The 57,671-nt window shown below is 42.3% G+C and carries 55 protein-coding genes and 1 other RNA gene (2 of these 56 running past the window's edge); 5 read left to right on the forward strand and 51 right to left on the reverse strand.

Annotated features, from left to right (window positions below; translation table 11 throughout):
• Positions 1-165 carry the 5' portion of a sulfurtransferase gene (locus ACP8HG_RS07870; RefSeq protein WP_187045108.1) on the reverse strand. The gene continues 657 nt to the left of window position 1, outside the view, so 165 of the gene's 822 nt are visible here — the first part of the coding sequence; it begins with the start codon at positions 163-165; its stop codon lies off the left edge, out of view.
• Positions 166-3,756, reverse strand: a complete 3,591-nt coding sequence (locus ACP8HG_RS07875; RefSeq protein WP_438298460.1) for a dynamin family protein — start codon at positions 3,754-3,756, stop codon at positions 166-168.
• Positions 3,757-3,920: 164 nt separating this feature from the next.
• Here ACP8HG_RS07875 and ACP8HG_RS07880 point away from each other — a divergent pair, with 164 nt between their 5' ends.
• On the forward strand, positions 3,921-4,376 hold the full coding sequence (locus ACP8HG_RS07880) for a chemotaxis protein CheX (RefSeq protein ID WP_067210278.1): 456 nt from the start codon (positions 3,921-3,923) through the stop codon (positions 4,374-4,376).
• A 61-nt stretch (positions 4,377-4,437) separates the two neighbouring features.
• On the opposite strand, the gene ACP8HG_RS07885 is transcribed toward ACP8HG_RS07880, so the two are convergent.
• The 8 genes from ACP8HG_RS07885 to ACP8HG_RS07920 form a co-directional block, all read right to left on the reverse strand.
• Positions 4,438-5,937, reverse strand: a complete 1,500-nt coding sequence (locus ACP8HG_RS07885; RefSeq protein WP_304626827.1) for a carboxypeptidase M32 — start codon at positions 5,935-5,937, stop codon at positions 4,438-4,440.
• Between the two features lie 1,000 nt (positions 5,938-6,937).
• Positions 6,938-8,848 carry an ATP-dependent DNA helicase gene (locus tag ACP8HG_RS07890; protein ID WP_067210284.1) on the reverse strand — a complete coding sequence of 637 codons (1,911 nt, stop codon included), beginning with the start codon at positions 8,846-8,848 and terminating at the stop codon, positions 6,938-6,940.
• 63 nt (positions 8,849-8,911) lie between these two features.
• Positions 8,912-10,039 carry a THUMP domain-containing class I SAM-dependent RNA methyltransferase gene (locus tag ACP8HG_RS07895; protein WP_067210287.1) on the reverse strand — a complete coding sequence of 376 codons (1,128 nt, stop codon included), beginning with the start codon at positions 10,037-10,039 and terminating at the stop codon, positions 8,912-8,914.
• 170 nt (positions 10,040-10,209) lie between these two features.
• An RNA gene (gene rnpB / locus ACP8HG_RS07900) (RNase P RNA component class B) lies at positions 10,210-10,594 on the reverse strand.
• A 48-nt stretch (positions 10,595-10,642) separates the two neighbouring features.
• A complete protein-coding gene (gene gpsB, locus ACP8HG_RS07905; RefSeq protein ID WP_067210288.1) occupies positions 10,643-10,939 on the reverse strand; it encodes a cell division regulator GpsB in 297 nt (98 codons plus the stop codon).
• A gap of 81 nt (positions 10,940-11,020) precedes the next feature.
• On the reverse strand, positions 11,021-12,307 hold the full coding sequence (locus tag ACP8HG_RS07910) for a ribonuclease H-like domain-containing protein (RefSeq protein ID WP_067210291.1): 1,287 nt from the start codon (positions 12,305-12,307) through the stop codon (positions 11,021-11,023).
• Complete coding sequence (locus ACP8HG_RS07915; RefSeq protein ID WP_438298461.1) at positions 12,297-14,579, reverse strand: DEAD/DEAH box helicase; 2,283 nt, start codon at positions 14,577-14,579, stop codon at positions 12,297-12,299. The genes ACP8HG_RS07910 and ACP8HG_RS07915 overlap by 11 nt, the downstream gene beginning before the upstream one ends.
• A complete protein-coding gene (locus ACP8HG_RS07920; RefSeq protein ID WP_067210295.1) occupies positions 14,576-14,947 on the reverse strand; it encodes a YppE family protein in 372 nt (123 codons plus the stop codon). The genes ACP8HG_RS07915 and ACP8HG_RS07920 overlap by 4 nt, the downstream gene beginning before the upstream one ends.
• Before the next feature lie 825 nt (positions 14,948-15,772).
• Here ACP8HG_RS07920 and ACP8HG_RS07925 point away from each other — a divergent pair.
• From ACP8HG_RS07925 to ACP8HG_RS07935, 3 genes are all read left to right on the forward strand, one after another.
• A complete protein-coding gene (locus tag ACP8HG_RS07925) occupies positions 15,773-16,621 on the forward strand; it encodes a DegV family protein (RefSeq protein WP_067210300.1) in 849 nt (282 codons plus the stop codon).
• Between the two features lie 369 nt (positions 16,622-16,990).
• Complete coding sequence (gene recU / locus ACP8HG_RS07930; protein WP_067210303.1) at positions 16,991-17,626, forward strand: Holliday junction resolvase RecU; 636 nt, start codon at positions 16,991-16,993, stop codon at positions 17,624-17,626.
• On the forward strand, positions 17,623-20,268 hold the full coding sequence (locus ACP8HG_RS07935; protein WP_438298462.1) for a transglycosylase domain-containing protein: 2,646 nt from the start codon (positions 17,623-17,625) through the stop codon (positions 20,266-20,268). Before recU ends, ACP8HG_RS07935 begins: the two co-directional genes overlap by 4 nt.
• Before the next feature lie 55 nt (positions 20,269-20,323).
• Here ACP8HG_RS07935 and ACP8HG_RS07940 read toward each other — a convergent pair whose 3' ends face one another.
• The 15 genes from ACP8HG_RS07940 to ACP8HG_RS08010 form a co-directional block, all read right to left on the reverse strand.
• The gene (locus ACP8HG_RS07940) at positions 20,324-20,671 is read right to left on the reverse strand and encodes a YpoC family protein (RefSeq protein ID WP_340742308.1); all 348 of its coding nucleotides are present in this window, start codon (positions 20,669-20,671) and stop codon (positions 20,324-20,326) included.
• A complete protein-coding gene (gene nth / locus ACP8HG_RS07945) occupies positions 20,661-21,314 on the reverse strand; it encodes an endonuclease III (RefSeq protein WP_067210310.1) in 654 nt (217 codons plus the stop codon). The genes ACP8HG_RS07940 and nth overlap by 11 nt, the downstream gene beginning before the upstream one ends.
• Positions 21,315-21,324: 10 nt before the next feature.
• Positions 21,325-22,038: a DnaD domain-containing protein gene (locus ACP8HG_RS07950; protein ID WP_067210312.1), complete on the reverse strand. Its 714-nt coding sequence runs from the start codon at positions 22,036-22,038 to the stop codon at positions 21,325-21,327.
• Between the two features lie 28 nt (positions 22,039-22,066).
• Positions 22,067-23,362, reverse strand: a complete 1,296-nt coding sequence (gene asnS / locus ACP8HG_RS07955; protein ID WP_067210314.1) for an asparagine--tRNA ligase — start codon at positions 23,360-23,362, stop codon at positions 22,067-22,069.
• Between the two features lie 233 nt (positions 23,363-23,595).
• Positions 23,596-24,789, reverse strand: coding sequence for a pyridoxal phosphate-dependent aminotransferase (locus ACP8HG_RS07960; RefSeq protein WP_340742309.1), 1,194 nt, complete (start codon positions 24,787-24,789; stop codon positions 23,596-23,598).
• 13 nt (positions 24,790-24,802) lie between these two features.
• The gene (locus tag ACP8HG_RS07965; RefSeq protein ID WP_187045116.1) at positions 24,803-25,282 is read right to left on the reverse strand and encodes a cell wall elongation regulator TseB-like domain-containing protein; all 480 of its coding nucleotides are present in this window, start codon (positions 25,280-25,282) and stop codon (positions 24,803-24,805) included.
• A gap of 70 nt (positions 25,283-25,352) precedes the next feature.
• Complete coding sequence (dinG, locus tag ACP8HG_RS07970) at positions 25,353-28,130, reverse strand: ATP-dependent DNA helicase DinG (protein ID WP_438298463.1); 2,778 nt, start codon at positions 28,128-28,130, stop codon at positions 25,353-25,355.
• Between the two features lie 252 nt (positions 28,131-28,382).
• A complete protein-coding gene (panD, locus tag ACP8HG_RS07975) occupies positions 28,383-28,763 on the reverse strand; it encodes an aspartate 1-decarboxylase (RefSeq protein ID WP_187045118.1) in 381 nt (126 codons plus the stop codon).
• Positions 28,738-29,616 carry a pantoate--beta-alanine ligase gene (gene panC, locus ACP8HG_RS07980; RefSeq protein WP_340742619.1) on the reverse strand — a complete coding sequence of 293 codons (879 nt, stop codon included), beginning with the start codon at positions 29,614-29,616 and terminating at the stop codon, positions 28,738-28,740. The genes panD and panC overlap by 26 nt, the downstream gene beginning before the upstream one ends.
• Position 29,617: 1 nt before the next feature.
• Positions 29,618-30,463: a 3-methyl-2-oxobutanoate hydroxymethyltransferase gene (gene panB, locus ACP8HG_RS07985; protein WP_438298464.1), complete on the reverse strand. Its 846-nt coding sequence runs from the start codon at positions 30,461-30,463 to the stop codon at positions 29,618-29,620.
• A 232-nt stretch (positions 30,464-30,695) separates the two neighbouring features.
• On the reverse strand, positions 30,696-31,679 hold the full coding sequence (locus tag ACP8HG_RS07990) for a biotin--[acetyl-CoA-carboxylase] ligase (protein WP_067210327.1): 984 nt from the start codon (positions 31,677-31,679) through the stop codon (positions 30,696-30,698).
• Positions 31,657-32,847, reverse strand: coding sequence for a CCA tRNA nucleotidyltransferase (locus tag ACP8HG_RS07995; protein ID WP_338656375.1), 1,191 nt, complete (start codon positions 32,845-32,847; stop codon positions 31,657-31,659). The genes ACP8HG_RS07990 and ACP8HG_RS07995 overlap by 23 nt, the downstream gene beginning before the upstream one ends.
• Positions 32,844-33,977, reverse strand: a complete 1,134-nt coding sequence (gene bshA / locus ACP8HG_RS08000) for an N-acetyl-alpha-D-glucosaminyl L-malate synthase BshA (RefSeq protein ID WP_338656373.1) — start codon at positions 33,975-33,977, stop codon at positions 32,844-32,846. The genes ACP8HG_RS07995 and bshA overlap by 4 nt, the downstream gene beginning before the upstream one ends.
• A 41-nt stretch (positions 33,978-34,018) precedes the next feature.
• Positions 34,019-34,819, reverse strand: coding sequence for a 4-hydroxy-tetrahydrodipicolinate reductase (dapB, locus tag ACP8HG_RS08005; protein ID WP_438298465.1), 801 nt, complete (start codon positions 34,817-34,819; stop codon positions 34,019-34,021).
• The gene (locus ACP8HG_RS08010; RefSeq protein WP_067210336.1) at positions 34,816-35,154 is read right to left on the reverse strand and encodes a nucleotide pyrophosphohydrolase; all 339 of its coding nucleotides are present in this window, start codon (positions 35,152-35,154) and stop codon (positions 34,816-34,818) included. The genes dapB and ACP8HG_RS08010 overlap by 4 nt, the downstream gene beginning before the upstream one ends.
• Before the next feature lie 106 nt (positions 35,155-35,260).
• Here ACP8HG_RS08010 and ACP8HG_RS08015 point away from each other — a divergent pair, with 106 nt between their 5' ends.
• Positions 35,261-36,133: a YitT family protein gene (locus tag ACP8HG_RS08015; RefSeq protein ID WP_067210339.1), complete on the forward strand. Its 873-nt coding sequence runs from the start codon at positions 35,261-35,263 to the stop codon at positions 36,131-36,133.
• A gap of 713 nt (positions 36,134-36,846) precedes the next feature.
• On the opposite strand, the gene ACP8HG_RS08020 is transcribed toward ACP8HG_RS08015, so the two are convergent.
• The 26 genes from ACP8HG_RS08020 to ACP8HG_RS08145 form a co-directional block, all read right to left on the reverse strand.
• Positions 36,847-37,515 (reverse strand): zinc metallopeptidase, encoded by a 669-nt coding sequence (locus tag ACP8HG_RS08020; protein ID WP_067210340.1) that lies wholly within the window; start codon positions 37,513-37,515, stop codon positions 36,847-36,849.
• 71 nt (positions 37,516-37,586) lie between these two features.
• Positions 37,587-38,186, reverse strand: a complete 600-nt coding sequence (locus ACP8HG_RS08025) for a DUF1405 domain-containing protein (RefSeq protein WP_438298466.1) — start codon at positions 38,184-38,186, stop codon at positions 37,587-37,589.
• A gap of 248 nt (positions 38,187-38,434) precedes the next feature.
• A complete protein-coding gene (locus ACP8HG_RS08030; RefSeq protein ID WP_187045123.1) occupies positions 38,435-39,199 on the reverse strand; it encodes a menaquinol-cytochrome c reductase cytochrome b/c subunit in 765 nt (254 codons plus the stop codon).
• A 41-nt stretch (positions 39,200-39,240) separates the two neighbouring features.
• Positions 39,241-39,915 (reverse strand): menaquinol-cytochrome c reductase cytochrome b subunit, encoded by a 675-nt coding sequence (qcrB, locus tag ACP8HG_RS08035; protein ID WP_067210348.1) that lies wholly within the window; start codon positions 39,913-39,915, stop codon positions 39,241-39,243.
• A gap of 23 nt (positions 39,916-39,938) precedes the next feature.
• Complete coding sequence (locus tag ACP8HG_RS08040) at positions 39,939-40,442, reverse strand: ubiquinol-cytochrome c reductase iron-sulfur subunit (RefSeq protein ID WP_187045124.1); 504 nt, start codon at positions 40,440-40,442, stop codon at positions 39,939-39,941.
• A 147-nt stretch (positions 40,443-40,589) separates the two neighbouring features.
• Positions 40,590-41,039 (reverse strand): YpiF family protein, encoded by a 450-nt coding sequence (locus ACP8HG_RS08045; protein ID WP_187045125.1) that lies wholly within the window; start codon positions 41,037-41,039, stop codon positions 40,590-40,592.
• Between the two features lie 57 nt (positions 41,040-41,096).
• Positions 41,097-41,648 (reverse strand): ReoY family proteolytic degradation factor, encoded by a 552-nt coding sequence (locus ACP8HG_RS08050; protein WP_187045126.1) that lies wholly within the window; start codon positions 41,646-41,648, stop codon positions 41,097-41,099.
• Position 41,649: 1 nt separating this feature from the next.
• A complete protein-coding gene (locus tag ACP8HG_RS08055; protein WP_067210357.1) occupies positions 41,650-42,915 on the reverse strand; it encodes a tetratricopeptide repeat protein in 1,266 nt (421 codons plus the stop codon).
• A gap of 38 nt (positions 42,916-42,953) precedes the next feature.
• Positions 42,954-44,261, reverse strand: coding sequence for a 3-phosphoshikimate 1-carboxyvinyltransferase (gene aroA, locus ACP8HG_RS08060; RefSeq protein WP_340742313.1), 1,308 nt, complete (start codon positions 44,259-44,261; stop codon positions 42,954-42,956).
• Positions 44,262-44,278: 17 nt separating this feature from the next.
• Positions 44,279-45,379, reverse strand: coding sequence for a prephenate dehydrogenase (locus ACP8HG_RS08065; protein ID WP_187045129.1), 1,101 nt, complete (start codon positions 45,377-45,379; stop codon positions 44,279-44,281).
• On the reverse strand, positions 45,376-46,476 hold the full coding sequence (gene hisC / locus ACP8HG_RS08070; protein WP_438298467.1) for a histidinol-phosphate transaminase: 1,101 nt from the start codon (positions 46,474-46,476) through the stop codon (positions 45,376-45,378). The genes ACP8HG_RS08065 and hisC overlap by 4 nt, the downstream gene beginning before the upstream one ends.
• 28 nt (positions 46,477-46,504) lie before the next feature.
• Entirely contained in the window at positions 46,505-46,867 is a 363-nt protein-coding gene (gene aroH, locus ACP8HG_RS08075) for a chorismate mutase (protein ID WP_067213969.1), read from the reverse strand.
• Positions 46,867-47,973 (reverse strand): 3-dehydroquinate synthase, encoded by a 1,107-nt coding sequence (gene aroB, locus ACP8HG_RS08080; protein WP_438298468.1) that lies wholly within the window; start codon positions 47,971-47,973, stop codon positions 46,867-46,869. The genes aroH and aroB overlap by 1 nt, the downstream gene beginning before the upstream one ends.
• Before the next feature lies 1 nt (position 47,974).
• Complete coding sequence (gene aroC, locus ACP8HG_RS08085) at positions 47,975-49,156, reverse strand: chorismate synthase (RefSeq protein WP_187045132.1); 1,182 nt, start codon at positions 49,154-49,156, stop codon at positions 47,975-47,977.
• A gap of 114 nt (positions 49,157-49,270) precedes the next feature.
• Positions 49,271-50,041 (reverse strand): CheR family methyltransferase, encoded by a 771-nt coding sequence (locus ACP8HG_RS08090; protein WP_438298469.1) that lies wholly within the window; start codon positions 50,039-50,041, stop codon positions 49,271-49,273.
• 103 nt (positions 50,042-50,144) lie between these two features.
• A complete protein-coding gene (gene ndk / locus ACP8HG_RS08095; protein ID WP_067210372.1) occupies positions 50,145-50,591 on the reverse strand; it encodes a nucleoside-diphosphate kinase in 447 nt (148 codons plus the stop codon).
• A gap of 85 nt (positions 50,592-50,676) precedes the next feature.
• Positions 50,677-51,657, reverse strand: coding sequence for a polyprenyl synthetase family protein (locus tag ACP8HG_RS08100; protein ID WP_067210375.1), 981 nt, complete (start codon positions 51,655-51,657; stop codon positions 50,677-50,679).
• A 24-nt stretch (positions 51,658-51,681) separates the two neighbouring features.
• The gene (locus ACP8HG_RS08105; protein ID WP_438298470.1) at positions 51,682-52,380 is read right to left on the reverse strand and encodes a demethylmenaquinone methyltransferase; all 699 of its coding nucleotides are present in this window, start codon (positions 52,378-52,380) and stop codon (positions 51,682-51,684) included.
• Positions 52,381-52,398: 18 nt separating this feature from the next.
• Complete coding sequence (locus tag ACP8HG_RS08110) at positions 52,399-53,133, reverse strand: heptaprenyl diphosphate synthase component 1 (protein WP_340742318.1); 735 nt, start codon at positions 53,131-53,133, stop codon at positions 52,399-52,401.
• Positions 53,134-53,183: 50 nt separating this feature from the next.
• Positions 53,184-53,405 carry a trp RNA-binding attenuation protein MtrB gene (gene mtrB, locus ACP8HG_RS08115; RefSeq protein WP_067210381.1) on the reverse strand — a complete coding sequence of 74 codons (222 nt, stop codon included), beginning with the start codon at positions 53,403-53,405 and terminating at the stop codon, positions 53,184-53,186.
• A 68-nt stretch (positions 53,406-53,473) separates the two neighbouring features.
• Positions 53,474-54,043 carry a GTP cyclohydrolase I FolE gene (folE, locus tag ACP8HG_RS08120; protein ID WP_067213970.1) on the reverse strand — a complete coding sequence of 190 codons (570 nt, stop codon included), beginning with the start codon at positions 54,041-54,043 and terminating at the stop codon, positions 53,474-53,476.
• Positions 54,044-54,220: 177 nt separating this feature from the next.
• A complete protein-coding gene (locus ACP8HG_RS08125; protein WP_067210384.1) occupies positions 54,221-54,493 on the reverse strand; it encodes an HU family DNA-binding protein in 273 nt (90 codons plus the stop codon).
• A gap of 162 nt (positions 54,494-54,655) precedes the next feature.
• Entirely contained in the window at positions 54,656-56,134 is a 1,479-nt protein-coding gene (gene spoIVA / locus ACP8HG_RS08130; protein WP_067210387.1) for a stage IV sporulation protein A, read from the reverse strand.
• 77 nt (positions 56,135-56,211) lie between these two features.
• Positions 56,212-56,934: a hypothetical protein gene (locus tag ACP8HG_RS08135; protein ID WP_342538535.1), complete on the reverse strand. Its 723-nt coding sequence runs from the start codon at positions 56,932-56,934 to the stop codon at positions 56,212-56,214.
• Complete coding sequence (locus ACP8HG_RS08140; protein ID WP_370570004.1) at positions 56,934-57,128, reverse strand: DUF2768 domain-containing protein; 195 nt, start codon at positions 57,126-57,128, stop codon at positions 56,934-56,936. The genes ACP8HG_RS08135 and ACP8HG_RS08140 overlap by 1 nt, the downstream gene beginning before the upstream one ends.
• Positions 57,129-57,311: 183 nt before the next feature.
• Positions 57,312-57,671, reverse strand: partial view of an NAD(P)H-dependent glycerol-3-phosphate dehydrogenase gene (locus ACP8HG_RS08145; protein ID WP_338656350.1) — the end only. It continues 663 nt past the right edge of the window; 360 of the gene's 1,023 nt are visible here — the last part of the coding sequence; its start codon lies off the right edge, out of view; the stop codon is at positions 57,312-57,314.

The raw sequence follows: 57,671 nt of genomic DNA on the forward strand, positions 1-57,671 counted from the left end.
CATGTCGGACAAATCATGTTCGAGATCCCAGTAAACTGCCCCTGTTACATGGCTTTTTGTGTATTTCTGCTTGCCTTCATCCGCATCTTGCAATGAAAAACGTGTATCTACCCATTTGAATTTAGCATGATCAATATCTTTTATCGAAACAAAAACGGTAGCCAATCAAACCCACTCCTCAGTTTGTAGTTTCTCATATACTGTACGCCATTCGCTTAGTTGTTCCGTTCCTTGAAGAAGTGTTCGCTCAGAGGCAATCTGATTCAAACTCTCTTTCAACAAGTGCTGTCTAAGCCCTTCCGCTTCACTGTCAATCCAACGGTCTGCCCACTTTTCAAGCAGTTCTTTTTCAAGCCCAAGATAGATTGATGCATCTGTCTTCAATAATTCTTCCAGTCGTGCTTTCAAGATATCGCGCTCTCCCTTTTCGAAGAATGCTTTCTGATTTTTGAACAATCGGTTGACACTTCTATATTTATTAGAATCAGTGTATGGAGCTCCGAAAGACAACATATCAGCATCTTGTGGTTCATACGGTGAAGGTGCTATGGAGTTATCTTTTTCATATAACCCCGAAATTTCTAAACGCTGCCGATTTGTCAACTGCTTTTTCATGAAGTTTAGCATCCGTAAATTTGTCACCTTAAGCTCTTGTGTCAAATCAAATCCAATCATCTGCACGGTTTCAGCGAGTGCACCATTCAATGCCCGGTCTGCTGAATTGTTAACGAAAACAGATGGACTGTATGCCTCTTTGAAGAAATCACCAAAACGTAAAAATACACGTTGTAAAATGTAATAGACAAGTTCGCTTAGTTCATCATGAGTCGCTTTTGTTAGCACTTGTGTAAACTTATGTGCGAAATGTTGACGCACTTCTCCTTCAAGTTTGTTCAATTCGTCCAATCTTTCTGCCTTACGAGTTCGATTCGTTTCTGTCCGGCTAATAAGTGACGAGAGTCGTTCAATCGTTTTTAACGCCTCTTCTTCGAGTGCCTGAACAGCAAGTCCTTTTAGATCGTGTTCAAGGAAATGATGGAATTCTTCTTCAAAAGGCGCCATAAATGGATCCATCCGATTATCCACTTTCGCCTCGAGTGCCTGCAAACTTGAAATGCCATGAACTCTAGGATTACGGATACCAAACTTCCGTAGTTCATCCCCTACGAACGTTTTAACTGCTTCCGCCTCTTCCGCGTCAGATGCAAGGTCAATTGCATTGACAACAAAAAACATCTTATCAAGCTCGAAAGCATCCTTCACTCGACCAAGCTGGACTAGGAACTCCCTGTCTGCCCTCGCAAATGCATGATTATAATACGTGATGAAAAGAATCGCATCCGCATTTCGGATATATTCAAATGCAACATCGGTATGACGCGCATTAATGGAGTCGGCCCCTGGTGTGTCAACGAGGGTGATTCCTTTCCTAGTCAATTCACAATCATAGTAGAAGTCAATTGATTCGACGAAACAGCTTCGGTCTTCTTCAGCAACAAATTTAACGAATTCTTCCTGCCCGACCTTAATAATTGTGCCAAGTGCTTCATGATAAAGAGGATACCCTCTCTTGAATGCGGCAATAAATGCTTTATGGATATGGAGACTCTCATCCGTCAATTCTGTATTTAGTGCATCATCTGCTTTTTGAAAAGCATCAGTCAACGATGTTGCGCCAACACCAAGTGCTTCAAAAGAGCGGAAAACATCTTCTGTCATCCGGTCTGTTGTTTTCAATAAAATATCGGCCGTTTTATCTTCTTTTCCCACTGAAATCGGACGTATTCGATTGATGGCTGCAGTAGTTGGATTTGGAGAAACCGGTAAGACATTTTCACCAATTAATGCATTGGAAAAAGATGATTTCCCTGCACTAAACGCACCGAATAGTGCAACAGTGAATTCTTGCCCATCTAGTCGGTCAGCTTTTTTTCGAAGGTAGTCTGCTGTTTCCATAAAACCTGGAATCGCTTCAACCGAATTCGCGATACGAATAGCGTGCTTAACCACTGAATCTGAATCCAAAGTAGCTACTTCTCGCTGAACTTGCTCGACTTCTGCCGTGTGGTCAGAGGTATTCTCTAGGATAAGTACTTCTTCCGCTTCGTTGTATTCGACTAATTGTAGCGTTTTCTGTACTTTCCACTGTTGAAGAAGTGCATTGACTTCCGCAGTCGAGCCTATAATTTCATGTTCGAGATTTGCCAATTGAGCTTCCACTTCACTTACCTGTTGGATTGCATGTAACTTCTCATCCAATCGGTACACTTTTTGTTCAAGAATACCAGCGTTGTCATTCCCCGCTACTAATGCAATTTCGGACATTGCGTGTTTCCAATCCTCGGTCATTCGTCTAAATGTGGCTTGAATCGTTGTTCTCATGCGTTCAGAATAGTTGAGGACGGTGTCGCCAGTTATGGTATCAGATACATTAAACTCTTTTTCTATATCAGAAAATGGGATCGTTAAGTTGATTTCGTCAATCACTAGTGATTGCTCATCCGTTAAAATCCCCGCTTCTTTCAACGATTTTTTCATAAGCGTCTTTAGATGGACTTCAATTTGGGCATGAACAAGTTTGCCCATATTGTCAGCAAGTGCATCTTTCCTTCGTGCCTTTTCTTCCGCCGTCTTTTTCGCACCGAACAAAATACCAACTTTAAATCTAGACGACAGCGATTCCAAATAGTTTTTCAGCAGTTCACGTGTTTCATATGGTGTAATTGCCGCCCCTTGCAATAGGTCATTTCGTTCTTTTTCAAATGTTAAAGAAAATGCATCCCCCGAGAGAAGCTTCAGCATTTTTTTAGATTCTAAAGCCTCTTCTTGAAGCTCAACTTGCTTTGTCCATTCATCTTCTAAAACAATCTCGGAGAATGTGTTTTTTCGTTCCACTATTTCATCAGACAAGAATTGGCTATGCTCATCCTTCAGTTTTACTAACGTCATCTCAGCATTGTCGACGAATCGTTCTTGCCAGTTTTCCATCGACCCATCAACAATCGCTTTCACGGCACTAAAATCATTATGCGGGTGCGTTAAATCTTTCAATGAGGTATAAAAAATCCCTTTCGGTACGACACCCCACATTTTAAATGAATCCTCAACCGATTTTTTGAACTCCACAAATGGTAACTCACTGTCACGGTGTTTATCAATTTGGTTGATAATCAAATAAACGTTATCGTTGTAACGCATCAATTCTTTCGTGAAACGGAAATTCAATTCCGATTGCACATGATTGTAATCCATCGTGTAGAAGACGAGATCCGCGAGATGCAGTGCGGATTCTGTCGAAAGACGATGTGCATCATCCGTTGAGTCCACACCGGGTGTATCCATAACGGTAATTCCTTCTGGTAAATTCGATTCCGTATGACCAATTTCAACGAGTGAAACGGCCGCACCATCCTTACTAAACGACTTAACGGCAGCCGGAAATCCGTGCCCGCCGTATTTCACTGCGGTACCGTCCGTATGATGGATAATAGCAAAATCCGTTTCAGTTTTCCGCACTTTCACAATGTTAGCACTTGTCGGAATCGGGCTTGACGGCAGTAAGTCTTGGCCAGTCAACGCATTGATCATCGACGATTTACCGGCGGAAAAATGACCGGAAAATCCAATCGTATATTCTTTATCTATGAGTTTTTTGGCGAATAACGCCGTTTTCTTAAAGCGGTCTTCATCATCATTTTTTTGAAAAACTAGGCCGTATGTCGCGGCTTGTTGTAATAAGTTATCTAATTCTGGCATTTATCTTTCGATCCCTTCGTCAATTGCTCTTTTTATCATACCATTTATCGGCGTTCGAATTATCAACAAATTTTTCTGTGCATATTTTGTCGTTTTTTGTTTATTCTACCTTTCGTCATGATATAATCGACCTATCGTTATATTTCAGAAAGGCGGAAGCTAAAATGAGCACTTCGAAGAATGTACAAATGATTTTAAATGGGACAATCTCTTCACTATCAACTGTTATTCCGGTCAAATTGGATGTCCTTGCTCCGTCGATTACAGTTCAACCGTATGAACAAAAAGAGATAAGCGTCTTAATTGGACTTGTCGGAGGCATAAAAGGAAGGCTTATCATTGATGCATCTTTAGACGCCATTAATACGATTGGACAAGCAATGTTTGGCATGTCAATCGAAGGTGAAATGATTGAATCATTCACAGGCGAGCTTGGCAATATGGTTGCTGGAAACTTATGTACAATACTCGAAAAAGACGGCCTCATCCTTGATATTTCCCCCCCTACCGTGATGACGGGAACAACGAAATTTTATGGCTTCAAACAGGCATTTAAATTGCCAGTCAAGATCGACGGCGGCGGAATGTTGACTGTCCTATTAACAATTGATGAAAATTAAAGTTCACTAAAAACAGTCCCCTCCCTGGATTATTTCGGGTTCACGGGACTGTTTTTACTTTTTATAAGTTATATAACTTCGTGTATTTTTCAGATAAGTAATCGGCTAAATATTTGGCGTTCAATCCTTCACCTGTCGTATCTTTAATAATTTCAAGTGGCAGTTTCATCTTGCCGTATTTGTGAACATGTTCAGTTAACCAGTCAAGAATCGGGCCAAAATCACCATTTCCACAAAGTTCATCAAAATTAGGTAGGTCTTTTAACATTGCCACTTTCAATTGAGCTGCGTACATATAGCCAAGTGCATATGACGGGAAATAACCGAAGGATCCGCCAGCCCAGTGAACGTCTTGTAAAATACCTTCACCGTTATTTTTTGGACGGATACCCAGGTATTCCTCATATTTATCATTCCAAATTTCAGGAAGGTCTACCACTTCATAATCGCCGTTAAAAATCCCTTTTTCAATTTCATAACGAATCATAATGTGAAGTGGGTACGTCAGTTCATCTGCTTCAATCCGAATAAGCGATGGTTTTGACACATTGATTGCACAAAGGAAATCTTCGAGCGCTACGCCTTCAAACTGTTCAGGTGATTGGCTCTTTAATAAATCAAAATTATACGTCCAAAAGTTTTCATTATGTCCGACAAACTGTTCATAGAATAATGACTGCGATTCATGAATCCCCATCGAAGTACCATCTGCAACTGGTAATCCTTCAAGTTCTAAATCAATATTTTGTTCGTAAAGTGCATGTCCACATTCATGAATTGTTCCAAAAACGGCGGAACGGAAATCATTTTCATCGTACTTCGTCGTAATTCGGACATCCCCTATATTGATGCCTGTGGCAAATGGATGAACGGTTTCATCCAATCGACCTGCATCGAAGTCATAACCAAGTTGCTTCAATATCTCATGACTGAATGCTTTCTGATTTTCTTTCGGAAATTTTTTGAATAAAAATGACGTATCGGGTTGGTTACCTGATTCTGAAATTTTCTTCACAAGTGGCACGATTGTCTCTTTCAATTGGCCGAAAACTTCATCGATGATGTCTGTTGTCATCCCCGGTTCATATTGATCGAGCAATGTATTGTACGGATTGCCATCTTTTTCTCCCCAATAGCCAATGAACTTTTTAGTCGTTGCCACGATTTTCTCAAGATATGGAAGGAACATGTCAAAATCAGCTTTCTCTTTCGCTTCTTCCCATGCTGATTCCGATTGAGAAGTCAGAACGACAAATTCACGGTACTCCTCCGCCGGAATTTTTTTGCTTAAGTCATATTCTTTTTTTACTTCTTCAACTGTTTTCAACAAAATCGGGTTAAGTGTGTCTTTCCTATTGCCTAGTTCCTCGAGATAGCCACCCATTTCCTCTGAGACACTCAATTTAAATAGTTCTGTCGATAATGTACCGACCGCTTCCGATCTTGCCGGAATGCCTTTTTTCGGTGCGCCCGTACGCATATCCCAATACATGATTGAAACGGCTTCTGAGTATGCACTCATTTTCTTTAGCAAAGCTACGAAATTCTCTTCTGTAGACATATCCATTCCCCCTTACTTACTATACTGGTCTTTATTTTAACATAATTCGGGCAACTCATATAGTCTCCTAGTAGGAGATCAGTTTTATTTCAGTAATTAAACTATGCTGAAATAAAACAATTAGCTAATGTCACGTCTGCTGATTAACCATTTTCTTGCATAAAAAGCAGGTAAGAAAGGCTTGAAAAACGCCATTTTAACTTGATCATTTCCGGTCCGCTTTCAGCGAAATAGTCATGACAACTTTACCGAGGGGCGAGTGCGGCTACAACGTTTAAGTGAAAAATACAGCTACTTTTGAAAAAAAGAGTAGATGACTCTTTATAAAGGTTGTAAGTGCCCGAAGATACAATTTCGGGCACTCTAGTACTTTGTACTAGGTGTTCCTTGCTTACTTTTAGTAAAGATTACGCGTATTATCATGCGATGTACTATAAGAAAGTGACTCTTCCTTAACTAAAAAAGACAAGACTATGGAGAAGACTTCAGCCGCCAAAATTGTATCTTTGGCGGCTATTATCCAAATAAAAAGTTCCGCTATTCTTTCGTTCCGGTTTAAGCACTTTGCGTACGTATACATTTGGAGAGCGACGGATGAATAAGCACCATACGATTATCGAAAAAGATGTTTAGGGATGCGATGAAGTCACATCCCTAAACATCAAGAAATCTCGATAATCGTATAGAGCCCGTTCAATCCAAAGCGATCCAAATATAATGTACATGAAGCGCCTGCTGTTTGATTAAGTTATTTACGGGTTGTTTTTGGTTAATCAACACATGTGAGTTAATGTAGAACCCCAAATTATATGTGCATGACTGAATCTTTTTTATAGGACCTATTCAGACCCTTAATAAGTGTTTTTTATTTATTGTCCTTCACAACATTTATACATTTCTTGTATAAACAGCACGAGCTGGACAGTCCTAAATAATAGCGTTTCCCTCAGAAATACAAAAAGGCCTCCCAATATTACTAGGAGGGCCTTACAAATTATAATTAAACTGTCATTTTCATTTTAACAGGGAAAATACTTTCAATTTCAGCTTTCATTTCCTGTTCTTTACCTTCTAGTAAAAGATGTACTGTTCCAGAATCGGCTGACGTCCGTATGAGTCGTCCTGCACCTTGGCGTAGCCTTAGTAGCATGAATGGTAAGTCTACTTCACGGAAAGGATCCTTAGCGTGCTGACGTCTCGCGTCGAACAACGGGTCCGATGGTGGTAATGGCAAATCGTAAATAATGACGCGTGTCAATGCATCTTGGGGAATGTCGAGCCCTTCCCATAAGTGATAAGAGCATAAAACAGGTACTTTCTTCTGTTGGAAGTCACGCACGATAGAAGACAATTCTCGTTCACCTTCGAAAGCGATACGGTCTTGCCACTCGCTAGGAACGCGCTCTTTGAAATGGTTCATCGCTCGTTCTGACTTGAAGAGAATCAGTGTTTGCTCTCCATCTTCTAAAAGTTCAAGCGCTCGCTTCGCTTTGCCACCGGCTTCTACATCCGTCGCAAATACTTCCATCACTTCATCATAATCAAATGGAGATTCCACTGAGAATGACAAGTAATCTTGGATACCAAGACCATCTGCCAAATAAGTAAACGTTTCACCGACTGATAATGTAGCGGATGAAAAGACGATTGGCGTGTTGGATGAAAACAGTTTCTCTCTTAAAATGTCCGTCACTAGACGTGGCATGATAACCAGTGTGGATTCGCCTTCGCGACCTTCAAGCCAGTCGACTGCATCATTTTGAGAGGTGAAGAGGTCCATTGAGTAAATGTATTGATCCAGATATTCCTCGACCATTCTCAAATCATATGCCGGAATGATATAGAGTTCACCTTCAAAAACAAATTCTTCAAGAAGCGCATTCGAGATTTTCACAACCTCTTTTCCAATTGCCAGAAGTTCAGGTGTTTTCTCAATCGCTTTCCGTTCATTCTCCGTTGTATCCGCAAGCGCATCGAGTAATTTAAAAAATGCTTCATGCGAATCAATTAGGCGCTCCATCAGTTGAAGTGTCGACTCTCTTATTCCATCGACCATAATTCGTTCAAGCAGATTTAGCAATGTACTATTTTGTACCTCATACGTCAAAGCACGCTGAGCCGAATACTCAAGAAGATGGCCTTCGTCGAAGACAATCATTGACGGTTCTGGTAATAATGGTAATTGTCCCTGTCTTTTACGGGATTCTTTTGTCCAAATATGCTCCATATAAAAATCGTGAGAACAAATAACGAGTTCGACCGATTCGCGATAATGATTTCGGTGAATTGTCTGACCACATCGATTACGAACATCACACGCAGCACATTGCTGGATGGGATGGAAGTTCACTGTTTTCCACTCTTCATCACTTAAATTTGGATAATCCGAACGTTCTCCGTAAGGAAAAATCGATTGCAATGAACCGGAACCGTAAACGAATTCAGGTAGTTCATCTGCCACAACATCAACATAGTCTTCGTCAATCGTATTACCCGCCTCTTCCAATCGTTTCAAGCATAAATATTGGTCACGTGATTTAGCAAGTCGAACATCGATATCAAGACCGAGCGCTTCACTAATTTTCCGGATATCACCGTCTTCTTTTACAAGCTGGTCAATCAGTGTCTCATCCGCACATGAAATGAGAGCCGGTTTGCCAGTATAGCGAGCATAAGCGATTGCAGGAAGTAGATAAGCAATTGTTTTACCTGTCCCTACACCCGCTTCCGCAAAAAGAACTTTCTTTTCTTTCAGTGCTTGTTCAATTTGGAACGCCATATAGATTTGTTCATCACGGCATTCAAATCCTTTTTCAGTCAGTTCATCGTATAACGTATCCCCTATCCAGTCGTTCAGTGACTCATAGAACGATTTATCTTTTGATAACGGGAATGGCATCTTGCTCTTCATCGTTTACCCCTTCCTTATTACATGCAAAAGGAAGAGGAGTTTCCCTCTTCCGCATTCTATCAATTATTGACGTTGGCCCCAGAACTGATACAAATCAGTACGAATAAAACCATTGAATAATTTCCTTTTCTTCGTTGCTCTATGTCCGTACATTTTTTCATAATTTTCCAATGAAGACAACATATAAACAGACCATGATGGATAGTTTTTCATTATACGGCCAAGTTCCTGCGTAATTTCTTCAGCCTCTTCTACCTCACCAAGACGTTCACCGTATGGCGGATTCCCCACCATAACTCCGTTCAAGCCCTCTAACGTCAAGTCCCGCACGTCACATGTTTGGAACTTGATCAAATCCATGAATCCAGCTCCTGCCGCATTCTCTTGTGCCACTTTAATCATTCGGGGATCATAATCAAATCCTGAAATATCAAGTGGTTGGTCGTATTTTGCGAGGTCTTCCGCTTCTTCACGAACTTGATCCCAAATATTTTTATTGATCCATGGCCACTCTTCACTTAAAAATTCACGATTGTATCCAGGTGCAATGTTTTGCCCGATCATCGCAGCTTCAATTGCGATTGTACCTGAACCACAAAACGGGTCAACGAAAGGACGATTTGGATTCCAACGTGACACTTTCACAAGCGCTGCTGCAAGTGTCTCTTTCAACGGTGCATCCCCTTGTGCAAGTCGATATCCGCGTTTATGTAGTCCCGTTCCACTTGAATCGATCGTTAATGTTACTTTATCTTTTAAAATCGATACTTCCAATTTGAATAAAGGACCTGATTCATCAAAGAAACCAATTCGTTTATAAGCAATCTTCAAGCGTTCAACAATCGCTTTTTTTACAATGGCCTGGCAATCAGGCACGCTGTACAAAGTAGATTTCACTGATTTACCCGCAACTGGAAACTCTGCGTCAACTGGCAAAAAACGTTCCCATGGAATCGCTTTTGTCTGTTCAAATAAATCATCGAACGTCGTAGCTTCGAATTCACCTGCAACAATACGAACACGGTCCGCTACTCGGAGCCATAGATTCGTTTTTGCAATCGCCAATTCATCGCCCTGGAAATAAATCTTCCCATTTTCCGAAGTCGTTTTATAACCAAGAGCTTTTACTTCATCTGCCACAAGTGATTCAAGCCCCATTGCAGATGTTGCCACTAGTTTAAATTCAGTCATGCATTTCCAACTCCAATTCTATACCATCAATCATTTCCATGAATTCATCAAGGGTTAACTTTTTATAGTATTGCCAATATAACCATATTTTTTTCACACTTTAATTCTCCAAAAGAAAAGCTCCCCATCTTATTGGAGAGCAATCAATTTAAAAATAATACCATAGGAAATTCGATAAGCCATGTTTTGTTCCCGTGTACTCAAACGGCTCACGCCTCGTACTTAGGGTGGTAATCATCTATCTACAGGTATACACCTGTCTCTTCCTACAGTTCATTTCCCTCGGAAGAGTGCCCCTACCATAGTTTGGGTTTCTCACTCGTGGGGTTTACCGCGTTCCATCTGCCCCGTTTCCGAGACAGCTACGTCACTGTGGCACTGTTCAGGGAACCTCATCCATATCCGAAGACTTAGGATTTATTCCCGCCGTCAACGCGTTATACGCGAAGCCACGGCTTATTCTTTCGCCGAGCACGAACACTACGGTCATCTCAGATCCGTGTGAGCATGGACTTTCCTCTACAACATAGGATGTTGCAGCGATTACCTAAATTCCACTATGATATTTTTAGTATACCGTACTTATGTTTCATTTACAATATATTATTCTTGGTCGAAGAGTTTACTTCCGAAAACATGCTTTTCCAGATTTGAAATTCGCTTCAATATATCAAAGTTCGTTGTTCCAGCACTTCCAGCCGCAGGGCGTTTTTGTGCAGATTCAAGTTCTCTTTGCATGCGTTCATTTTCGGTACGCAATTCTGTAATCGTCTTTTTAAAAGCTTCATAGTCATGAATAATATCATCAAGGAAGAGATCTACTTCTTCCTGATTATAGCCGCGAAGGCCCGTTTTGAATTCCTTCTCAAGAATCGTTTTTGTATCCAATTTAGTGTCCATGAAAAATCGCCCTTCCGTCTCTGTTTACATACCGTTGATTATAACATATATTGTCCGACTTTGTCTTACTAAAGCCGACTTTCAACCGTTTTTTGTCGCTTCGTGCGCTTGCCTGGGAAATAATTTTCTAGTTATCCTTATTTCCCTTTTCAAGAAATCATTTCTCGAACGTGCCCGAAATCTTTCCGCCAAGTAGGAATCCGCCTTCAGGAGCTTAATCGCCTCTTTCGTGGAGTCTAATGCCTTGTTTAACTCTTTCAGCTTATGCTCGTAAAGCTTCGCTAATTCCTCTAATGCGATAATTCGTTCACGTCCGGTAAGACCTGTTGCCGCTATCTTGAATGAAGAGACTGCGTCCTCGTAAGCCTGTTCCTTTTTCAAGATGAACCCGAAGTGAAAATGTGTCGCGGGATGATTGATCCCATACTCGGCAATGACACTTTCAAAGATTTGTTTACTACGGTCATGCGACTTTAAATCACCAAACCATTTCCCAATATTCGTATGGGTCACGGCCGATTCTCGGACATCGCTTTTCAATAGCAAATCGGTTGACCGTATATAAAGCGCAACTAGTGAAAGGATATCCCATTCATTATGGACGAGAACTTTCATTAATAGTTCCGCGCGACCATTCTTAACAGCATCTTGGTAGATGATTGGCGCCATATGCCCTGGGATATCTCCTTGTCGGAAGAAACCAAGTTGTTCCTCCTCAATTGCAGGTAGTCGAAACGTTGCCATCTCACCTTTCCAAATACGTCTGGAACCATGCAACAAATCGATTTGGGTATGCTTGAGAAGTGGCGGTAATTCTTTACGGTTCATCGTCCATCGTGTTTCCACCATTGGGATATCAAAACTTTTGCCATTATACGTAACGAGTGTCGACGGCTTTTCCCATAATCCAGTTGCATAAAGGAATGCCGCTTCGTGATCAGGACCCGGAAGGACATACTGCGTCATTTTAAAAGATGATGCCGTCTGTTCAATGAACCCCATGAGGAATATCAGTGTACCTGCTCCTTTTAAACCTGTCGTTTCTGTATCAAAGAAAACAAGCGGTTTTGAAAAATCCGGAGACAGTGGATGCACTTCACCGGACTTCTTCCATTTATCGATCGTTGACTTCAAACCCGAAAGAATAATATTTCCGTGCTGATGGTCAGTGTCGTATTCAACAATGCGTTTATAGACGATGCCATGTTTATTTACGGCTTTTGTCAAACCCGCGTCCAGCCACTGCTGTTCATAGACAGGTACTTTTGCAACGGGTTTTACAACTTCTGGCACATCTTCAGCTACCACTTTAGAAGTTGTTTTTTTCAACAACTTCTTCATTTGCATCAGTTTCTGTTCATATGACATTTCTTTCCCCTCCCGCTAGCGTCTTAAGAAGGGATCCGACATCCCGTTTCATGCCCATACCAGCTTCTTGCGCACCGATACAAACCGGACAACCCGACTCGCAGCGACAGGTGGACACATGATCGGCTGCTTTTTGCAACAGCTCATCCCACCGTTCAAAAATCTTTTCACTCAGACCTATTCCGCCTGGATAACTGTCGTAAATGAAAATAGTTGGCTTTCCGGTATGAACAGCTTTCACTTGCGGCACAACATGGATATCCGTTTTATCGCAGCGGACGAATAACGGGATAAATGACTGGATCGCATAGGCTGCACCCGTCATCGCATCCGTCAGTCCAGCGCCCGTCCATCCTTCAGGTATGTCGAATGTGTACCACGTGGAAGACGTATGTAATTCTTCTGCGGGTAATGAAATCGGACCAGAACCGATATTATCATGTGTATCGAATCTGATTTTCTTGAAAATCGTCGGGATTGCAAGTACAGCGATATCACCATAAGCGGCCTTGTTATCTCCGAACTGTTCGGCGATATCTTCATTCATCACTTTCAGTTCCACTGCAAGATTGGCATCCGTGAAGTAATCGACATCGACTTCTGTGACATAGGCTTTCTTTTCATCCCAATCCAATTGCTCAACTTGGAACTGGGTTCCTTGATGGATATAAATTGCTTCTTCATGGAGGAGCGTCATCGCACTAAAACGATCCATCTCCCCTATGACCTTCGTTTCTTTTGGATACGTTTTATCAATAATGATGACGTTTTCCTGTGTTGCAGAGCGAAGACTCACTTCACTTGCTGGAAAACTGTCTGTCATCCAATGCCATTTGTCTGTAGTCTTTATCAAAACTCCTTCGCTTTCAAGGAACGCGAGTAATTCTTGTACGTCAAATTCACCATATGTTTCTGTCGAAGAAAATGGCAGCTCAAATGAAGCACATTTAAGATGATCCATTAAGATAAACATATTATCCGGATGAATCCGTGCTTCTTCCGGTGATTGGCCAAGAAGATAATCAGGGTGTTCAATAATATATTGATCGAGAGCCAGGGATTGGGCGACGTAAATAATGAGCGCCTCATCTTGCCGTCTTCCCGCACGCCCTGCCTGTTGAAATGCACTCGCAATATTTCCCGGGTAACCCGTCATAATACACGCTTGTAGTTGCCCGATATCAATGCCAAGTTCAAGTGCATTCGTACTAACAACCGTACGGATAGCTCCATCCCGAAGCCCTTTTTCAATTTTCCGGCGTTCTGAAGGTAGGTAACCTCCCCTATAGCCCATTACTGTTTCATCGAACAGTTTCTTTTTCGTCAATGCTTTCATATACGTGACAAGCATTTCAACTCGTACTCGGCTTTTTGCAAAGATAATCGTTTGGATGCCTTCCCGGTATAAAAGCGCGGCGATATCTCGCACTTCAAGTACAGCACTTCTTCGAATACCAAACGTTGGATGAACGACCGGTGGATTATAGAAGACAAAATGTCTCTTTCCGGCGGGTGCTCCATTTTTGATGATTACTTGAACGTCCTCATTTATCAACGACTCCGCTAGTTCTTGCGGATTTGCAATTGTCGCAGATGTGCAGATGAACACTGGATCACTGCCATAATAGTTGCAGATTCGTTTCAACCTTCGCAGCACATGTGCGACATGACTGCCGAAAACACCTTTGTACGTATGCAATTCATCGATGATGATGTATTTTAAGTTCTCGAATAACGACACCCATTTTGTATGATGTGGCAAGATACCTGAATGCAGCATATCGGGATTTGTCAGCACGATATGACCCGACTTTCTAACCTTAGAACGCAAGCCAGGTGCAGTATCCCCGTCGTATGTATAACTGAGGATGGTTTCCCCACTCGCTTCAATCAGCTCATGGAGGTCCGCCAGCTGATCTTGGGCCAGTGCTTTTGTTGGAAACAAATAAATGGCTCTCGATGTATCATCTTCGAGGATACTTTGCATAACAGGTAAATGATAGCAAAGGGATTTTCCGGAAGCTGTCGGTGTAACGGCGGTAATAGAATTTCCGGATGATGCCAGGTCGAAGGCTTCTCTTTGATGGCTATATAATTTATCAATTCCTTTGGATGCAAGTGCTTTAATAATCGATGGATGGAGTTTTCCCGGAAATTCGGCGTAGATTGCTTCTTTCTCAGCAATCGTTTTAGTATGGATGACGTTAGCGGAAAAAGAGGCGTCAGTGCGCAGTTTTTCTAACACTTCGTGAACCGCTTTCTTCTTTATCATCGTACATCGCCTTCTTGTTCAAGACGTAGTGCGTCCAAAATTGTTTTTAACGTATATTCAGCTGAATTAATCGATAAGATAAAACGTTTTTTACCTGTCTTTTGATAAAATGACTGGACGATGAATTGCTTCATAGAGTCAGTCAGTGTTTCAATTTGAATTGGATGAACATATTTCGGCTTGGCTGTCTTGATGAATTCAGATACTTCCTCTGTCCATTCATCAAGCAACGTATGATATTGATCTGCATATGGTTTTACTTCTATGAAAAAGTCGGGTTCCCGATCGAGTTCTCTCATCTGCGCATGGCGCTCGAAGCATTCCTTACAAACAGCAAGTAGCGCTTCAGTTTTTTGTTGTAGATTCATAATGATACACCCTTTCCGGACGTTTCTTTTATTTTAACAGATATGACCGAGATGCACCAAATTCATAGGAACGTATATTCCTTGGTATTACTAATCCTTCATTACTAGATAAAGTGCTATTTAGGTTGAAGTATTGAATACGTCATATGAACTGAGCGCAGGCGCCTTACAAGGGGGCAGCTGGAACCATAAGACTGGCAGCGAAGCTTGTCAGGCTTATGGGAGGGCACTGAAAAAGTTCTTTTTTATAGTAAGAACTAGTTGATTGTAGTGAAGAGCGGCGACTCCAGCGGGAACAGCGCGAGCTGAAGACCCCGCAGGAAGAGCCGTTACGAAGAACGGCTCTTGCGAGCAAAAGCGCTAGCGTTGGGAGCACGGGGCAAGAATGCCTTAATTTCTGCAAAGAACGCAGAAATACGGCAAATCGAACCCTCTGCTGTTCGATTGGCTGAAGCCGTGCCCGCGGAAAGCGTCCGCTCGGAACGGAAATCAACGGGATTGAAGGAAATCGTACTTTTTCAGTGCCTTAGTTTATCGCGGAAGGCATCCCTGAAGCGCCGAAGCGTTATTGAATGGAATCATTTAGCTCAATCTATATAGTTAATTTTCAACAGGACTAAATGTAATCTCCACTTTTCCCCAGCAGAATAACGTCTTTGATACAAGTGTACATCATAATTATGTTCAAATTATGTCACAGAAATTAAAACTTCTTCTCTATATGACAACTAATACTAGTGCTCCTTTAACGTGTAAGGTACATTAACGATAATAGATAGCTTGTTTCAACGTTAAAATATGCATCATTAAGGGAGAACTTTGTTAATGGCTACGAAAATCGCTTGGATTACTGATACAGCTGCACAACTAGACGAATCTTTTATACGAAAACATAACGTACATATATTACCATTGAGTATCGTATTTGCTGATGTTGTTTTTAAAGAAACAGTCGATATGACACAGGAAGAGTTTTACGACAAATTACGTGTTGCCAAAAATCCCCCCAAAACATCCCAACCCGCTATTGGTGAAATGGTTGCCCTTTATGAAAAACTACAGGAGCAAGGCTATGATTGCGCAATTGCCTTGCATGTGTCTAGCGGCCTATCCGGCACATTTGATAGCTCGCAAACAGCTGCACAAATGGTAGACTTCAAGGTCTATCCAATTGACTCGAAAATCGGCTCCTATCCGATGATCAAAATGATTGAAATTGGCAATGAACTACTAGAACAGGGACATGACATTAAAGAAGTCGTTGCAGCCATCAAAAAAATGACAGAAAATTCCAAGTTATCCTTCATACCTGCTAATCTAAATCAGCTCCATAAAAGCGGTCGTGTCTCTGGAACACAAGCATTTCTAAGTAATTTGCTAAATATTAAAGTGGTCATCTCGTTTGAAGATGGAAAACCAGTGATGAAAGAAAAAGTTCGTGCCAATAAACGAGCTAAAATAAATGTGACAGATTTACTGCGCAGCGACATGGAAAATAGCAGCATCCCAGAAATCGCAGTGATCCACTGTAACAATGTAATGAATGCTGAAAGTTGGAAAGAAGAGCTATTGCAGGAATTCCCAAACTTGAAAGTACAAGTTCTCCCCCTCAGCGTCTGTGTGGGCGTACATGCAGGTGAAGGTACTACTGGGCTAAGCTGGGTGAGGTATTAAAATGTAGGAACTAGATTATGTTTACGAAAATAATAAGCTGACTGCCTTGTACTAGTCGGCAATCGGCTTATTTTGGATTGTAATTGGATGTCCATTCTTCTATGATATAACAGCTTTATCGTTACATTTTATTCACATACCTTGTTCCCTTTCTTGTATCCACTCCCCTTTCTACTCTTATCGGCTGTCCTAATTAGTAGCCTTCATTATCTATATCGCCACATTTTTTACGCCCTATATGATAAATAATTATTTCTGATTTATTGAATAGGTTTAAGCTTGTTCAATATCTGGACATTAGATTGCAACTTTCCGAGCACTAATCCGTCCAATTGATATGGTATGATAGTGAGATGCGAGGTGATACCTATGACAATACGCTATCCGAACGGCAAGAAATATATACCCATTCAGAAGATAGGCCATCAAAAAAAAGTCGATCTTTCATTCAGTAACCGAGGGAAGTCATTGGAAGATGAATTGAATGAAACGAATGAGTTCTATTTAAGTCGCGGCATTGCTGTCATCCATAAGAAACCCGTTCCAATCCAAGTCGTAAACGTGAATTATCCGGAGCGAAGTGCCGCTGTCATAACCGAAGCCTATTTTAGGACACCGTCTACAACTGACTTTAACGGAGTATGGCAAGGGAACTATATTGATTTCGAAGCAAAAGAAACCAAGAGTGCGACATCTTTTCCATTGCAAAATATTCATGACCATCAAGTGGAACATATGCAATCTGTGTCAAAGCAAGGTGGAGTTGTTTTTTTCATTGTCAAATTCACTTCGCTTGACCGCTATTTTATCGTCCCTTATGATAATTTTGAGAAATATTGGGAAAGAATGAAAAAAGGTGGAAGAAAATCGATCACACTTATAGAGTTTGAGACCATGTCCTTGGAGATTCTACCACGTTTCAATCCAAGGCTCGATTATTTAAAAGCGGTGTCTATTATGACAACGACATCAAACAATGCAACTGAAAGGCAGGAAGATGTATGAGCGATAATATAAATTCAAGAGCTGGACGCCGGAAAAACATTGAGGCAGAACGCGCAAAGAAAAAAAGTAAAAAGACGAATAAGGGAAAAGGCATCATTAAGAAGATAGTTCTGGCAATCGTCGCCATCGGAGTTGCCATACTAGTTGGCGGCGCGGGCTTATTCGCTTTTTATGCAAGTTCTGCACCTGATCTCGACGAAAACCTTTTAAAAGACCCCTTATCATCTGATTTACTTGATATCCACGGTGATGTCTTCATGAAATCGGGCGCTGAAAAAAGGGAGTTCGTTCCCTACGCTGAAATCCCGGACCCGATGCAAGATGCAATACTTGCAACGGAAGACGTCCGTTTCTATTCCCACCACGGGATGGATTTTTGGAGGCTTGGTGGTGCAGTCATCGCGAACTTTAGAAGTGGTTTCGGTTCTCAAGGAGCGAGCACACTTACCCAACAGGTCATTAAGAACTCATTCCTGTCAGAAGAGAAAACGTTAAAAAGGAAGGCACAAGAAGCATGGCTCGCTTTCCAGCTTGAACGTAAGTATGAAAAAGAAGAAATCTTTGAAATGTACTTTAATAAGATTCTGATGTCCGGAAATAACTACGGATTTGGAACAGCTTCAAAATACTTTTATGGTAAAAATCTGAATGAACTTGAACTACACGAAGTCGCTATGTTAGCAGGACTTCCACAAAGTCCAAACGGATACAATCCTTATAAAAACCCGGCTCGTGCTAAAAAACGACGCAATATCGTACTTGGGCTAATGTACCAGCATAAAAAAATTACTAAAGTCGAAATGGAAGCAGCACAGGCGATGCCAGTCACAGGAACATTACTGGCTGACGACAAAAGACAGGTTAGCAACACAAAATACCCAGCTTATGTCGATCTTGTGCTCTCTGAATTGGAAGAAGCGGGTATGTCACACTTGCTTGCTGAAGGCGTAAAAATTCAAACGAATTTGGATCCTGCAGCTCAGCAATCTGTGGAGAATGCATTAAATACGAACGATTTATATGAATCCGAAAAAATGCAAGCCGGAATGACCGTTCTTGATACCAAAACGGGTGCAATCGTTGCAGTCGGTGGAGGGCGTAATTATTCTGGAACGGACTGGAACTTTGCTACAGACCAAAAACGTCAACCCGGATCGGTGATTAAACCGATTCTCTCTTACGGCCCAGCCATCGAAAACCTTAGCTGGTCAACAGGAAATACGGTCGTAGATGAACCTTACAACTATAAAGGGACAGATAAAGCCATTCGGAACGTCGACGGTAAATATCAAGGGACCATGACAATTCGAGAAGCATTATACAAATCCCGCAACATTCCTGCAGTAAAAGTGTTTGAAGAGGTCGGAACTGCAAAGGCAAGCGCTTTTGCGAAAGGGCTCGGACTTCCGTTTGATAAATTGAATTCTTCCAATGCACTTGGCGGCGGAGAATATGATTTTTCTACACTTCAAATGGCAGGAGCCTATTCAGCCTTTGGTAACGGTGGGAATTACACAAAACCGTATGCCATCAAGGAAATTATTTTTAGAGATGGAAAAAAAGCACCTAACATGACACCAAAATCAGAAACAGTCATGAAAGATTCGACTGCATATATGGTAACGGACATTTTACGTGAAGTATTAACAGCCGGAACAGGAACCAAAGCAGCTATTTCAGGTCTGGATATTGCCGGTAAAACCGGGACAACAAACTATCCATCTGAAATCATAACAAAGAACGGCTTGAAAAATTCAGACGTTCCCGATTCATGGTTTGCTGGCTATACGACAGATTACACAATTGCCGTATGGGGTGGTTACGAGAAATATGCAACACCTATCACTACATTCGATAAAGGCAGGTATGTCCCACAAAATCTGTTTCGCATGGTCATGAGTGACATTTCTGCTGGGAAAAATACATCACGGTTCCAAAAACCTGACTCTGTGGAGGAAGCGACGATTGAATACGGTTCAAATCCACTTGTTTTAGCAAGTCGGACGACACCTAGCAATAGGAAGCGTACAGAACTATTCGTCAGAGGAACTGCGCCCGTAGAAGTTGCTGAAGAAGAAATTATCGAACTTGAAGCACCAAATAGTTTGGCTGCTCAATATAATGAAGAAACGAGTTCTATTGATTTAAACTGGTCCCATAATGCTCCAGTTTCGGAAGCTATCATAGGCAATGTAGAGTTCACCGTATTAGTGGGTGTGGATGGTAGCGATATGCAAGAAATGACAACGACAACAGACACGTCAGTTACATTCTCAGGAGCCGAAGCTGGTCGGAAATATACGTTCTCCGTCGTTGCTAAACTCGACGACTTAGTTAGTAGTCCAGCTACTACGACCGTTCAGATTGAAGAGGTTACCGAAGAAGTCCCAGTACCTGATGAAGAAATTGATACTGAAAACCCAGATGGTGAAGACTGGAACAATGGCAATAACGGTAACGACTGGAACAACGGCAATAACGGTAACAATGACAACAACGGTAATAACGGTAATAACGGCAACAATGGTAATGGCGGTAACGAGGGTACGCCCCCCGATGATGGGACCGGCACCCCGGTTCCACCAGAACCAGGAACCGGGACTGATGGAACCACTACTGATGACGGTACTGGTTCCCCGTAACTAAACTAAAAAGCAGAAAGCGAAATGCCTAATCAGCATTTCGCTTTCTGCTTTTTTATTTCTTTTGTATCGCCAATCTGGCAACTTTCTTTTTGGTTTCTGTAAATAGAGCATCCAGTTGAACATGAGCGTAATGGCTCGTTATTTTATCTTTCACAAATTCGAAACGTTCTATGCCATTCAGTGGAAGTAACGTATAAACAACCTTTCCTATACGGTCATCTAACACTTTCCCACCTTGTTCAAGTAATTCACTATAATTGTCAATCGCCACATTCATCAACTCAACTGCTTGATGATCTTTTTGGTCATAAAAAGCTTCAATTTGATCCCGTACTGTTTCCCATTGATCAAAATAAGGTGCCAGTAGCTCCTTACTTATACGATTAACTTCATTTGGCATTTGCTTTCATCCTCTTCTTCCCTTCCCTGCATAACGGCAGGAGTGGACAAACATTACATCCGGGATTTTGCGCTTTACAATGATACCTTCCGAAAAAAATGATTTGATGATGCGTATCTGTCCATTTTTCCATTGGTGTCCAGCGCATGATTTTTTCTTCAACAGCTAGTACTGAATCTTTCCACCTGTTCATACCAAGTCGCTTCGCTACACGCTCTAGATGTGTATCGATAGCAATAGCAGGTATGCCAAATGCATTCGATACGACAACATTCGCCGTTTTTCGGCCAACGCCTGGTAACGTCATCATAACGTCACGATTAGCCGGTACTTCCCCATCAAAATTATCAATAAGCATTTGACTTAGGGCTTGAATATTTTTCGCCTTATTGCGGAATAATCCAATCGACCTGATATCCGTTTGTAGTTCCTCGACATCAACCGCTAGATAATCTTCAGGTGTTTTATATTTTTTAAACAGCTCCGCCGTCACCCGATTCACGAGAACATCCGTACATTGGGCAGATAGCAGCGTTGCTATTGTCAATTCAAAAGGATTGTCATGCACCAGTTCACAATGTGCATCTGGAAACATTTCGCCAAATTGTTCAAGGCAAAATTCCCATTGTTTTTTTGTCAGCATGTACTCCCACCTAATCCCGTTCTTCCAGCCAGTTATAGAAAGGAACACGTTTTACCGAAACAGTTTTTTCTGGCTGCTGTGACGGACGTGTTCCTACGGTCCGGAATGACTTTGTTTGACGTTCAACATCAGACAATGTCTTAACATTTTTCTTTTTCCACTCAAAAAGAATCCGATCGATATACCGGAGACTTAATTTTTGTGCTATGACAGCTTCTTTTAATGCTGCACGGATAATTTCGACTGTATGTCCATCGTCATCCAGCCACATCGTGATTGATTCGCACTCCATTGGTGACAGAAAGCGTCCAAACTCTTGTTCAAACAGCGAAAAAATTTCTCCTTCCGCGTTCTTATGGGTCTCTTCCTCAGCCTCATTCGTTGCGAATGCAATCTGATCGACTAATCGATCCCACAATGGCTGCAAAGAAAAAGTTTCATGTAAAACCCCTTTTTGATCTTCACTTTGACCAATTCGGAGTAAACCGTGTTGCATTAAACGTTGTAAAACCATGGATACTTCATTTTCCGTTAAATCCATACGACTTGCAAACTCGTTAGGAGTTGGGAAATGATTGCCCTCGGATTTATATGCTGTCATATGCATGATTAGCATTGCGTCCAAATCTTTGATCCCGAGACTTTTATAATTGTGAAAAAAGAGCTGGGAAATGTTTACATTCCCCTGCTCAATCCAAATTCGGAGCCGTTCTTCGTGTTGCATGTCCGAACTCCTCTCTTCTATTTAGGTATTAAGGATACAATCTGTTCAATAGACGTGGGAACGGAATCGTTTCACGTACGTGTTCTACACCGGAAATCCAAGCGACAGTACGTTCAAGTCCGAGCCCAAATCCTGAATGCGGTACTGCCCCATATTTACTAAGGTCCAAGTACCATTCATAAGCAGACTCATCTAGGTTATGCTCTTTAATTCGTTGTTTCATCAGCTCATAGTCATGAACTCGTTCAGAACCACCGATGATTTCTCCGTAACCTTCAGGAGCTATCAAATCCGCACACAAGACAACGTCGTCTCGGTCAGGATGTGGTTGCATGTAGAACGGCTTGATGCCGATTGGGTAATGTGTGATGAATACTGGCATATCATAACTTTCAGCAATCGCTGTTTCGTGCGGCGCTCCAAAATCTTCTCCCCATTTAATGTCATCAAAGCCGTTATCATTCAGGAATTTGATGGCATCATCGTATGAAATACGTGGGAATGGCGCTTGAATTTTTTCAAGCTTAGACAAATCACGATCAAGTCTTTCTAGTTCAATTGGACAGTTTTGTAGCACTGATTGAATAACATGCGTCACATACTGCTCCTGTACAACCAAGCTTTCTTCAAACTCAACGAAAGCCATTTCAGGTTCAATCATCCAAAACTCAATCAAATGACGGCGTGTTTTTGATTTTTCTGCACGGAATGTCGGCCCAAATGAGAACACTTTTCCAAGTGCCATAGCCGCAGCTTCCATGTAGAGCTGACCTGATTGTGAAAGAAATGCGTCCTCATCAAAATATTTTGTTTTGAACAGTTCAGATGTCCCTTCTGGTGAAGAACCTGTCAAAATGGGAGGATCTACTTTAACAAATCCGTTCATATGGAAAAACTCATACGTTGCACGAATTACTTCGTCGCGGATTTTCATAACAGCATGCTGTTTACGAGACCGGAGCCATAGATGACGGTGGTCCATCAAAAACTCAGTTCCATGTTCTTTCGGTGTGATTGGATAATCGACTGCTTCATGAATAACTTCAATTTCTTTCACTTGTAGTTCATAACCAAATGTAGAACGCTCATCTACAGTTACTTCTGCTGTAATATAAAGAGAGCTTTCTTGTGTCATTGATTTTGCTTTTGCAAAAATATCTTCGCCGACAACTTCTTTAACTACGACTCCTTGGACGAATCCCGAACCGTCACGTAGCTGTAGGAAAGCAATTTTTCCGCTAGAGCGTTTATTGGCAAGCCATCCACCGATACGAACTGTTTCACCAGCGTGGTTTGGCATTTCATGTATCATGATTGTTTTCATAATAACCTCCGAAAGTTAAACTTCTCTATTTTTTAAAAGACATGAAAGTATAAGTTTTTCAACTGGAGTAGTGTCCAGACTCCAGCGTCCAGCCCCTTGGCCCACAGGACGTGGGTTATGTAGCTGTTGCGACAGGATGTCGCGATCCTAAGATGCCTACTACTGTCGCTTCAGGCCTTAAGTTTTAAGGCCCTCCAGCGCTTGTCGGATCTACCAAGGCATTTGTGCTTTTCTTATTCTTTCCAATTTGCTTCTACAAATGCATGAATACGTCGAATTGCTTCTTCAAGTAATTCGATTGATGTTGCATAAGACAACCTAATAGTATCCGGAGAACCAAAACCAGATCCAGGGATTACAGCGACATTTGCTGTCGTCAATAATGCTGCTGCGAAATCATCCACATTCGCAAACCCTGTTTTCTTAACTGCTTCTGATACATCCGGAAGAAGATAGAAAGCGCCTTGCGGCTTAATAACGTTAAACCCAGGAATAGCCGATAGTTGCGGATAGACCTGTTCCAAACGAGACTCAAAAGCTTTACGCATCGTTTCAACTGCATCTTGCGGCCCGTTATAGGCTTCGATTGTCGCATACTGGGAAGTTGTCGTCGGATTTGACGTCGAGTGACTTGCAAGATCTGTCATCGCATTAACAACTTCTGCATCACCCGCTATATAACCAATCCGCCAGCCAGTCATTGAATGTGATTTGGATACGCCATTAATAAGCAGTGTCCTTTTTTTCGCGTCATCGGAGAGCTGGGCAATGGAAACATGTTTTGCCCCATCATATACAAGTTTTTCATAAATTTCATCCGAAATGATCCAGATGTCTTTGTCTTGACAAACATCGGCAATTTGCTGTAATTCTTCTTTTGAGTAAATCATGCCTGTCGGATTTCCCGGCGAGTTGATGATGACTGCTTTTGTTTTAGATGTAACCGCGTCACGGATTTGCTGGGCCGTCACTTTAAATTGTGCTGCCGCAGTCCCTTCGATATGTACAGGAACTCCTCCTGCTAACTTCACTTGTTCTGGATAACTGACCCAATAAGGCGATGGAATGATTACTTCATCGTCCGGATTGAGAATAACTTGGAACAAAGTATATAGTACATGCTTTGCACCAATCCCAATCATGATTTCTTTTCTAGAATAGTCTAATCCCTGGTCTTTTTGTAGCTTTTGAATGATGGCATCTTTTAGAGCAGGCAGACCACCGGCAGGCGTATATTTCGTCTTGCCTTCTTTCATCGATGTATACGCCGCTTCAATAATGTTAGCAGGTGTATTATAATCAGGCTCTCCCGCTCCAAGACCAATTACATCTATACCTGATTCCTTCATTTCTTTCGCTTTTGCCGTTATGGCAAGCGTCGTTGATGGCGAAAGAGTATTCACCCTGGATGCTAATGATTTCGTCAATTGTATCGCTCCCTTAGAGATTCAATATTCGTTTCCACCATTGACCGTTCTCGAAAAACACATAAACGTAATTAAGTTTTCCGTTATCACTTTTAAATGCGACTTCCCAAACTGGGCCCTCTTCCTCTTGGCCAAGCTTTACATGAAGAACTTTTTTTACATCCAGTTCCTTTTTGACGTTTGCAACAGCCTTTTCTGCCGAAATCCCATCCGTCAACTTCACTTCTTTAAAACCATCTTTTGAGTTTTCATCAACGAAGACCGCTTTTTCTTTGCCATCCGCGTCCACACCGAATACCGTTACAGTCGGAATTGTACCATTGAAAACATCAGCAGAACTTACTGATGCGAGTTGTCCCGATTGAACCGCGGATTCGATTGCTGCCTTTTTAGCCGCCGAAAAAGGTTTTTCGGCATTAACTAAAACCATGACGGTGATGACCGAAGTTAACATTATAAGGAAGACGACGATGAATTTAATCCAATTCAGCATAAATCTTCACGTCCTGTACGTCGTAAAAATGTTTTTTTCGAATCATTATGACTCGCTTCCTTTAAGATACCTATTCATTATAGCAATTTTCGAGTTCATTAACCATATGTTCGAGTGACACTTTTTTCACAGGTACATTTGGAAATGCCTCCAAGAAACGCGGGCCATACGACTTTGTTTCAATCCGCCTATCCAAAATAATGAAAAAGCCCTTATCTGAAGATGAACGAATGAGTCTGCCGAAACCTTGCCGTAATCGCATAACCGCTTCTGGTAATGCATGCTCAGTGAATGGATTCAGCCCAGAAGCCGTCAGCTTAGCCGCCTTCGCCTTGTAAACTGGCTCTTCTGGGGATGAAAACGGTAGCCTGACGACGATAACGGCAGCCAACGCATCCCCAGGTACGTCAACACCTTCCCAAAAGCTGTTCGTTCCAAATAGAACGGAATTAGTAAACTGCCTGAAAGACTTCAATAATCGGATCCGACTACCTGAACTAATTCCTTGTGCAAACAACGTATAATCCTCTAACTGCTGACTTTCCGATATTAGATCATAGGTTTTTCTGAGCATATCTTGTGAAGTGAACAAGACAAAGAGCCTTCCGCCCGTGGCCAAGACAGTCTGAACGACCGCATCTGTAACGGCTTCGATATAATCTGATTGACTGACTTGCTGAATATCAGGCATATCATTAACAATGAATACTTCCGCACCTTCATAGAAATGGGCAGGCGCATCAAATGTTAAGAGTGGTATAGAATCAGTGATACCCAGCTGTCTTGCAATGAAACGCTCATTTTCCGGAATCGCAAGTGTTCCAGATGTCCACACAATGCCGGTTTGTTCATCCTTCAGCCTGTCAATGAGCGCACGAATCAGCCCAGATCCATCTAGTGAACGTTTGATAACAGTTAGACTCCCCGGAATACTGCGCATATCTTTTTCCATCCAAACTGTAAAATCTTCTAAATTTTCATCTACAAAGACTTCAACCCATTCTCCCGCTTTGATGGTCATTTCACGGACCCAAAAATCCCATTCCGAAAGTAGTGCCTGTTCATTCTTGGTCATATTGTCAAGATGAATTGCTAAGCCACTTGTGAACAATTCAGCTTGATGAATGTAGTCTGACATCGCTTCAGCAACTTTTGAAAAATCGTTTCTACCATAGTTCAGTTCAGCTAACGAATAAATGATTCTGTTGCCCTGTTGCTTCTTGCGCTTTGCAGGGTTAAATGTAGTCAAGATGCCTACCGCATAATCGAACAATGTCAAAAACTTCATGAATGCAGAATCCAACTGAGCTCTACTGCGAGATTGATTTGTTCCGAATTGAGTATTAAGCCTATCAACCTGATGCAACAGTTGTCCCGTCGCATCAGACGTTATTTGTCCCATTACATACTTCCAATTCGTGTAGGAAAATACGGTTTCATTCATAAATGTTGCCGCTTGAACAAATTGATGGGCCTCATCGACAATGAGTCCAGCGAGTGAGCTGAAAATCTTTTGCTCTCTATTCATATCAGAAAGGAGCATGGAATGGTTTGTAATGATTAAATTTGAATGTCCGCATCTTTCCAGCAACCTGTAATGATAATCAGCAACTTGTTCATCTTTTGCAAGCACATTGGACCGCTTTCGAATTCGGTCTACAAACAGCTGGCCTCCACCCGATACATTCAGTTCTTCCAAATCACCGGACACAGTTTCCGTAAGCCAGACAAGCGTTTGCATGATGGCAAACGTTTCATCGTACGACTCATCAGCAATTCGTAGCAGTTCCTCGAATTTACCAAGTGAAATGTATTGTTCTCTACCTTTCAATACGGTCGCAGTCACATCAAATCCAAGTATTAGTCTGGCTTTACCTAGTTCTTCGTCCAATATTTTATCAGCAAGATGATTGGTGTATGTACTGATAACCACTGGTTTCCCAATCGCTATTGAATGAATTGCTGCTGGTAAGAGATAAGCCATGGTTTTTCCGATTCCAGTCGGCACTTCTGCAATAATTTCTGATTGTCCAGACAATGCAAGCCACACTGTATCCATAAACCCAAATTGCGATTCCCTTCGCTCAAAATCAGGATAAGCTTTTTTCAATTGAGCCGTTTTCTCCTGATTGTCAATTGGGTACACAGGATGATCAAAGTGATTATCCCTTGCAATGGACATATTCCGATAAGGGATTCCCCGGAAAAATGAATAATCCGGGCTTATTTTTTTCATCCGCGCCATTTTTAGCGCTTCGTAGAAAAGAGTCGAAAGATCGGATTTCAATCGAAACGATCTACGGTGCAGAAGATTCAGCGTATCCTCTGGTAATGTATGCAATTTAGTCATGCAAATAAGAAACAGCTTTGCAGTTGCTTCTGCATCATCATCAGCGCGATGGGCCGACCCCAGCGGTATCCCAAGCTCTTCAGTAATATCTTGTAACCTGTAACTTGGAGCGGATGGGATTAAGATTTTAGAAAGTTCAACCGTGTCGATTTTCTTCCCTGCCCACTTACCAACACCGCATCTCGCAAACTCACTTTGGAGGAAAGACAAGTCGAAGTCAGTATTATGTGCTATAAATACCGTCCCTTCCAAAAGGGTGGCAACTTCTGCCGCAATTTCATCAAAAAACGGTGCGTCTTTCACGTCTTCATCGGAAATAGCCGTCAATTGACGGATGAAAGCTGGGATTTTTTGTCCTGGATTTACAAAACGGACATACTTCTCCCCAATTATTCCATCTTTTATAAACACAATCGCGATTTGAATCATCCGGTCCCCTTTAGCCGGTGAATGGCCGGTTGTTTCAAGATCGACGACTGCATACGTTTTGTTGTGCATTCAATCATCAACTTCCTGTTTAACATACTACTGCAGATTGTATCACATTCTGGCTTTCGAGTCGGTACTAAGCCCATATATATGTTGAACAAATGAATACTTCTATCAACTGAACCAAGACACCTTATAAGGGTCAGCCGAGAGCGGCGGCAAATTCAATGAAGTACTTTATTTCAATATATACAAATTGACAAGATATATAAAAGGCTCATTCGGAATCATGCGTACCGATTCAAAATGAGCCCTTTTTAATTAGATAGTCATACCTTGTTTTTCGCGAATAATTTCTTTCACTCGGTTTTTTTCATCCATGATAAGAACGGTCGGTTCATGCGTACGCGCTTCTTCATCCGTCACATAGACGTAAGATAGGATGATAACGATATCGCCACGCTGCACTAGTCGTGCAGCCGCGCCGTTGACGCAAATAACACCGCTCCCGCGTTCCCCTGCAATGATATACGTTTCAAAGCGTGAACCATTATTGTTGTTAACTACATGTACTTTCTCATTTGGCAACATACCTGCTGCGTCGAGGAGATCAGCGTCAATCGTAATGCTCCCGACATAGTTTAAATCAGCCTCTGTTACAGTTGCTCGGTGTAATTTACTGTTCATCATCATTCTGAACATGATAACCATCCTTTGTTGACATAATTGTATTATCTATTAACCTTGTTCTTCCGAATTTCACAGCGCATGCAAGAATCGCCTCGTCTGACGAATCATCGTATTCTGTAAGTTCCGGGTAAGACAGCAGCGAAACATAATCCATTATGCCCGAACTATTTTCCGTAATATAAGCTGTGATTTCCCGTTCAATTTCATTGATCGAAACACCTTCATTAAACAACAATACACCCTTTTTAAGTGCTTGCTGGATAATTGGTGCCTCTGCACGTTCCATCTGAGTAAGATTGACATTCCTAGAACTTTTCGCAAGGCCATCTTTCTCGCGTACAATAGGAACCCGTTCAATTGACGTTCTCAAGTTATAATCACGAACAAACGTCTCAATAATCGCCAGTTGCTGCGCGTCTTTCATACCAAAATATGAACGGTCCGGGTCAACAATATTAAAAAGTTTCAAGACAACTTTCAGAACGCCGTCGAAATGACCGGGACGGGATGCTCCGCATAGAACTTTTGACTGAGGTCCCGGCAAGATGCGAACACCGCCGTCTTGCGGGTACATTTCTTCTGAAGTCGGCATGAACAAAATGTCGACCCCTCCCTCTTTAGCCAGACTTTCATCACGTTCTACATCACGAGGATAGGCTTCAAAATCTTCTCCAGGGCCAAACTGTGCTGGATTGACAAAAATACTCATGACAACGATATCATTGTGCTCTCTTGCATGCTTCACAAGCGTCAAGTGACCTTCGTGTAAAAACCCCATCGTTGGCACGAATCCTACTGTACGACCCTCGCGTTTATTACGATCAATCATACCTTGCAGGGTCTCAATCGAGTGAACGACCGCCATTTCAATTGCCATCCGTATTGCCTCCGTATAACGCCGTTAATTCTTCCTCTTTCATCGTAAAACGATGGCGTTCTGCCGGGAATGACCCATCTTTCACTGACGACACATACTTTTTCAAACCTTCATGGATAACTGTTCCAACATCCGCAAACGCCTCAACAAATTTCGGGACGTGATGACTGCCATACTTCACAGTGTCATGGTATACAAGCACTTGGCCATCCGTTCCCGCTCCTGCACCAATGCCGATTATTGGTATCGAAACTGCTGCAGCAACTTGTTCTCCGAGCTGATAAGGAATACATTCTAAGACGATCATAAATGCCCCTGCTGCTTCACATGCACGTGCATCATCTATAAGTTGCTGAGCCGCTTCCGCCGTCTTCCCTTGTACTTTATAACCGCCGACAACGGATGCCGACTGAGGCAATAGACCAAGATGTGCCACAATCGGAATTCCTGTTCCAGTTAGGAGGCGAATCGTATCGACCACGTTCCCTGCACCCTCAAGTTTTAATGCATTAGCACCTGTTTGTTGAAAAATGCGAACCGCATCTGTTAATGTTCTGTCTGCGCTGCCGTGATAAGAACCGAATGGCATGTCAACAACAAGAAACGTCTCCTTCGCCCCTCTTCTAGTCGCGCTGCCATGATGGATCATGTTTTCCGTGGTAACCGCAATTGTCGAATCATAGCCGAGAACGACCATGCCAAGTGAGTCACCCACGAGAATAATATCGACTCCCGCCTCCTCCGCAAGTTTTGCAGATGGATAATCATAAGCCGTCAGCATAACAATCTTTTCGTTAGCCTTTTTCATTTTGATAAAATCAACTGTGCTTTTCATAGTATTATTCCCCTCTCTTTGAGAAGAAACCGGATATAAAAACCCTTCTGCGCCAAAAATGGACAGAAGGGTTGTATCATCTTGTGATGGTTTCCTCCGTCCCTGTCTTTTAGTAAAGATCAAGGCAGATCATATTGAATTTAAGTTTACCGAAATTTCTAACAGGTGCAGTTCACACTAGATACCGCCCTTCGAAACTACTATAACAAATTGGAAGTTACATGTATAGCGATCAATTTGAAAGTTCGATATCTGCCGAATAGATACCTCGGATGGTACCATCATCAAGTTTAAGTTCGAGTACACCTTCTTCAGAGATACCGAGAGCTGTCCCGACAATCGTTTCATTGAGCATAACCGCTCGAATTCGTTTCCCAGTCGTATTAGAGTAGCCTTCCCATAACATCTTGATCGGCCCAAATCCGTGTTTAACATAGAGATCAGTATATATTTCAAGAAATCCAAGCGTTTTTGCGATCAATTGCGAACGATCAATGGGCTTCCCGGTTAGCATTTTTAGTGATGTAGCTATGCCTTGGAGTTCCTCCGGAAAATCCGATTCGTTCTGGTTAACGTTCATGCCAATCCCTAGAATGACTGCCTTTACTTGATCTGGATCTGCTTGAAGCTCCGTTAAAATACCCGTCACTTTTTTTCCCTTAATCAGGATATCATTCGGCCATTTAATATCTGGATCAATTCCTGTCATTTCCTGAATGGCACGTGTTACAGCGACCGCTGCAACTAACGTCATCTGTGGGGCTTGTTGTGGTGTTAGTGATGGCCGTGTAATTACACTCATCCAAATCCCTTTACCCGCTGTGGAGCTCCATGGACGCGCCATACGGCCTCTACCAGCAGTTTGTTCTTCCGCTATAACAACAGTTCCATCTGCCGCACCGTTCTGTTCTTCATCGTGCGCGATTAACTGCGTCGACTTACACGTTTCGTAATAATGGATGTGCTGACCATACTTTTTTGTTGTTAAATATTTTTGTACATTCGCTTCGTTCACCCGATCCGGTGATTCGATAAGATAATACCCTTTTTTTCGAATCGTCCCAATCACGTAGCCATCCTTTTCGAGCTCTTTTACGTATTTCCAAATGGCAGTCCTTGATAACCCGAATTGATCAGCAATTTCTTGTCCGGAGACGGGTTCGCCTTCTGCTTCGAACAGTCTTTTCAACAATTCATTTTTCACGATTGAATTCATATAGAAACCATTCCTTTATGTCGTTTGGATCATTTTTACATGTCCCGTGCAAGACGGCTTGTTCGATTTTCCCTATCCATTCACCGATCCATCTGCCGCCCTTTTGGCTTGTCCACTCCATCAGTTTTTTACCGTCTACAGAAAGATCTGCTATGGATTGAATCGGTAGTGACTGTTTCATCTTTTTAATTTCCGTAAATGAAATTGCTTCGACATTAGCGTGAATTGATCGAATCAATTTTTCAGTTGTAATCAAAGTAGCTAAATCATAATTGTAATAATCATCAAGCGTAAATTGACAATCCATTCGATTCGCATAAGCATCTTTTACGGTTGATAGAAATGTTCTTTCAACGTTTGATAATTTATACGCTCTTGCAACATCCGACGGTGAAAAGTTACCTACAATCATAAAACAAGCCCAACCTTCAACTGCCGATTCGAATGGCACAGTACGGTTGAGTTTTTCGGTGTCTGTTGGAAATAGAGGCAAATGTAAATTTAATCCTGTATTTTGTATGTTGTGAAAAGCTTTAACTACATAATCACCTGCAAATAATTTATCCATTTCAGCTTTTAGTCTTTCTACGGATATGTAACGAATTTGCGTAGCATTATCACGAATCGCTTTAAGTGTCTGTTCTTCTATATCAAAACCAAGGACAGCCGTAAAACGGATAGCCCTGAACATTCTGAGTGCATCTTCGTTAAACCGATCTGCTGCGTTTCCTACCGCTCTAATGATTCGTTCAGCCATATCTGCCTTACCGCCGAACAAATCGATTAGCTCACCATCTTTTGTCATTGCCAGCGCATTTATCGTGAAATCACGTCTCCGTAAATCTTCCTGTAAAGATTTGACGAAATGAACTTCATCCGGTCGACGATGATCTGTATACGTGCCTTCTGTCCGGTAAGTAGTCACTTCAATCGGTTCACCATTCATCAACACAAGGATCGTACCATGTGCTGTACCAATATCTACAGTTGTCGGAAATACTGCTTTTACTTCTTTAGGTTCCGCAGAAGTTGCAATGTCGATATCCGTCGCCGTTTTCCCTAAAAGGTGATCCCGTACCGCACCTCCGACAAAAACAGCTTCATATCCTGCATTTTCAAGGATATGGATAACTTCGCGGCTCGGCACGGTTCCGAATGATGTCGTCATTTATTACCCGCCACCTCATAATAAAGTTTTTCATACTGATTAACGATTGTAGATGAATGGAACTTGTCTGCCGCTGTTATCAGTCCGTTTTCCCTGAATGTAGCACGTAAGCCATCGTCTTTCAGTAGTAGCAACGCTTTTTGCGTTGCCGCATTTGTATCACCTACTTGGACAAGAAAACCGTTGACACCATCTTCAATCACTTCCGGAATTCCACCGACATCTGTCGCAACTGAAGGTAATCCGCAAGCGAGCGCTTCCAGCAGAACAAGGCCGAACGCCTCTTTTTCCGACAAATGAAACATGACATCGCTGATAGCTAGAAGTTCGGGTAAGTCATCCCGTTTTCCCGTGAAAATAACTTGAGCCTGCAAACCTAATTCCATAACGAGCGCTTCCATCTCCACTTTTTCAGGTCCGTCCCCGACAAGAAGCAGTTTTGCATCGATTTCTTTCAATACGCCCCTGAAACTTTCAATAATATCGGGAATTCGTTTCACTTTCCTGAAATTCGAAATATGGACAATCACTTTTTCATCCGACTTAATCCCAAAATCGCTTTTTAGTGTACCAGGATTGACCGGATGGTATTTGTTTTCATCGATGAAATTATAAATAGTTACCAGATCTTTTTTCGGTTGAATCAATTCCAATGTCTCTAATCGAAGCGATTCGGACACAGCTGTTGTAATCGTAGATTTATCGATTCCATAACGCACTGTGTTTCGCAGTCCCGGATCATGTCCAAGAATAGTTACATCTGTTCCATGTAGCGTCGTGATGACGCCAATCGTGGAATTCGCCATATCTTTACCAAGTGCAGCCGATACCGCGTGAGGTACAGCATAATGGACATGAAGAAGGTCAAGTTTTTCTGTCTCGATTACTTCCGCAATACGGTTGGCGAGCGCAATATCATAAGGTGGATATTTAAACACCGAGTAACCATCGATTTTCACTTCATGGAATTGTATATTTTGGTGTGCATCCAGAAATCTGAACGGTTTACTCGATGTGATGTAATGCATTTCATGGCCCTTATCTGCCATCATTTTTCCAAGCTCGGTTGCTACAACCCCGGACCCCCCTAGAGAGGGATAGCAGATTACACCGACTTTCAACTTTTCCAATAACAGTGCCCCTTTCGACTTACAGTACTATTTCCTCACTATTAGTCGATAATATTTTCAAGTCCATAAACCAAATCTAGACGTTCCATAACATTGTGTATCGCCATAAGAATCCCCGGCGCAAATGATTTTCGATCGAAAGAATCGTGGCGAATACTTAGCAATTCACCTTCGCCGCCAAGCAGCACTTGCTGATGTGCAAGTAGCCCCGGCAATCGGATGCTATGTATTTTCATACCTTCGAAATCCGCTCCACGTGCTCCGGCTTGATGTTCTTTTTCGTCTGGATGTCCTTGTCTATGTGAGTCCCTAACCTCGCTAATCATTTCAGCTGTTTTTACTGCCGTTCCTGATGGAGCATCGACTTTATTGTCATGATGCATTTCAAGTATTTCTATATCACCTAAGTAACGCGCTGCAATGGCCGAAAACTTCATCATCAATACCGCTCCGATTGAGAAGTTTGGCGCAATGATCCCACCAATCAGATTCTTAGCTGCTAAATCTGTCAAAAGGGCAATATTATCCTTAGAAAGCCCGGATGTCCCTACGACAGGTCGGATTCCAAGTGTGATGGCATCATGTACATTTTTGAAAACAGCATCTGGATCTGTAACGTCAAGAAGTACATCTGGCTTGTTGTCAGTTGCCAACTTTTCTAATGATGTATATATCGGGATCCCGCTCGCATCATCATTCACTTCAGTTCCATGTAAATACTGACCTTCATACTTATAATCGAGAACAGCAACCAGATCCATATTTGGAGCCTTCATAATCGCAGTTAACGCCGCGCTCCCCAATCTGCCTCGTGCTCCGGCAATTGCAACTTTTATTGTCATATCGTTTCCTCCTTTTTTGTCCAGCGGTCGGCATCCCGATCCTTGAATTTATCAAGAACTGTTGAAAGTGCCTTTTCCAAACTAATTCCCTGTGAATTGGCGAAACAAATAAGAACAAACAACAAATCTCCTGTTTCTTCTTCCAGTGATTTTATCGCCTCACTCGATTTTTTCTTTTTCATGCCATATACATGTTGTACTTCTCTCGACAATTCCCCAAGTTCTTCAGTCAACCTGGCAACCAGTTCCATCGGGGGGAAGTAACCTTCTTTAAAGCCGTTTATGTACAAATCTACTTCTTGTTGTAGTTTTTCCATCGTCTGCGATTGCTCCATTTGCGTCAACTCCCTCTACCATCGTATAAATTAATAACACTATTGTCAAAATAAAAATTATAGCTGATAATAGTTATATTGCTTGAAAAAGAAAGGTGTGCGCTACATGCTCGACGGGATCAAATTCAAAAATATTTTTTTCATCATTCTTGGCGCTGCAATTTTCAGTTTCGGTCTCGTCCATTTTAATATTCAAAACGAACTTGCCGAAGGTGGTTTTACAGGAATTACACTGATTCTCCTGTTCGCTTTCAAATGGGATCCAGCGATTATGAACCTCATTTTGAACATTCCAATGTTTATTATCGGTTGGAAACTATTGGGGAAAAAAGTATTTGTCTATACAGTCATTGGAACAATTGCTGTGTCTGTTTTCCTTAAAGTATTCATGATTTATCAAATTGATATCCATCTAAAAGACGATATGTTTCTTGTTGCCCTGTTCGCGGGTGTGTTTATCGGCATCGGGCTCGGTATCATTTTTAGATATGGCGGAACAACTGGTGGTGTAGATATTATCGCACGTCTTGCTCATAAATACATCGGTTGGAGTATGGGAAAGACAATGTTTCTATTCGACGCGCTTGTCATTCTCGTTTCATGGGCTGTCTATCTAGACCACCGCTCGATGATGTATACGCTTGTTGCGCTGTTTGTTGGCGCCCGCGTCATCGACTTCGTTCAAGAAGGCGCATACGCAGCTAGAGGTGCTTTCATCATCTCTGATAGCCAAGATGATATCGCAACGAAAATCACTGAAGAAATGGATCGTGGTGTAACTGTTTTCAGAGGATACGGTCATTTCACTAAATCTGATCGAGAAATTCTCTATTGTGTCGTCGGAAGAAATGAAATTGTTCGTTTGAAAAACATCATAACGTCAGTCGATCCGCATGCCTTCGTTTCACTCACCGATGTTCACGACGTAATGGGTGAAGGTTTTACGCTGGATGAACAAAAACAGCCGCTTGAGCGATAAGTAAAGCAGAAAGCGCAAAAGTCTTCATTTGGACTAGTATGTTTCCAGCTCGCTTTCGGCTAAACTAATCACGACAGTGTTACCGGGGCACAAGGGTGGCTAGCAGTGACTTCGTCACTACTAGCCACCCTCTTTTCTATAATCCTGTTCCGATTAGTTGCCTGTCGCGTACCTACAACGTTCGAGTGAATATTGAAGTTGCTTGCGAAATAAGAATAGATGACTTTCCACAGAAGTTACAGGTGCCCGAAGATACAATTTCGGGCACCTTTGCATTTTCTACAATGCGTGCCTTTCTTATTTTCAGTAAAATCACGCTTGTCCTCATGTGATTTCCTGTAGAGGTTAACGCTTCCTTAAAATAAAAAAAGAAAAACCATAGAGAAGGAGTGAGCAGCCCAAATTGTATCTTTTGCTGCTTTTATCCAGATAAGAAGCCGACTATTCTTTAACTCCAAAAAGCTTTAGCACTTCGTGTGCCTTTGGAAAGCGACGGATGAACGACCACCATACGATTACCGAGATATCTTAATCTATAGGAATCGTTCAATCCAAAGCTATCTAAATCAACTGTACTCGGAGCGCCTAGTGTTTGATTCAGTTGTTTTCTGGTTGCTTTTGGTTAATCAACCCGTGTGACTTTCTTTTCTACTAAATGTAACCGAAAAAAAATCCGTTCCTCAAAATATGAGGACGGATTTTTTATATTCTACTTAGTCTCTGCCCCTAAAAATCAGGATAAGACGAACCAGTTCAAGTACCGCAACAGCAGTTGCTGCGACATAAGTCATCGCCGCTGCGCTCAATACTTTTTTTGCACTTTTCTCTTCTTCATTGCGAATAATACCAAGTGTAACAATCTGATTCATCGCACGTGTAGATGCGTTAAACTCAACTGGTAATGTAACAACTTGAAACAGAACCCCGACTGCTAGTAGCGCGATACCGATTCCAAGCAAGGAATTCATGCTTGAGAAAATCACACCAATCATAATGAAAACCCAAGATGCATTGGAAGTGATGCTCGCAACTGGCGCTAAACGGTGACGGAAACGTAAAAATGAATAGGCTTCCTTATCCTGTATTGCATGACCAACTTCGTGTGCGGCAATTGCTGTACCTGCGACAGATGCCTCTCGGAAATTATGTGTGGATAACGCAATAACTTTCGTAATCGGATTATAATGATCAGTCAGAAATCCTTGGCTTTCAATCACTTGCACATTTTGTAACCCATTTTGGTCAAGGATAAGACGCGCGACCTCCGCACCTGTCATTCCAGATGTAGAACGCACTTTAGAGTACTTTTTGTATGTGCTTTTCACTTTGAATTGGGCATAAAGCGGCAATAGTATAATTGCACCCAAGTAAATCCAGAACATAGTCAACTTCCTCCCTTTTCTCTATATGACCTATTCTATAGCGGTCACACTTCATCCGCAACTATTTACTATTACCATATAACAGTTTTCGACCTCTTCTTCAATACCCAAAAAGCAAGTGAAATACAGGCAATCGATAACCAGAATGTAAAGTAACCAATATGATCCATATTCTTCATTAAATCATAATAGATTGGCATTTGCCCGTAAACGTAATCGATGACATCGTTATGAAGTGTCCAAACCGCCGCAATTGCAATATGGACAAATGAAAACCTATACAACGGACTGTATAATACTGCCTGAAGCGCCATCGCGAAATGCGAACCGATAAGCATCCAGCCCATCCAGCCGATTGAACCTGTCTCGACAAGCGTCAATAGATTCATGACGACCGCCCAAAGTCCGTATTTTACAAGCGTTATAAGCGCAAGCGCTTCGATTAACTTAAAGTTCCTACCGATTAGCCAACCGATGATGGCAAGTGTGAAAAACAAACTGGCCGTAGGACTGTCTGGCACAAAAATCCAAAACTTTGGCTCCGTAATTTTAAGTTGCCACATATACCAATCATAGCCGAACACCGTTCCACTCAAGTTAATAAATAACAGAATCCAAAGAAATGATTTATGAGAAAGCACGAGCCAAATTTTCTGTATAAATAAACCCATGGACACCTCTCCAAAATAACTTAATATGTATCAATAAAAGCGTAAGCGCGTGTTACAAATAAAAACAATCTAAGTGCGCCATTTCCTGTGACAACAGCTGCATGATCTACATCCTATGGACTATCCGAGTCTATATGTGCTGAAGTCTGGACGTGGACTATCATCTCTCCTAGATTACCCACTAACCTCGAACTTTATTGTTTCCTAAGTAATAAAAAAAGAGTCAGTTTCCTGACTCTTTTTTGTTACTAGTTTTTCAAGCCTTCAATAAACTCGGCAAGTATTTGTAAATCTTCATCTGAGCCATCCCATTGTCCAGGAGGCATATCGCCTACTCCATCGTGAGAAATTGTCACAATTTCATCAGCAGTAAGTCCTGTATTTATTAAGGGCTTACCTAGTCCACCCTGGAATGCATCACCGTGACAACCAATACAGCTCGCTCCAGCGTAGATTTGATAACCTTCAGATTCAGTGTCGAATTCAACTTCTTCGACAATCGCACCTTGTATTTTCTGTTTATCCCAATCATGGTTCACGTATGATTCCCATGTCAAGTAGAACAAAGCTGCGAATGAAAGAAGCATGAATGCAGTAGGTAGCGGACGTTTAAACGGACGGCGCTCCTTTGTAGTATCCATAAATGGAACAAGCATCAGGGCACCCATTGCAAGACCTGGCATGATAATAGCACCAATAATATTAAACGGTCCTGAAGCAAATTGATACTTTAACAATTGATACATAGATAGGAAATACCAGTCTGGAACCGGCATATACATCGTATCCGTCGGGTCCGCTTGACGTTCAAGCGGGGACGGATGAGCAACTGTCAATATTAAATATCCAATAAGGAAAACTGCACCAATCAGCCATTCCTTCAAGAGGAAGTTTGGCCAGAATGCTTCCGTTTTACCCGGATATTCTGAGTAATCTTTCGGGACGTTCGGCATCTTGTTATTAGCCTTAATGCGCGAATCTCCGACAAATTTCATCCCTTTTCCGCGGTGCATAATGTCCCCTCCTTATTAATTTCATTGGACGCCAGTCAATCTTATAGCGGTCCTGAAATACCTTGTCTTCTGATCATGATAAAGTGTGCTGCAAGCAACCCAAGCAAAGCAGCCGGTAAGAAGAATACATGAATCGCGAAGAAACGTGTTAGTGTTTGTGCACCAAGAATCGTTGAGTCTCCTGCAAGGAGAACTTTAATTGATTCACCGATGAACGGGACGGAAGCCGCAATTTCGATTCCTACTTTCGTAGCAAACAATGCTTTCATATCCCATGGCAGTAGATAACCAGTGAAACCAAGGCCAAGCATGACCATGAAGATCAATACTCCGACAACCCAGTTAAGTTCACGTGGTTTCTTATAAGAGCCCGTAAAGAATACACGCAGCGTATGTAGGAACATCATAACGATAACCAGTGACGCTCCCCAGTGATGCATCCCACGCACAATTTCACCGAATGCTACTTCATTTTGAAGGTAATAAACGGATTTCCATGCATTTTCAATGTCCGGTGTGTAATACATTGTAAGGAACATACCAGAAAGAATCTGGATGACAGTGATAAAGAATGTCAGTCCTCCGAAACAATAGATGAATGCAGAAAAGTGATGTGCAGGGTTTACGTGCTCAGGTACTTCGTGGTCAGCGATATCGCGCCAAATCGGGGTGATATCCAACCGTTCGTCAACCCAATCATAAATTTTATTTAGCACTTCGGTCGTACCCCCTTACATTTTTAAACTAATGTGTTCGGTTTTGTTTTTCCAAGATACACGAATCCGCCTTCGAGTTTAACATCAAATTCGTCAAGTGGTCCAAGCGGTGGCGTTCCTTTTACGTTGTCGCCATTTTTCATATAACGTCCTGCGTGACATGGACAGAAAAATTGGTCTGGATGCTTTTCATCGCCGCCCCAGTTCACTGTACAACCAAGGTGTTTGCAGACAGGGGAAAGCGCGATAACCGTATCGCCTTCTTTATAAACCCACGCAGTGTTTGACACGTCAGATTTATACCAGGCATCCTTACGATCTTTGATAGTGAAATCGACACGAACCGGTATTTCCGATAGCTCGTCCACTTTGTATTGAGTATGGATGAAGTCACCTTCCTCTTTCGTCTGCAAGACAGGGTCGATTGCAAAACGGACCATTGGCATCAACATACCTGACGCCATGAATCCACCAACACCCATAAGTGTATAACTCATGAATTGGCGTCTTGACACTTTCTTGCTCATTAATTTCCCTCCTCTTACTTAAAGGTCAGTCCAACGGACATTCTTTTGCTAATTGTAATACTAGGACATATCTATGATATATCAATACTAAAGGAAATTCAATCCTGCTTTCCGAACAGATGTAAGTTTGTGAACAAATATCGAATTTTACTGCTCCGACCATTTTTCCGTGAAGCGTGGTAAAACCTGTCGAAGCTGATCTTCAATAATTGTTTTTCTTAATGGTGGATCCATGCTTTCCAGCGGAATTGACGGTAACCAGATCACTTCACCATCTACTCTAAGGCTTGTCCACGTAACATCAGTCGTCAAGAAAAATACATGTTTAAATGGTGCCGCCGCAAAATCCCGAGACAGTGTTGCAGCCAGCTCCGTCAGATCCATTGACTGCGTATAAGCAAATGGTGGCATTAGCATCATACGCCCTTTGAATTGCGTTTCGATGAAAGTCGTAAGATGCATCAGAAACTCTGAAGATGACGCGCTGGTTTTCATATTCCCCGGCACAGTCTCTACTTTAAGTAAGGGTACTATAAGTGTATCGATATATTCTTTCTGTTGCAAATATGTATCCATATCTTGTGCAGTCCAGTTCATTGCAAAATTACCTCCTTGAAAAATCAATAAAGAACTCCACCAAATTGGGCGGAGTTGTTAGTTCTTCGATACCTTCATGTCATTCAACAGCGCAGATAATGCGATAAACCGTTCCTTATCGTTTGTATCGAGGGCCTCATCAACCCTTTTCATAAGCATATCAACGGTCATTAAAGCAGCACTTTCCTCCAGTAATTGTTCTGCAATTTCCCGATCGCCTTCACTTACCTGTAAATAATCCGGAAGAAAAGGATTTTCCTCACGAACACTCGCATATTCTGGGCAAGAGTGGCTGTTCGAAAAATTTAATTGTATATACATCTTATCATCTGGATGAAGTCTTAAGTCATGAAATGACTTCTCGGCATCAGCAGTCATTAAGTTCCCTTTATAAAAACGAAACGGAATGCTCTCCGAACCCGTTGTTGACATCACCATCGCCCTTGGACAGTAATGTGCTTCATCCGTAAAGTGGACGTTTTGCAGAAGCTGTTCGTGGCTTAGAAGGTAATTCAAAATCCACACACATTCACGGCGCTTCAATTTGTAGCGCTTTAAGAACCATCGCACAAAGTCCTTTTTAGCAGCGACAGGAACCATGGCCGTCATGTCACACCTCCTCGTCATTTTGTGCTTCCAGATAAGCTCTCCAATTCTCATCGTCAGGGTCAAGTTCAACCAATTCCTTGACTATTTTGAGGGCTTCATCACGTTTTCCTTCTTCAATCAGGAATTTCGCGAAGTTTCCAAGAAAACTGTGGTCATCCTTCATCCCAATATATGCCTTACCATAGGATGTGTATGCATCTTCATATTGTTCTTCACGTTCATATGCATAGGCCATAAACGCATCCAATAAAGGTATGTCAACTTGATTATCTTGTGAGTACGTAAGTAGATCGAGCAACTCAGGGCTCTGTTCTCTCTCATTGTACAGCGAGGCAAGCGTAATAAGTGCTTCAATGTATTCTGGATCGAGTGCCAATGCTTCTTTCAAATGTTCTTCTGCTTTTTCTGGAATACCTAATTTCAATGCTGATTTCCCAGCGGTCAATTGCAGTTCCTTATCAAATTCGTCCCTGCGGATTCCATCTTTGAACATATCGTATGCTCTTTGATCATCACCTAAAACTGACAAAGACTGTCCTGCCAGCATATAAGCAGAAAAGTAATCTGGATCCATTTCAATTAAATCGTCTAGCAATGTGACTGCTTTTTCTGCATTGCCACTTTGGAAGTAAGCAAATGCCGCCCCGAAAAGTGTATCTGGCAAGGCGTTATCCTGTAGCATTTCTTCGTAGTAAGGTATTGCTTCTTCATAAGCAGCACCAGCGCTATATGTTTCCGCAAGTCTTGAAACAATACGAATGCCGCCAATTTCTTCCGTTTCATCATTCAAATCAAGATACATCCGTGTAGCCTCTCCGTACTTCCCAGAATCAAGGAGCAATTCCGCATACGCAAACCGAATGACGGGCTCATCAGGTACAAGTTCATGAGCTTCCTTAATCTTCGCAAGAGCTGCTTCCGCCATTCCGGACATCTGATAATAATCCGCTAACGCTAAAAGGGCTTGGACATATTCTTCGTCGTCCGGCCCCACATCCGTGAGAAGAAGAAGCGCTTCGTCCTCTTCCCCGAGCTCCAGTAATGTACCGGCGCGATCAATTTTCAACTGGGCTTCATCCGGTAAATGAAGGCGCAACGTTTCAAAAAGGCGATCAGCCTCCCCCATAAATCCATAACTAGCAAATAAATCTGCCGCTTCATAGAGCAAATCGAAATCGGTCGACCCCGTTAACTGATCGATAACACCGGTGAGTACTTCTACATCACCTTCTAAAATAGTTCGTTCAATTTCTTCTAACTGTCCCATATTTTCACCTGAACTTTCAAAATGTATACATCAACCTGTTATCCTTTTGTATTTATAGAAACAGCGAGCTTTTCCAAGTCTGTGAAAAATCCTGGATATGAAATAGCTATGCATGACGGATCTTCGATTTGGATTGGAGCTGAGGCGACAAGTGCTGCAATTGCAGCCATCATACCCAATCTATGATCGCCGTACGAAACAAGTGTGCCACCCGAGAGTTCCGTAGGTCCATGAATGATCATCCCATCGTCCGTCGCTTCGATATTTGCACCCAATTTTTTCAACTCTGTTGTTACCGCAGCAATTCTATCTGTCTCTTTGACCCGTAGTTCCCCGGCGTCTTTGATAACTGTTGTTCCTTCGGCCTGCGTTGCGAGCAATGCGATAACAGGCAGCTCATCGATGAGCCTTGGTATTAAGTCCCCACTGATTTCAGTACCATGCAAACCTTCGTAGGATACTTTTACAGTACCATACGGTTCGCCAGCCCCGTTAACTTCTTCAAGGATTTCAACACAAGCACCCATATTCGTAAGCACGTCCAATATCCCCGTCCTTGTCGGATTAAGCCCGACATTCGTAAACGTAACGGAACTTCCCTTAATCATTGCAGCTGCAACCATGAAAAATGCCGCTGATGAAATATCACCTGGAACTAACACATCTTTGCCCCGGAGCACATTCCCGCCCTTGACACTAACTTTAGTTCCGTCCACCTGAACCTCTGCTCCAAATTGCTGCAGCATACGTTCAGTATGGTCGCGCGAAACTGTCTCCTCACTAATAACAGTTGTCCCTTCCGCATTCAAACCAGCAAACAGAATAGCCGATTTAACTTGGGCACTGGCAACAGGCATGTCGTATTCAATTGCAGAGAGCGGTCCACCCGTAATTGTGAGTGGCAGGAGATTGCCATCTGGTTCTCCTACTACAGAAGCTCCCATGGACGACAAGGGTAGTGTAACTCTATTCATTGGACGCTTTGACAGTGATTCATCGCCTGTCAGAACAGACTTGATAGTTGAGCCCGCAAGTATTCCAAGAATTAGACGTGCTGTTGTCCCAGAATTACCTGCATAAAGTTCCTCAGACGGCGTTTGCCACCCTTGCATTCCAGGGCTATCTACCGTGACGTTAGTACCATCCCTTTCAATTGATACGCCGAGTTGTCGAAAAATATCAATTGTTCGTAGGCAATCTTCTCCGTCCAGGAATCCGGTAATTTTTGTTTTACCTTCAGCGATGGAACCGAGCATCACGGCCCGGTGCGATATCGATTTATCACCTGGAACTACCACATTACCCTTCAATTCTGGTTTATTGAACGCAACTAGTTTCGTCTCCACCAAGAAAAGCCCCCCATTCAAACTATGTACATGCTAAAATTCATTGTTTTGGAAAGAGCGGATTTTGCTCGTTCCCGGTCATCAGTAGTTTGGAAGCTGATAACAAGTATTCCAAAGACATCCGTCCGCGTCTCAACGATTCGGATATTTGTTAAACTGATCCGTTCATCCGCAAGTATTTTTGTGATTTCCGAAATGATACCAGGGTGATCAGGAATATCAATATGCAAATCGAATGTCATATAGAATGCACCCTGAGACGTAATCGGTAAGTCGTCTCGGAACTGTTTCGCCCCTGCAAAATAATTATATATTTCGTCGGGGTCATTCGATTTTAGCATATTTCGAACATTTTCCATCTCTTCAAGCCATCCGTCCAGTTGCTTTAACAACTCTTCCCTGTTCTGCGTCGTAATATCACGCCACATGATGGGATCTGCAGATGCAATTCGAGTCAAGTCACGAAACCCGCCCGCCGCAAGTTTTTTAACAAACGGTTGCTCTTCTTGTTGTGCTGATAGCCTTCCAACGAGCGAAGAAGCGACGAGATGTGGAAAATGGCTAACGATTGCCGTCATCCGATCATGTTCTTCAGAATCGAGCACGACAATTTTCCCTTTCGTTGGACCAAGTAGAACGCGGAGCTGTTCGACCTTTGCACTGTCTGTTTGTGAATCTGGTGTCAATATGTAATACGCATTTTCAAATAGATGCTCTTTAGCCGCAGTTACTCCACTTTTATGAGAACCCGCCATTGGATGGCCACCGATAAATGTAATTCCACGTTCAAGCAATTGTTTTGCAGCATCCATTATTGGACCTTTTGTACTGCCCGTATCCGTCATAATAACGTCAGTTCTCAATTTCCAGTTGACCGCTTGATGCATCATTGCAACCGTCGTATTGACCGGCGTTGCAAAGATGATGACATCCGCATGTTCACATGCATTCTCAATAGATGTGGCAATTGTATCAATGATCCCCCTACGGAAGGCTTGTTCCAACGTACTGAAGGATCGGTCGTACCCCGTTACTTGCAGACCGGGGTTACGTTTCAAAGCAAGCCCGAGCGAACCACCAATCAGGCCAAGTCCAATTATCGCGATATTCGGTTTCATACGGCTGAACCCTCGGATTGCAACAACGTATCAAATGCTTTGAGGAAGTTACTAGTCTGTTCTTCCGACCCAATTGTCACCCTTATATAACCGGGGGTTCCAAGTGCATTTCCGCTTCTAATGATGAATCCCTGCTGCAACAGTTTTTCTGAAGCATCATCTGCATCACCTGGCACTGCAATTAAAACGAAATTTGTTTCGGAATCGAATAAATGCAGTTTATTGTCCGAAGCATACTGTGTAAACCGTAGCCTTTGTTCATGATTCAGGTTACGACAATGTTCGATGAATGCTTCATCTTCGAGCGCTTTTTCCGCAACTGCTAGACCAAGCGAGTTATTGTTGAACGGGCTCCGCACTTTATTGAGATTAGAAATGACCTCCGGGTCACCAATTGCATAGCCTACTCTGAATGCTGCCAATCCGTATGCTTTGGAAAACGTCCGTAAAATAATGACATTCGGGAATTTTTCCAGCCATGAAATCGAGTCGATATGCTCAGAGCCAGTAATGTATTCGAAATACGCTTCGTCAAGAACAACTAGGATATTTTCTGAAACTTGTTCAAGGAATCCTTTTAACGTGTCGCTAGGAATCAAGTTACCAGTCGGATTGTTCGGATTGCATAGCCAAGCAACCGCAGTCTCACCATCGATAGCTCCCAAGAACCCCTCCAAATCATGATAGCCATCCTTCAGCGGTACTTCCCGGATTTCGGCACCTTCTATTCTTGCATTATGAGCATATTGAGGGAATGTCGGTGTCGCAATAACGGTATTTACTCCTTTGCCAAGGAGCGCTCTTGAAATAATCATAATGATTTCATCTGAGCCATTTCCGAATAACAAAGAGGTTTCGTCAACTCCGTGTTTCTCCGCAAGTTTCTTCCGTAATCCCCCTGCATAGCCGTCTGGATACAATTCATGCTGGATTGCGGCTGATGTCAAATAGTCTCTGACGGATGGTGCACAGCCATACGGGTTTTCATTTGAAGCAAGTTTTACAACATCATCCAGACCGTATATTCGTTTTGCTTCATCAATCGATCTACCTGGTTTATAAGGTTGCATACTATCAAGCGCTTTTTTCCAGTTCATAAAATTCCCTCCGGTCAATAGATATGGGTTATTTTTGTAAATCCGGTCGTAACTTAACTGCATTTTTTTGATAAATATGTTTTACATAACGTTGCGGAATATCAGTATTCACATGCATAAGCGCTCTGATGCATAATGGCATTGCTCCCGGGACGTCCATCTCATGCGTACACATAACCGGGACGTATATCCATCCATCAATCGATCGAACTGCTTTTGCAGGAAAGGTCGATTTGATGTCCGTCGTAGTAGAGATAAGAACCGAAATGATATCCCCAGGTAAAACACTGTTCTCTTTCGCCATTTCTTCGACTAACGCTTGCGTCGCTTCAAGAACAGCTTGTTCTTCGTCGTTCTCGACTGTCGTTGCTCCCCTTAATCCTCTTACCATCATTTCTTCACATCCCCTTTCGTTCTTTGTCTCAATTGATGGAATGCTTGTTCACATTGCGCTTTTGACAGTTCTTTTACATAGGGTTTTCCTATCCCATCAAGCAAAACAAAATTAAGCTTTCCGAAAGAGACTTTTTTATCTTTTTCCATATAATTCATAAATACATCGAATCCATGTTCATGAACCGGTTGGAATGTATAGCCATGCGTATTTGCAAATTGGATGAATCGAATTGTCAACGCTTCATCAACCGCGCCAGTGTCTTCACTTAAAATAAGACTATATACCATGCCAATCATAACCGACTCTCCATGGCTTAAACCACCGAAACCACATACACCTTCTACAGCATGGCCGAATGTATGACCGAAGTTTAGATACTTTCGAGTCGAATGCTCAAATTCGTCTTCTGAGACAATTTTCGCTTTAACTTCGATTCCCCGTAACAATTCGCGTGATAACCATTCAATGCTTGGTTGAGAAAAGGAAGGGGTAGACAATAGCTCAAGCGTCCATTCCTCATTTGAAATAAGCGCGTGTTTCAACAATTCTGCCATACCCGATCTGATTTCTCGAGGCGGAAGCGATTCGAAGAGCCTTGTGTTGAATAGAACTCCGACTGGCTGATGAAAAGAGCCTACCATATTTTTCCCTTCCGGCATATTGATTGCCGTTTTGCCCCCCACTGCACTGTCATGAGCCAAGATTGTTGTAGGACATTGCAAGTACCTAATCCCCCTCATGAATGTCGCAGCGACGAACCCAGTGAGATCACCGCATGCGCCTCCACCAAATGCGATAAGGAGAGAATCCCTGGTGAATTTTTCATTTAACAAAAAAGATAGGCAATCGACATACACAGCGGATGTTTTACAGCTTTCTCCAGCTGGGACTGTTTTTACACTAATTTCACAGTTTACAGACTGCAACGACTTTTGTAGCAGCGGCAAGTAGATAGCTGCTACCCGCTCATCCGCAATGATGGCAATTCGGTCGACTGTACCTAGAAGTTCAGCATATTCTGTGGTGAATAGCTCGTACGTATCTTGACCTATATGGACGTTATATTGATGATCCCGGACAGCAACTGTAAGTTTCCCCATATTAAAACTCCTTTACATACCGTCTATATTCTTCAATATCCTTTTTTAGACCGTCCATCGTGTCCGAACGGAATTCTTCCATAATGGCTTTTGCCATTTCAGTTGCAATGACATGTTCTGCTACAACAGAAGCTGCGGGTACCGCACAAGGGTCCGAACGTTCGATTGTTGCAACAAACGGTTCTTTCGTATCAATATCGACACTTTCAAGCGGCTTGTACAAGGTAGGGATAGGTTTCATAACGCCCCTGACTACAATCGGCATACCTGTCGTCATTCCGCCTTCAAGGCCACCCAATCGATTTGATTTACGGAAATAGCCTTGTTCTTCACTCCACACAATTTCATCATGCACTTTACTGCCTGGCATTTTTGCCATTTCAAATCCGAGTCCAATCTCAACGCCTTTAAACGCATTGATGCTCATCATCGCTCCCGCAAGCTTACCGTCCATCTTCCGATCGAATTGAACATAGCTCCCGATTCCAGGTGGACATCCTTCAATAACCACTTCTACGACGCCTCCAACCGTATCTCCACGGCCTTTCGCATCATCAATGGCTTGTACCATCAGTTTCGAAGCCTCAGGGTCTGCACAGTAGACAGGGTCATTCTCGATGATATTACGGAGCTCTTCCGTCCCTTTTCCTGCATATGTATCTGGATTTGTTGTGAATCCCCCAATTTCTGTTACATGTGCGACAGTTTCGATACCCAGTTCGCGTAGGAACTGTTTTGCAACCGCACCGATTGCCACACGCATCGTCGTCTCACGCGCGGACGATCGTTCTAGAACGTTGCGCAAATCTCGATGACCGTATTTCATGCCGCCCACAAGATCTGCATGACCTGGTCTTGGACGCGTTATTTGTCGTTTCACATCTTCTGGCTTAACATCATCAGCGAGTGGTTCTACCCCCATAATCGATGTCCAATGTTTCCAATCATCATTAACAACAGTCAACGTCACCGGTGACCCAAGTGTTTTACCATGGCGGACACCTGATGAAATGACAACCTGATCTTTTTCTATTTGCATACGTCTTCCGCGACCATGTCCACCTTGACGCCTTGAAAGTTCCCCATTAATCATTTCAGCAGTCAATTCCATTTGAGCAGGTAGCCCTTCAATGATTGCTGTTAGTTGCGGACCGTGTGATTCACCGGCAGTGAAATATCTCATTCCATTTCCTCCTCCGACGAATGGATTAACATTCGTTTTATAGCACTCTACCAAAGTAAGATGCTTTTGACTATATGTTTATATTAAAAATATCCGGAAAGTTATCCGGATATTTTAAATTTTCCTATAAAAAAATGTGTCTTCTGATTCTAATCCGTATTTTGAAGGATTGAAAATCTGTTCTGTACTTCCCACAAAAAGAATCCCACCCTGTTTAAGCGATTTGGAGAAGTTCGTGTAAATCTGATCTTTCGCTTCTTCTGTGAAGTAAATCATTACATTGCGGCAGACAATTAAATCGAACCCTGTATCGTATCGGTCTTCTAACAAATTTTGTTGCTTAAATGTCACAGTCCGTTTGATGTCATCCTTCACCTGATAAAAATGACCTTCATTGACAAAATGCTGTTTCACGATTGAGGTAGGCACTTCCTTCAAAGCTCTTTCAGGGTATAAACCGACTTTCGCTCGTTCAATGACGCCTAAATCCAGATCTGTCGCCAAGATTGATATATCACGCAGTGGCACATGTGATAATAAAACGAGTGCTATCGAATATGGTTCTTCACCCGTGGAACAGGCAGCACTCCAAATCTTCGGTTTTTTACTTTGAGCAAGGAGCTTGGGGAATATCTTCTTTTCCAGCACGTCCCAGCGCTGGGCATTGCGGTAGAATTCAGAAACGTTGATGGTCATCCGATCAAGGAATTCCTCAAGTAGCTCTTTATCATTATGTATAGCTTCATAATACTCTATAAAATTTCGGTACCCTCTTTTCTCATATAGAGAAGTGAGTCTTCTTTTCATCTGTGCTTCTTTATAAAGTGACAGATCGATACCCGTCTTTTTCTTGACGTTTCCAATAAATACAGCATAATCCGGCAACCTGCGTCCCCCCGTTCATATATTCTTACTATTATAACGGATTGGAACCCATTTCGAAAGAACAAAAACAGCCTAGCGAAATTCGCAGGGCTGTTTAAGGTAATTAATTGATCCAGTTGTTCATTGATTTGTCATAAGTAACAAGTTCTTCTTCCTTGAAGAAAAGACCGATTTCACGAACAGCTGATTCTGGAGCATCTGAACCGTGAATGATGTTTTTGCCAACAGTAACAGCGAAGTCACCGCGGATTGTTCCAGGTGCAGATTCTTTCGGGTTCGTTGCGCCTGTCATTAGACGGCCAACTGAGATAACGTTTTCGCCTTCCCAAACCATTGCGAATACAGGACCTGATGTGATGAAATCAACAAGCTCGCCGAAAAAAGGACGCTCTTTATGTTCGCCGTAGTGTTGCTCAGCAAGTTCTTGTGAAATTGTCATAAGCTTAGCGCCTACAAGTTGGAAACCTTTACTTTCGAAACGACCCACGATTTCACCGATTAGATTACGTTGTACGCCGTCTGGTTTAACCATTAAAAATGTTCTTTCCATATTTAACACTCCTTCTTATATATGTATCAGGATTTCTCCTTTTCGATCGTACCACCCGATGCCTGATTTTTCAACTGTTAATGCACTAATACTTACGTCTGCCAATGAAAGCAGATATTTGCATGAATGCCTTTTTAGCATTTGCATCACCATCAGGCAACTCATTTATTTCATCCATTGCTTTTTGCAAATACAAATCGCTCACAGCTTGCGCCATCTGAATGGCCTCTGTACCGCGAATATAAGTCAACATTTCTTCACGATCAGATTCCGTTAAAGTCCCGTCAAACGACCGCTTCATATAAGGTTGGAAATTCACATCGTCTTTTATGTATAGGATGGGCAAAGTCAGATGACCATTCAACAGATCACTGCCTGCCGGTTTTCCAAGCTCTTCATCCGTTGATGTAATGTCAAGAATATCATCGACAATTTGAAAAGCCATGCCTGCAAAATAACCGAAGCGACGCAATTTCCTTACATTCGCAGGGTCCGCTCCTGAAACAAGCGCACCAAGTTCACAACTGGATGACAGGAGAAGTGCGGTCTTTCGTTTAATGCGGCGCAAATAATCCCGAATCGTCTGATTGGTTTTTCGCTGATGGTCAATCTGGATGACTTCACCTTTACAAATTTCAAGCATAGTCTCTGCAAGTAGCTGATGAATAGCAGGAATTTCAATCTCACCTATCGATGTAAGTGCACGTGAAAAGATGAAGTCCCCCGTATACATCGCAATTCTGTTATCCCAACGCGCCCTTACTGTTTCGAGGCCACGACGCATATCTGAATCATCGATAACATCATCATGGACAAGAGACGCCATATGGACAAGCTCAAGTGAGACAGCTACCTTTGCCACATCCTCCAACGAATAGTTGCCAAACTTGGATGACAGGATAACAAAAATAGGTCGAATCCTTTTTCCACCCGCACGAAGCAGGTGAAGTGATGCTTGCCGAATGATAGGGGAAGATGAATTGAGGGATCGTTCAAGTTCCTTTTCTATATAAGCGAGATCCTTTCGAAAATCACCATAAAGTGACAATAACTTCAATTTCTCCAAAACGATTACCTTCCCCTGCTGTCTTTATTGTTTATATCCAACGTGACCAGCCGCGGCGCCGCCACTGTATGACTTAAAGGACACTTCAGTGAAGCCCGCTTCCGTAAATAGCTGGGCAAGTTGTTTCATCCCTGGAAAATCATTTGCCGATTCTTGAAGCCATGAATATTCTTTGTAACTTTTCGCAAAAACTTTCCCGAGAACGGGCATGATGAAATTGAAATAAAATCGGAATAATTGCCTGTAGCCTGGAAGTTCAGATTGAGAAGTTTCTAGACATGCAATCATTCCACCAGGCTTTAAGACACGATTCATTTCTTTTAATACTGTTAAATAATCCGGTACGTTACGCAATCCAAAACCAATTGTAACAAAATCGAACGAGTCGTCAGGGAACGGCAATTCCATCGCATTCCCTTGTACAAGCGTAATAGTTGGATATGCTGCAACTTTCGGCCGGCCGGCTTCTAACATGCCTTCACTGAAATCGAGTCCTGTCACATGCCCAGAGGCACCTGTCGCCTCTGCAATAGCGATCGTCCAATCAGCAGTTCCACAACACACGTCCAATGCACGAGCACCTTCGTGGACGTTCATGCGTGACATGATGTCATCGCGCCATTTCTTATGTTGGTTGAAACTGATCACGGAATTCATCTTATCGTAATCGACGGATATTTTTTCAAAAACGGTGTGGACTTTCTGTTCTTTTGATATCGACAAGAGTTATACCTCTTTTCTTCAATTCAGTTTACCAATTAGCGGTGTCACTAGGTTACGGATTTTTCGCTGTAAAAAAGGCTGAAGATAATCTGCTGCATCAAGTGCTTTTTGCATTTCAGCATGAAGCTGAAAAACCGCATGATCCGCATCAGCAGCATTCATTGTGCGGCGTGAACGCTTATCCGAAATAGAATTGCATTCAGCATTCCCTTCTTCAAACCATAAAAGCGACAATGCTGCACTGGCTAGCGGGACATATTGTGCAAATCCGAATGTATATAAAAAATCAGTTATACACCCTGCTTCGATGATTCTAACTGTTTCAATCAACTTTTCAGGTCCATCTGGTAATTGGTCGTGAAAAATCGTCTTTGTCTCGTTAATTTGTCCGATTGTTTCAGACAAGGAACGGATGAAACCAAATTCAGGCAGAGAGGCGAGTAGCCGATAATGGATTCCGCTGAAATAATCCCCCGACAAAACAGTAAGTTGCTGTTGCTTTGATGTAGCGTCAGATACATTAATCGAATCATGCGCATCAAAAGCAGCGTGAACAGCACCAACTGCGATTGACGCTGTATGTAAACGATTGTTCCACCTTTCCCCGTTCAACATTGGCAACAGGAGAATAAAGGCTTTTACAGCATCGATTGTTATTTGACCAACATCTCTATCCACAATCGGCTCGCGAATTGCATTCTCTACTTCACCTATATAATTTTCGATATGCAGTTTAATTTTTTGGGTTTCCATCGTCGAATCTCCATTCAAAGACGTCTACGGAAAAGTGTGTCAATTACGAATTAGTCTTTCCCTTCGCTTGACAAGACACCGTATGCGGTATGAACGTCAGCTTTGCCACGTATTTTCATTGCTGACGTATGATCAGTAAATTGTGCGATCATCACTTCACCACGGTCTAATTTTTCCGTATGATGAAACTTCGTATCGTTTCCTCGTGTCAGACCGATTACGTTCACGCCGTCTTCTTTCGCTTTTATAACGATATAGTCGGTTTGTGTCATTTTCACCTCTCCTGTCTATTCTTTTATGGTCTTATCATATCATAGAAAAGGCGTTACTCGCAAAGGCTTCAAGACATCTTAATAAGTGATAGGATCTCAGCCCGTTTCACATCGTCCTGTTCGTAAATACCACGCGCAACTGTAGTCACTGTCTTCGCGCCTGGTTTCTTGATGCCTCGCATCGTCATACACAGGTGCTCCGCCTCGATTACTACGTAGACACCGATTGGATTTAGCATTTCCATCATCGCTTCCGCAATTGTGGATGTGATACGTTCTTGAAGTTGTGGCCTTTTGGCAGTCGTTTCGACGGCTCTCGCTAATTTACTCAGGCCGGCAACAACTCCATCACGCGGTATGTATGCAATATGCGCATTCCCAAAAAACGGCACAAGGTGATGTTCACACATCGAGTAGAAAGGTATATCTTTTACAAGTACGACTTCATCGTGATTTTCATGGAACACTGTTTTGAAATAATCCTTAGGGTCTTTATTCAAACCTTCAAATACCTCAGCGTACATCTTTGCGACACGCTTTGGAGTATCTATCAGTCCTTCACGCTCGGGATCTTCACCGACTGCTTCCAGGATCATTGAAACTGCTTTCTCTATTTTCTCGTAATCGACAACATTCATCATTCGAAACCTCCCAATCGGAAATAAAGCCATTCCAACAAAAATAGTAGCATACTCGCCCATTTCCGTACAGTTCGTTCACTCTACATTGGACAATAAGATAAAAATGGAAAGAAGTCCGCCCCAAGTATCTAATGAATTAGATACGACGGACGGACTTCTATGTAAACTTGAGAATTATTTCACTGCGTCTTTAAGCGCTTTACCTGCTTTGAAAGCTGGTACCTTGCTTGCAGCGATATCGATCTCTTCCCCAGATTGCGGGTTACGTCCTTTACGAGCTGCACGCTCACGTACTTCGAAGTTACCGAAACCGATCAATTGTACTTTCTCACCACTTGCAAGAGTAGATTGGATCGTATCGAATACAGCTTCGACAGCTTTTGTAGCATCTTTCTTAGTTAGTTCTGCTGCTTCAGCTACAGAGGTAATCAATTCTGTTTTATTCACACCATTCACCTCCTCTCAAAGGGCATTAGCTAGCTTCTAATACTGTAAAAAGAGTATCACAAGAAAATCCCTGACGCAACAATATTATCGCGTAATCGCTAATATCATGCACTTTTAGCTAAAAAAACGGAAAAAGATCCGCTTTTGACGGATCTTTTTCCTTTAGACGATAAATGTAATCATGCCTTTATTTCCATCATTCACCATCTGTTCAATCGTCTCCCGTAGACGTTTTCTTGCTTTCATCGGAACAGAAGCTGTTTTGAAGCGAATGCTTTCTTTCATGACTTCATGGAGCGGTGTTCCGAATAGCTGTGTTTCCCATAATGCCTCTCTATCATGCAAATAAGCATTCTTTAATTCTTTTAATAAATGATGGCTATGAAATTCGGAACCGATTAATGGAGAAAATTCGGCTTCCATATCAACCCGAATAATGTGAAGCGACGGTGCTGTTGCTTTCATGCGAACGCCGAAAAAGTTGTTCTGTTTGATAAGTTCCGGTGCAGAAGGATTAAAATCCTCAATTGTCGGAAGAGCAACACCGTAGCCTTGCTTTCTAGCTGTATCGATTGCTTCCGAGTACATATCATACGACTTTTTCGCTTTGGCCGCTTCCTGAACAAACAACAACCAGTCTTTTTTCGAGCCGATTTCCTGTCCCATAATTCCTTCACAAATTTCACGGAAAGCCTGTTCATCCATAGTAATTTTCACGATTGCTTTCCCTTTACCAGCATCTACTTCAATGACTTCTGCATGCCTAACATATTTTTCATCTTTTAAACTTTCTGCCAACTCCTGTATTTTACGGATTTTTGATACACCCAAAAATCCCTCATTAATCACTCTGTCGATGTTGGCATTCAGTTCATGTTCACTTCCGAGCACTTCCATCCAATCTGGTTTTTGGACTTCAATATCAGAAATCGGGAATTCGTACAATGCTTCTTTTAAAATAAGTTGAATTTCCTGTGCGTTTAACTGATCAGCACTTATCGCAATGACAGGAACCCCATATTTTTCATGTAGTTCCTGTTTTAATGCGATTGTTCTGTCATTGGCCGGCATTTTAGAATTCAGAACAATAACAAAAGGCTTACCAATATCTTTCAACTTATTAACGATTTCCTCTTCAGCAACTTGTGCTGCTGCCCGCGGAATATTGTTTACTGTTCCATCCGTTGTAACAAGAATACCAATCGTAGAATGATCACGAATCACCTTATCCGTACCAATACGCGCCGCTTCTTCAAATGGTATTGGTTCGTTGTGCCATGGCGTGTGAACCAATTTCGGGCCATTCTCATCTTCATAGCCTTTTACGCCGTCTATCACATAGCCAACGCAATCTGCAAGCCTGATTTGAAACTTCAGCTCACCATCCCCTACAGATACCGAAGTCCCTTGGGCGGGCACAAATTTCGGTTCTGATGTCATAATAACTGAGCCTGGTGAACTCTGAGGAAGCTCATCCTGCGCACGAATTCGATCCGATGCTTCCGTCATATTTGGAATAACGACTTCTTCCATAACTCTTTTCACGAACGTAGATTTCCCTACACGAACAGGTCCGACGACACCGATATAAATATCACCGTCTGTGCGTCTAGCCAGATTTTCATATAATTCCTCTTTCATTCTATCGTCCTCCTTTAGATGCGCATATTAGTTTATGTAAAAAAAAAACGTTTCATGCACGTGGCATGAAACGTTTTTCATTTTGATTTATTCATGAATATTGGTTCGTTGTCTGCATTCACTGTATAAGGTAATGAATAAGCCGGTAAAACAGGATAGTTATCCGTTAAAAGGTGACGAATATCCTCCCCTGGTTTAACAGTCTGGGTCTTTTCTTGCAACATTCGGTTTAAATCAATCGAATAATCGATGTAAAAAACACCATCCCCACCGATAACAATCGGTAAGATTGCATCTGAATAGGGGCTAGGAACCGTCAGCGGCTCTTTAAAGCCCATTGCTTCGAAATCGACTGTATAGACATGGTCACCCACGGACTCCTTGAATGGAGCTCGACCATTGACGTTTTTCCTTAGGTTTAAATCGCGAATATGTTCCGCTGAGCGCAAATCAACAAGCTTTACCGTTGGAGTCGTTTCAACGTCTATCAACACATATTGATAGATCCCACCAGTTTCATACGCATTTGAAGGCATTTTTTCCGTGTAAGCTGGTACAACTTTGGAGAACTCAATGGGATATTTGATGTAAATATCTGTTTCAAGATCACGTGTTTTGATTGGCAATAATCCTCCCGAATTTTTCTGATAAGCATCAACCGCTTTTTGCATTGATTCCAGCTGATCAGCATACGGGATTTCCTGTCCAGTTGTTTTTTCGGACGGGTACATACATCCAGATAGAACAAAAACCAAGGAAGATATGAAGAGTAACCCGATTTTTTTTACTGACATAGTCATCATGCCCCTCCTGTCGGCCCATTAAATACGAGATAAATCATCGCAAAAAATGAGAAGATTAATAAAGAATAGGCTATTATAGCAAATAGTAATTTCAAAACTTTATTTTGAAGCTTATGCCGACTCACATAAATAAGACCCATGGAAATAACCATGAATCCCATCGCATAGAACGACAGCCACATTTTATCCATCGAGGACAAAGGAAGTCCTCCTTTCGTATAATCAGTATTTAAAAAGGCAGAAGAAAAGGACCAGTGAGCATAGCCCCAAGTCCCTCGCTTGCACGTAATGTGCTGGCTTTTATACGTGTGGAGCGGAGGGGGAGGCTAGCAACGTAAACTGACGTTTTTCACAAGTCTTTTTGAATTACAGAGTCAACGGTTGCCGAAGAGATCTTCAACTTCCTGCTTCTTCATACGGTTCATAAGTTGGTCCACAGCTTGTTTCGGCGGTATTCCTTCAAATAGTATGGAGTACAGTGCCTCTGTGAGCGGCATAGAGACTCCGTGCTGGGCTGCAAGCTGATGTGCCGCTTTAGCCGTCCGTACACCTTCGATGACCATACCCATGCCTGATACGACCTCGTCTAGACTATTCCCTTTTCCGAGCATATTGCCCGCTTTCCAATTGCGTGAATGAACACTCGTACATGTAACAATCAAATCGCCTAGACCTGTCAGACCTGAAAATGTAAGTGGATTCGCACCCATTTTCACGCCAAGTCTTGAAATCTC

The organism is Sporosarcina sp. FA15, assembly GCF_051550195.1.
Lineage (GTDB): Bacteria > Bacillota > Bacilli > Bacillales_A > Planococcaceae > Sporosarcina > Sporosarcina psychrophila.

What these genes read in the sequence shown, in the direction of transcription:
- ACP8HG_RS07950 (WP_067210312.1), bottom strand. Translation starts at nt 22,038, where the DNA reads ATGCAACACGAAGAACGGCTCCGAATTTGGATTGAGCAGGGGAATGTA.
- ACP8HG_RS08030 (WP_187045123.1), bottom strand. Translation starts at nt 39,199, where the DNA reads ATGCACCGCGGAAAAGGGATGAAATTTGTCGGAGATTCGCGCATTAAG.
- ACP8HG_RS07935 (WP_438298462.1), top strand. Translation starts at nt 17,623, where the DNA reads ATGAGCGATAATATAAATTCAAGAGCTGGACGCCGGAAAAACATTGAG.
- ACP8HG_RS08110 (WP_340742318.1), bottom strand. Translation starts at nt 53,133, where the DNA reads ATGGAAACCCAAAAAATTAAACTGCATATCGAAAATTATATAGGTGAA.
- nth (WP_067210310.1), bottom strand. Translation starts at nt 21,314, where the DNA reads ATGCTGACAAAAAAACAATGGGAATTTTGCCTTGAACAATTTGGCGAA.
- dinG (WP_438298463.1), bottom strand. Translation starts at nt 28,130, where the DNA reads ATGCACAACAAAACGTATGCAGTCGTCGATCTTGAAACAACCGGCCAT.
- ACP8HG_RS08045 (WP_187045125.1), bottom strand. Translation starts at nt 41,039, where the DNA reads ATGAACTGGACTGCACAAGATATGGATACATATTTGCAACAGAAAGAA.
- aroB (WP_438298468.1), bottom strand. Translation starts at nt 47,973, where the DNA reads ATGGGGAAACTTACAGTTGCTGTCCGGGATCATCAATATAACGTCCAT.
- asnS (WP_067210314.1), bottom strand. Translation starts at nt 23,362, where the DNA reads ATGAAAACAATCATGATACATGAAATGCCAAACCACGCTGGTGAAACA.
- folE (WP_067213970.1), bottom strand. Translation starts at nt 54,043, where the DNA reads ATGAATGTTGTCGATTACGAGAAAATAGAGAAAGCAGTTTCAATGATC.
- ACP8HG_RS08135 (WP_342538535.1), bottom strand. Translation starts at nt 56,934, where the DNA reads ATGACTATGTCAGTAAAAAAAATCGGGTTACTCTTCATATCTTCCTTG.
- hisC (WP_438298467.1), bottom strand. Translation starts at nt 46,476, where the DNA reads ATGAACTGGAAAAAAGCGCTTGATAGTATGCAACCTTATAAACCAGGT.
- mtrB (WP_067210381.1), bottom strand. Translation starts at nt 53,405, where the DNA reads ATGACACAAACCGACTATATCGTTATAAAAGCGAAAGAAGACGGCGTG.
- ACP8HG_RS08010 (WP_067210336.1), bottom strand. Translation starts at nt 35,154, where the DNA reads ATGGAGCAATCGCAGACGATGGAAAAACTACAACAAGAAGTAGATTTG.
- panD (WP_187045118.1), bottom strand. Translation starts at nt 28,763, where the DNA reads ATGTTCAGAATGATGATGAACAGTAAATTACACCGAGCAACTGTAACA.
- recU (WP_067210303.1), top strand. Translation starts at nt 16,991, where the DNA reads ATGACAATACGCTATCCGAACGGCAAGAAATATATACCCATTCAGAAG.
- spoIVA (WP_067210387.1), bottom strand. Translation starts at nt 56,134, where the DNA reads ATGAAAGAGGAATTATATGAAAATCTGGCTAGACGCACAGACGGTGAT.
- ndk (WP_067210372.1), bottom strand. Translation starts at nt 50,591, where the DNA reads ATGGAAAGAACATTTTTAATGGTTAAACCAGACGGCGTACAACGTAAT.
- ACP8HG_RS07920 (WP_067210295.1), bottom strand. Translation starts at nt 14,947, where the DNA reads ATGAATCTACAACAAAAAACTGAAGCGCTACTTGCTGTTTGTAAGGAA.
- ACP8HG_RS07880 (WP_067210278.1), top strand. Translation starts at nt 3,921, where the DNA reads ATGAGCACTTCGAAGAATGTACAAATGATTTTAAATGGGACAATCTCT.
- ACP8HG_RS08025 (WP_438298466.1), bottom strand. Translation starts at nt 38,186, where the DNA reads ATGGGTTTATTTATACAGAAAATTTGGCTCGTGCTTTCTCATAAATCA.
- aroC (WP_187045132.1), bottom strand. Translation starts at nt 49,156, where the DNA reads ATGAGATATTTCACTGCCGGTGAATCACACGGTCCGCAACTAACAGCA.
- ACP8HG_RS07875 (WP_438298460.1), bottom strand. Translation starts at nt 3,756, where the DNA reads ATGCCAGAATTAGATAACTTATTACAACAAGCCGCGACATACGGCCTA.
- aroH (WP_067213969.1), bottom strand. Translation starts at nt 46,867, where the DNA reads ATGGTAAGAGGATTAAGGGGAGCAACGACAGTCGAGAACGACGAAGAA.
- ACP8HG_RS07990 (WP_067210327.1), bottom strand. Translation starts at nt 31,679, where the DNA reads ATGAATTCAATCGTGAAAAATGAATTGTTGAAAAGACTGTTCGAAGCA.
- ACP8HG_RS07890 (WP_067210284.1), bottom strand. Translation starts at nt 8,848, where the DNA reads ATGAAGAGCAAGATGCCATTCCCGTTATCAAAAGATAAATCGTTCTAT.
- ACP8HG_RS07965 (WP_187045116.1), bottom strand. Translation starts at nt 25,282, where the DNA reads ATGCTGAATTGGATTAAATTCATCGTCGTCTTCCTTATAATGTTAACT.
- ACP8HG_RS07895 (WP_067210287.1), bottom strand. Translation starts at nt 10,039, where the DNA reads ATGACTGAATTTAAACTAGTGGCAACATCTGCAATGGGGCTTGAATCA.
- ACP8HG_RS08050 (WP_187045126.1), bottom strand. Translation starts at nt 41,648, where the DNA reads ATGACGGCCATGGTTCCTGTCGCTGCTAAAAAGGACTTTGTGCGATGG.
- gpsB (WP_067210288.1), bottom strand. Translation starts at nt 10,939, where the DNA reads ATGGACACTAAATTGGATACAAAAACGATTCTTGAGAAGGAATTCAAA.
- ACP8HG_RS08055 (WP_067210357.1), bottom strand. Translation starts at nt 42,915, where the DNA reads ATGGGACAGTTAGAAGAAATTGAACGAACTATTTTAGAAGGTGATGTA.
- ACP8HG_RS07925 (WP_067210300.1), top strand. Translation starts at nt 15,773, where the DNA reads ATGGCTACGAAAATCGCTTGGATTACTGATACAGCTGCACAACTAGAC.
- ACP8HG_RS07885 (WP_304626827.1), bottom strand. Translation starts at nt 5,937, where the DNA reads ATGTCTACAGAAGAGAATTTCGTAGCTTTGCTAAAGAAAATGAGTGCA.
- ACP8HG_RS08065 (WP_187045129.1), bottom strand. Translation starts at nt 45,379, where the DNA reads ATGAAACCGAATATCGCGATAATTGGACTTGGCCTGATTGGTGGTTCG.
- ACP8HG_RS07995 (WP_338656375.1), bottom strand. Translation starts at nt 32,847, where the DNA reads ATGACGACATCATTCGGAACCGTGCCGAGCCGCGAAGTTATCCATATC.
- ACP8HG_RS08020 (WP_067210340.1), bottom strand. Translation starts at nt 37,515, where the DNA reads ATGTTCTGGATTTACTTGGGTGCAATTATACTATTGCCGCTTTATGCC.
- dapB (WP_438298465.1), bottom strand. Translation starts at nt 34,819, where the DNA reads ATGACAATAAAAGTTGCAATTGCCGGAGCACGAGGCAGATTGGGGAGC.
- ACP8HG_RS07940 (WP_340742308.1), bottom strand. Translation starts at nt 20,671, where the DNA reads ATGCCAAATGAAGTTAATCGTATAAGTAAGGAGCTACTGGCACCTTAT.
- ACP8HG_RS07915 (WP_438298461.1), bottom strand. Translation starts at nt 14,579, where the DNA reads ATGATAAAGAAGAAAGCGGTTCACGAAGTGTTAGAAAAACTGCGCACT.
- ACP8HG_RS08015 (WP_067210339.1), top strand. Translation starts at nt 35,261, where the DNA reads ATGCTCGACGGGATCAAATTCAAAAATATTTTTTTCATCATTCTTGGC.
- panB (WP_438298464.1), bottom strand. Translation starts at nt 30,463, where the DNA reads ATGAAAAGCACAGTTGATTTTATCAAAATGAAAAAGGCTAACGAAAAG.
- ACP8HG_RS08040 (WP_187045124.1), bottom strand. Translation starts at nt 40,442, where the DNA reads ATGAGCAAGAAAGTGTCAAGACGCCAATTCATGAGTTATACACTTATG.
- ACP8HG_RS08140 (WP_370570004.1), bottom strand. Translation starts at nt 57,128, where the DNA reads ATGGATAAAATGTGGCTGTCGTTCTATGCGATGGGATTCATGGTTATT.
- panC (WP_340742619.1), bottom strand. Translation starts at nt 29,616, where the DNA reads ATGGCGGTCGTTCACTCGATTGAGACCCTGCAAGGTATGATTGATCGT.
- ACP8HG_RS07910 (WP_067210291.1), bottom strand. Translation starts at nt 12,307, where the DNA reads ATGTCATATGAACAGAAACTGATGCAAATGAAGAAGTTGTTGAAAAAA.